The organism is Thermomicrobium sp. CFH 73360 (genome assembly GCF_023806465.1).
Lineage (GTDB): Bacteria > Chloroflexota > Chloroflexia > Thermomicrobiales > Thermomicrobiaceae > Thermomicrobium.
This window is the reverse complement of record NZ_JAMSLS010000006.1, coordinates 115,344-164,309: the sequence shown is the minus strand read 5'-3', so window position 1 is coordinate 164,309 and position 48,966 is coordinate 115,344. Positions and strand designations below refer to the sequence as shown.

At 64.3% G+C, this 48,966-nt stretch carries 27 protein-coding genes and 1 pseudogene (1 of these 28 cut by a window edge); 11 read left to right on the top strand and 17 right to left on the bottom strand.

Annotated features, from left to right (window positions below; genetic code table 11):
* Positions 1-589, bottom strand: a 589-nt coding sequence (locus tag NET03_RS11205) for an MCP four helix bundle domain-containing protein (RefSeq protein WP_252129012.1), incomplete at its 3' end; no start/stop codon positions are given.
* 1,261 nt (positions 590-1,850) lie between these two features.
* Between NET03_RS11205 and NET03_RS11200 the strand changes: the two genes are divergently transcribed.
* Positions 1,851-2,459, top strand: a complete 609-nt coding sequence (locus NET03_RS11200; RefSeq protein WP_252129011.1) for a hypothetical protein — start codon at positions 1,851-1,853, stop codon at positions 2,457-2,459.
* A 691-nt stretch (positions 2,460-3,150) separates the two neighbouring features.
* Here NET03_RS11200 and NET03_RS11195 read toward each other — a convergent pair.
* From NET03_RS11195 to NET03_RS11155, 9 genes are all read right to left on the bottom strand, one after another.
* The gene (locus NET03_RS11195; protein ID WP_252129010.1) at positions 3,151-3,900 is read right to left on the bottom strand and encodes a hypothetical protein; all 750 of its coding nucleotides are present in this window, start codon (positions 3,898-3,900) and stop codon (positions 3,151-3,153) included.
* A 19-nt stretch (positions 3,901-3,919) separates the two neighbouring features.
* Positions 3,920-4,432, bottom strand: coding sequence for a chemotaxis protein CheX (locus NET03_RS11190; RefSeq protein ID WP_252129009.1), 513 nt, complete (start codon positions 4,430-4,432; stop codon positions 3,920-3,922).
* A gap of 32 nt (positions 4,433-4,464) precedes the next feature.
* Positions 4,465-4,845, bottom strand: a complete 381-nt coding sequence (locus NET03_RS11185; RefSeq protein WP_252129008.1) for a response regulator — start codon at positions 4,843-4,845, stop codon at positions 4,465-4,467.
* Positions 4,846-4,871: 26 nt separating this feature from the next.
* A complete protein-coding gene (locus NET03_RS11180) occupies positions 4,872-6,770 on the bottom strand; it encodes a chemotaxis protein CheB (protein WP_252129007.1) in 1,899 nt (632 codons plus the stop codon).
* A gap of 1,088 nt (positions 6,771-7,858) precedes the next feature.
* On the bottom strand, positions 7,859-8,206 hold the full coding sequence (locus NET03_RS11175) for a hypothetical protein (protein ID WP_252129006.1): 348 nt from the start codon (positions 8,204-8,206) through the stop codon (positions 7,859-7,861).
* A 596-nt stretch (positions 8,207-8,802) separates the two neighbouring features.
* Positions 8,803-10,350, bottom strand: coding sequence for a flagellin N-terminal helical domain-containing protein (locus NET03_RS11170; protein WP_252129005.1), 1,548 nt, complete (start codon positions 10,348-10,350; stop codon positions 8,803-8,805).
* Between the two features lie 888 nt (positions 10,351-11,238).
* Complete coding sequence (locus NET03_RS13865) at positions 11,239-11,934, bottom strand: flagellar brake protein (protein WP_252129004.1); 696 nt, start codon at positions 11,932-11,934, stop codon at positions 11,239-11,241.
* 316 nt (positions 11,935-12,250) lie between these two features.
* A complete protein-coding gene (locus tag NET03_RS11160; RefSeq protein ID WP_252129003.1) occupies positions 12,251-12,802 on the bottom strand; it encodes a VIT1/CCC1 transporter family protein in 552 nt (183 codons plus the stop codon).
* Positions 12,803-14,553: 1,751 nt separating this feature from the next.
* Positions 14,554-16,206 carry a PucR family transcriptional regulator gene (locus NET03_RS11155; RefSeq protein WP_252129002.1) on the bottom strand — a complete coding sequence of 551 codons (1,653 nt, stop codon included), beginning with the start codon at positions 16,204-16,206 and terminating at the stop codon, positions 14,554-14,556.
* Between the two features lie 697 nt (positions 16,207-16,903).
* Between NET03_RS11155 and NET03_RS11150 the strand changes: the two genes are divergently transcribed.
* The 4 genes from NET03_RS11150 (at position 16,904) to NET03_RS11135 (ending at position 23,084) form a co-directional block, all read left to right on the top strand.
* Positions 16,904-19,213 carry an LUD domain-containing protein gene (locus NET03_RS11150; protein ID WP_252129001.1) on the top strand — a complete coding sequence of 770 codons (2,310 nt, stop codon included), beginning with the start codon at positions 16,904-16,906 and terminating at the stop codon, positions 19,211-19,213.
* A gap of 10 nt (positions 19,214-19,223) precedes the next feature.
* On the top strand, positions 19,224-20,210 hold the full coding sequence (locus tag NET03_RS11145) for a cation diffusion facilitator family transporter (RefSeq protein WP_252129000.1): 987 nt from the start codon (positions 19,224-19,226) through the stop codon (positions 20,208-20,210).
* A gap of 297 nt (positions 20,211-20,507) precedes the next feature.
* Positions 20,508-21,875 carry a TrpB-like pyridoxal phosphate-dependent enzyme gene (locus NET03_RS11140; protein WP_252128999.1) on the top strand — a complete coding sequence of 456 codons (1,368 nt, stop codon included), beginning with the start codon at positions 20,508-20,510 and terminating at the stop codon, positions 21,873-21,875.
* A 297-nt stretch (positions 21,876-22,172) separates the two neighbouring features.
* Positions 22,173-23,084, top strand: a complete 912-nt coding sequence (locus NET03_RS11135) for a hypothetical protein (protein ID WP_252128998.1) — start codon at positions 22,173-22,175, stop codon at positions 23,082-23,084.
* Here the strand turns inward: NET03_RS11135 and NET03_RS11130 are convergent.
* The 3 genes from NET03_RS11130 to lysX all read right to left on the bottom strand — a co-directional run bounded on the left by NET03_RS11130 (position 23,081) and on the right by lysX (position 26,530).
* Positions 23,081-23,824 (bottom strand): uracil-DNA glycosylase, encoded by a 744-nt coding sequence (locus NET03_RS11130; RefSeq protein WP_286207408.1) that lies wholly within the window; start codon positions 23,822-23,824, stop codon positions 23,081-23,083. The two genes, NET03_RS11135 and NET03_RS11130, sit on opposite strands and share 4 nt — an antisense overlap.
* A gap of 580 nt (positions 23,825-24,404) precedes the next feature.
* Complete coding sequence (locus tag NET03_RS11125; RefSeq protein WP_252128996.1) at positions 24,405-24,878, bottom strand: hypothetical protein; 474 nt, start codon at positions 24,876-24,878, stop codon at positions 24,405-24,407.
* Between the two features lie 767 nt (positions 24,879-25,645).
* On the bottom strand, positions 25,646-26,530 hold the full coding sequence (lysX, locus tag NET03_RS11120) for a lysine biosynthesis protein LysX (RefSeq protein WP_252128995.1): 885 nt from the start codon (positions 26,528-26,530) through the stop codon (positions 25,646-25,648).
* A 1,080-nt stretch (positions 26,531-27,610) separates the two neighbouring features.
* On the opposite strand from lysX, the gene NET03_RS11115 reads away from it, so the two are divergent.
* A complete protein-coding gene (locus NET03_RS11115; protein ID WP_252128994.1) occupies positions 27,611-30,505 on the top strand; it encodes a DUF8741 domain-containing protein in 2,895 nt (964 codons plus the stop codon).
* A 169-nt stretch (positions 30,506-30,674) separates the two neighbouring features.
* Complete coding sequence (locus NET03_RS11110) at positions 30,675-34,736, top strand: Eco57I restriction-modification methylase domain-containing protein (RefSeq protein WP_286207407.1); 4,062 nt, start codon at positions 30,675-30,677, stop codon at positions 34,734-34,736.
* A 220-nt stretch (positions 34,737-34,956) separates the two neighbouring features.
* Here the strand turns inward: NET03_RS11110 and NET03_RS13860 are convergent.
* A pseudogene (locus NET03_RS13860) lies at positions 34,957-35,136 on the bottom strand (DUF4411 family protein); the annotation flags it as partial.
* Positions 35,137-35,674: 538 nt separating this feature from the next.
* Positions 35,675-36,151, bottom strand: a complete 477-nt coding sequence (locus tag NET03_RS11105) for an ImmA/IrrE family metallo-endopeptidase (protein WP_252128993.1) — start codon at positions 36,149-36,151, stop codon at positions 35,675-35,677.
* A 616-nt stretch (positions 36,152-36,767) separates the two neighbouring features.
* Here NET03_RS11105 and NET03_RS11100 point away from each other — a divergent pair.
* Together NET03_RS11100 and NET03_RS11095 are read left to right on the top strand one after the other, a co-directional pair.
* Positions 36,768-38,129 (top strand): MBL fold metallo-hydrolase, encoded by a 1,362-nt coding sequence (locus NET03_RS11100; RefSeq protein WP_252129014.1) that lies wholly within the window; start codon positions 36,768-36,770, stop codon positions 38,127-38,129.
* A gap of 871 nt (positions 38,130-39,000) precedes the next feature.
* The gene (locus NET03_RS11095; protein WP_252128992.1) at positions 39,001-44,064 is read left to right on the top strand and encodes a DEAD/DEAH box helicase; all 5,064 of its coding nucleotides are present in this window, start codon (positions 39,001-39,003) and stop codon (positions 44,062-44,064) included.
* Positions 44,065-44,259: 195 nt separating this feature from the next.
* Here NET03_RS11095 and NET03_RS11090 read toward each other — a convergent pair whose 3' ends face one another.
* Positions 44,260-45,360 carry an NAD(P)-dependent alcohol dehydrogenase gene (locus NET03_RS11090; RefSeq protein WP_252128991.1) on the bottom strand — a complete coding sequence of 367 codons (1,101 nt, stop codon included), beginning with the start codon at positions 45,358-45,360 and terminating at the stop codon, positions 44,260-44,262.
* Positions 45,361-45,715: 355 nt separating this feature from the next.
* Here NET03_RS11090 and NET03_RS11085 point away from each other — a divergent pair, with 355 nt between their 5' ends.
* A complete protein-coding gene (locus NET03_RS11085; RefSeq protein ID WP_252128990.1) occupies positions 45,716-46,510 on the top strand; it encodes an endo alpha-1,4 polygalactosaminidase in 795 nt (264 codons plus the stop codon).
* Positions 46,511-46,648: 138 nt separating this feature from the next.
* Here NET03_RS11085 and NET03_RS11080 read toward each other — a convergent pair whose 3' ends face one another.
* Positions 46,649-48,271 (bottom strand): thiamine pyrophosphate-binding protein, encoded by a 1,623-nt coding sequence (locus NET03_RS11080; protein ID WP_252128989.1) that lies wholly within the window; start codon positions 48,269-48,271, stop codon positions 46,649-46,651.
* Positions 48,272-48,726: 455 nt separating this feature from the next.
* Between NET03_RS11080 and NET03_RS11075 the strand changes: the two genes are divergently transcribed.
* A protein-coding gene (locus tag NET03_RS11075) for a thiamine pyrophosphate-requiring protein (protein WP_252128988.1) crosses the window boundary here: on the top strand, positions 48,727-48,966 show its start. Its footprint extends 1,530 nt past the window's final position; only the first 240 of its 1,770 coding nucleotides appear in the window; the start codon lies at positions 48,727-48,729; its stop codon lies beyond the right edge, outside the window.

Genomic DNA, 48,966 nt, shown 5'->3' with positions numbered 1-48,966 from the left:
CCAGCCCCGCCGCCCCTACCATCGCAATGCGGAGCAGCCCCAGCTGTGCCTGCGCGTGATCCGCCGCCGCCTGGGCATCGGCCCGCGAGACTGCCTCAAGGTCGCGGATCGCCTGCAGGAGCGCCTCGAACTTCTGCGCTGCATCGGTCGTCATGTTCTGCTGGGCTGCAACGAGGTCGTAGCGACGGGAGAGCTGGAGCGTGCGCTCTGCGGAGTCTCGATAGGTCTTCCAGGCATCACGCAGGTTCTGTGCCGCCTGCTGTTCGTCCGCTGTATGCGCAGTCGCCGCGAGTGTGTCCAAGTCGGTCGCGATCATCTGGTCAAGCTCAGCGATCCGGGCATCGAGTTGCTTCCGGTAATCGGCATTCGTTGTCGCTCCCACGTGTGCAACGACACTCGTGCGCACCTCCGTCATGCGACGTGACATCTGGCCAACGGTCGCGAGTACGCCATTCATCTCTTCGACCGTGGCGACTTCCCGCAAGCTGCTGGAGATCCAAAACCAGCCCACCGCACCGAGCAGTACGAAGACAGCGGCCATGGCCGCCAGGATCCCGAGCACCTTCCCCTTGAAACCAAGCGCCATCATGGAACCCCCCCAAATAACAACCTGCCCCTTTCTCCGAGATATTTCGGACAACACCGCAGTCTGCTTGAGTTGCCACGGCGGGAAAGCAGTACCAGCTCTGGCCCACCGTGTAACCTGTGCCGGCCGTCGCCGGAAAGGTCGCGGAGAGGAGAACCGCTCCCGACCGAGATCGTCCGCGCCGCTGCACTATCCCACGCTTAAGGTCTTGCCTTACACACGTGAGACGTGATTCTTCCGGCAACCATCACAGGGAAGCTGCCGCCTCTTCTGGTATCGCTGCCATTTCGTGTGGTGGAAACCCGATTGAGGAACCGAGAGGCTGAGCCGCCCGACTTCTTTCGTTCAGCGGAACAATACACAGCGGATTAATGCCGGCCAGAGGATGTCGCCACCGTAGTCCCCGGTGACAGCAGCATCGCAGAGCAGATGATGCCATGCCTGCCTCTCGCCGCTGGGCAATTCTTCGACCACACAGGGCGTTAGTGGGGAAAGCCTGCCCGGCTCTGGAGCGACCAGGCTTTCAGACTCCTTTTTGTCGAACAGGCACGGGACGCCTGACGGATCGAAAAGCGAACAACGAGAGAGCACCGCAAGCCCCAGCTGATAGACACCAGAACCTGCCGCACGCCCCAGTCACCCTGCTTTGTGCAGCCGGCAGCGGAAGAAGTAGCCGCGCGAACTCAGCACACCCTCCCCCGAGCAACGGCCCACGTGCAACCATGCTTGACAACTCTCTCCCTCTGCTACTCTGTTGGTGGCCGAGCCCTGCTGGCAAGACGACAGCTGTTGAAAGGGAAGCCCCCGCAGGTCACCAGGCTGGTTCCGGACTCTCCTGCTCGTTCTCACCTTTGCCCTGGCTGCACTCGCTCTGCCCCATTCAGCCAGTGTCGGTTCCTGGGTCACGACAAGCGCCTGGCAAGTCGCCAAGCTCGCTGGGATTTTGCCCTTCGCTGAGTACGGTGCCTTTTCCCTGGGCAAGTATGGTCAGAACCAGCACTTTGTGAGGCCGGGCGGAGATGCTGCCACGTGAAGCAGCAACCACGGCTGTATCAGCAACTGGAACTGGACGAACTGAGGTGACGCGCAGCGGAACGTTCTCCTTTTGCCCAAGAGCTGGCTCTATCCTGTCGTCTGCGTCAGCGAGCGAGCCGAGGCTTGGACACCGAGGAACTCTCGCGCTCCGATGTGGGTTGGATAATCAGGTAGGAAGTCATCATGACCTGGCGGCATCGGCACACACTCACCGCGCTTCTTCTCGTCATTGGCGGAGTGCTCATGTGGCTTTCCTTTTCGCCCGCCCATCTTCTTCGCCGCAGCACAGAACTCGGCGAGTCAGCCACTGAGCGAACTCCTGGCCACACCGAATGTTCCGCCTGGCTGGATGATCGAGGCGCGCACGATCCACTCAGCCGAAGCGCCGCGCTTTGCCCCCGATCAGCCACCAGTATTCGACGGCTTCGACGAGAGTACAATCGCGATATCGCACATCAGCAACCCGAAACAGCCCGAGTTCGAGTGGCTGTCTGTCCAGACGAGTGTGTATCGCTTTCCCGATCCCGATGCTGCTCGCACTGCAGCTGCACAATTTGCCCAAGCCTGGCAAGCGTATCTTGACCAGGATGGGGTGCATCAGGGTGCAGTCATCAAGGTGGAAGGTATCCTGCTCCAGTTCGACCACGTCGTGACAAGGGTTGGTCAACCACCGGTCCACCTGGCGAGCGTCGTCTCATACCGAACCAGTTCTGAAGCAGACACAGCAGCGGTATCCAACAGCAACAGGTTCACGCTGAAGGGACATTGGCGAGACAAGACCTCCATGCTGCTGAGCGAATACTGGTCCTCACAAGCGGTGAGGCACTCGCACCATTGAGATACACGCAAATCAACGAGCAGCAGCAGTGGTCGAGTTGGTTCTGATACAAGTCTTGAAGCGTCTGCATGTCGATCCATCGCTCATCAAGGAGATAACCGCAGCTACAGGAAGCTGACCTGTCAGGGTCTTGCGCCTGCGGGTGTGCAGGAATGCCCAAACCGAAAACACAGCAGTGCCCGACATTCGCCGGACGCACGTGCCACGAGAGCCTCAACTGTGCTCTGTTGTGCCAGCCCTCGGGGGATACACGGCGGGGTTTCGGCAAATGCACCAGCCCCGAGACACGTCCCCGGAGCAGGTGCCACTTGCGAAGACCATCACCCCTGAGGCAGAGCTACTCGACCCAACGAATGACACTCTTCGCACCTGCGACTTCCTTCATGTAAGGAATACCCTTGGCCGGCTGAGTATCTCCCTTGGGCAGTCAGAGAGCGCTCTCGCCAGCGCGATCCAACGTTTTCACGCCGTGAGATCAGCTGAAGACGCACGTTCCATTACTCGATTCCGAGCGCGACTGCGGATAGGCACGCACCTGAGAGAGCCGATGCTAACGCAGGACCTTGGCAGCACTGGACGATACACTCCACCCTCCCAGGAGACGAGAAAGGCCGCAATCGGCTCTCTTGTCTGTACTCCCACTTGGTCGAACGCCCTGATCTATCGCCAAGTGGCTACGCCTTGATCCTCGTTACTTCCACTGGCCCGTACTCGCGAGCCATGCTGTTTTGTCCTTCTCTCGCCCGTCCGGTGCACCCCAAAGCGCCGCCAGGGCCAGAGATTCTGGCACGACAAAAAGCCAGACCGTCTGCTTCTCATACTGGGGCGGCTGCCCCTTGACCGGCTTGACCGGCCGCTCGCTGTAGCCGAAGCTCGCCTGCAAGATGAGCCACTTCCCCTGCTCGAGCTCCGCCGGGAACTGCTCCGGTGTGACGGCTTCCACCCCATCCAACAGGATGTACAGCGGTCGTTCCAGCTTGTTCCGCCACGCGCGTGCCAGCACCCCACAGGTCACAACATTGCAAACCTCATGGTAGGCTGCAAGGTCCATTTCTTGCGCTTCGCTGAGCTGCACCCCGTCCTTGCCGACCACCGGCGCCTCACGCGTCGCCGCCGGGCGACGTAACCCGATCGCTCCCCAGTCAAGCGCTTCGGCCAGTGGCTGGAGGAGGTACGCCGGTACCTGCTCGTCGAGCAGGTTGATCCGGAAACGGGCCAACGCCCATCCCGACTGAGCCGGGAACCTCCTCCGCTCGAACGGTGCGCCGACGATCGACTCCGGAAGAAACCCGACCGCAATCCCCAGCAACGTCGCCAAGTTCTCGGCCACCGTCGGGAGGAGATGCTGTTCCCAGAGCACCGGCCGGTATTTTTGAGGCACCTTGGGATTGCGCGTTAGGGGCGCGCTTGCTGGAAAGACCGGCGCAACCTTGACCGTCATGGCGTACTCCTTGCTGCTTCTAGCCCTCCTTAGCAGCAAACCCGACATCGAGCACCGGCTGGTCAGGTAACCCGACCTGCACTCGCACTGCAGCTCCTCTGGAAAGACTCGCTCCCACGTTCAGGCTTTTTGCTCCACTCACATACACCGGGAGTCCAAGTCCCATCTGCAACCCCACCCCAGCAAGATGCCGCTGAATTTGCCCGGCCAGGATGTTGGTCAACTCCCGGACAGCATCCTGCAACATCTCGTCCTCACCGTCCGGCCGCTCTCCGAGCAAGACCTCAGCGACCGAGGCAAGTGCCCCCAGTTCTCCACCGAGCCAGACGACTGCTTGAAACCCTCCGCCGCTTGTATCCACCACCGTCACGAGGGCGATTCCCACTGGGGGATGCGCCCACGGGAGTTCAGCCTCTCCGACAACGGTCACGTCCACGCCGCAGAGTGGCTCGAGCGCTTCACGCGCCGCCTGCCCGATGAACTCTACCAGCCGGCCGCTCGTCGTCAGCTCCTGCACAATCGCGTGGCTCACGACACCGCTCCTCCCCGTCTCGGCTCCACCCCTCAGGCACGGGCCAGCAGCATTTCCAGCGCAGCGCCAAGCGCTTCGGGGGTCACTGGCTTCGTCAAAAGGTTGTCAACCCCAGCGTCCTTCGCCTTCAGCATCTGCTCTTCGGTACTCTGACTGGTGATCATCAGGATCGGTGTCCGCCGAGCTGCGCCGTTCTCTTTCTCCCTCGCCGCTCGGACAAACTCAATGCCGTCCATCCCCGGCATGTTCCAGTCGACAATGACGAGATCAAACTTGCCCGGCTCAAACTGCGCCAGGGCCTCCTCACCATTGTTCGCTTCGCTGACCTCCACCTCGTAGCCCACCTGACGCAGTGAGCGGACGTGCATGACACGCATCATTTTCGAGTCATCAGCAATGAGTACCTTCAACATTGCGCCCCCCATGTGCTCTTCCCGACTCAGCGTGGCGGAACCATGACACCACGCTGAGCCCAACGCACGACCTCACTAGGGATATCGGCAGCGGACACAACCTTCTGCACCCCGCCCCGCGCGAGCGCTGCCTCGATCATTCCAGACACCACCGCCTCCTCTGGCCGCTGCACAAGCGTGGCGGCACCCGCTGCCCGGAGTTCGGCCATCCCCACCGCCCCGTCATCCCCCATCCCGGTCAGGATCACCGCCATAACCCGCGGCCCCCAGCCAGCCCGCGCCACCGAGACGAACGCCCGGTTCACATTCGGCACGTAGATATCCTCTGGCTCCGGCGGCACGACCTGCACCCTTCCTGCCCGCGTCAGCAACAGATTTCGACCGCCGGGCGCCACCAACACGGTGTCCGCCATCACGAGCTCCCCATCCTCCGCCTCACGTGCCGCGTACTGACCTACCCGCGCCAACCGCTCGGCAAAGCTTCGTGTGAAGTTCGGTGGCATGTGCTGGACCACCAGCACCCCAACCCCAAGACCGAGCGGCAGCGCAGCCACGAGCTCCGCCACAACCGCCGGGCCACCAGTGGACGAGCCGATCAGCAAGAGTCGCTCAGCGGTACGACGTACCGGGTCAGCAGGTGCCCCCGCACCAGACCGTCCGTTCGGGCGCACCGCACTCCCAACCAGGCTCGGTTTCCGTAGTATCCCTGTTCCCACTTTCGCAGAACCCTCGATCTTCGGCCGATCACGGAAGCGCGAACGGGCCGCAGCGAGTGCCTCGCCAAGCTCCGGAGCCACCCGCCGCACTGCACCGGGAACAAGTTCCGGTACTACAACAGCCGGAACACCGCGCGGCGCTAGCACCTTAGGACCAACCAGAACAACAAGCGGCCAGCCCTGCACACCTGCCAGCCGTTCGAGTACGCTCTCACTCTCCAAGGCATCGACAAGCACAACGGCTGGGAGGTCTTCGAGACGCGTCCGCACCTCCTCGAACGAGCGCACCTCGCCAGCGAGCTCGACACCCGGCAGAAGACGCAGCGCCTGCCGAATAGCGACCCGCGTGACGGGCGATGTGCTGAGAAGCAGTACCCGGAGTAGCTCCCCCTCGGTCACCGCGTTGATACTGGCCTGACGCGAGCGCTTTCGGTAGAGATACGCTCCCGCAACGGTCACCCGCTCGAGTTCGCTCGGCGGCCGCTCCAGAGTCTCGGCTGAACCGATAACGAGCACCCCCCCGGGCAAGAGCTCCTCAGTGAAACGCCGCACAATCGCGTTCCGGTGCTCGGTCGTGAAGTACATGAGGGTATTCCGACAGAAGATCACAGCAAATGGCCCGGTCGGCACTCGTTCAATCAGGTTCAGCTGCTCAAACGTCACGTGTGCACGAATGCTCTCCCGCACGCACCACAGTTCGCCACGTTGCTCGACATACGCACGTGCCCGCTCCATCCCCTGATCGCGGAATGACCAAGACCGGTAGCAACCGTGTCGAGCGCGCTCCAGCGCCTCAGCATCAAAATCGACTCCCAAAATTTCGAAGCTGTGGCCAAGCGGACCAAGCACATCCTGAGCCGTCATTGCCAGAGAGTACGGCTCCTCACCACTCGAGCATCCAGCCGAGAGGATCCGCAGCGGCCGTTGCAGCGCCGCGAGTTCGGGCAGGAGCTGCCGGAGGGCGTCGAAGTGCTTCGGCTCACGAAAGAAGTAGGTCTCATTGATCGTCAGCCCTTGGCAGATCGCTTCCAGCACCGCTCGCTCGCCCCGCAGTGCCCGCTGCAGGAACTCGTCGGCACTGGCCGCACCTGCCCTCTTTGCCTCCTGCTGCACGACCCGCGCCAGCCGCTGCCACAAGAGTTCGGTCGGGCTAAACCCTAGGCAGGGAAAGATCTTCTCACCAACCCGTCGCAGGAGCTCCTCGCTCACCCTGGTTCTCCCTCTCCGGACCATCCCTCAGCAAAGAGAACGGCAGGACGTATCCCGCGCTTGAGGGAGTGCTCGCCCGCCACACCCCACCCATTCGTCCCGGACCGCCCACGCCGATCGTCCCGGCAGCACGTGGTGCTCCGTCACTCGTCAGGAGCCCAAACCCGTCCCCATCCTCTCATCCGAGAACGCCCTCCTCCTCGGCATACCGTGTCATCGCTCAAACGAGCACCAAGGCAGCAGCGACATCCGGACGTCCACGCACTCTCTCTGTCGCCCCGTCGCTCGCGCGCTCCGATCATCGCTGCAGCGTGCGCGTCTTCCTCGAGCGGTGTTGCTGCCTGGCTCTTTTGTCCACCGCTCCTAACCCGGTTGCCTCTGGCAGACAGAGCAAGGGTTGCGGGTTGGTCTTGCTGTCAGTGCGCGGTAGCCTATCCCTTATGGGGAACGAGCCACCGCTCTCGCTGGCACCACCCTCATGGGGAGGAGACAGTACGCCCAGGCTGTAGGGGCCCGGTCAGCGCGGTTTCCGCGTCCCGAACCAGAATGAGCCAACACACGGTCGTGGTGCACAGCACCGCTCCAGGAGATACTCACGTTCGGAGACCAACCGCTACGAGCTGGGCAGATTGGGCGCGCTGTTCCCTCACCCACTTGAACACTCCTCTCGCTGCGGCAGAACGCCAGGCGCACGAAAGATGCGCTCCACTCGGGTGCAGAAGACACGGTATGGAGCGCAAGCCTTGCGAGCAAGCCATCGTCAACAGGTGCAGGATCGTTCCCGCTCCGTCCCATCATATCCGGGGATGCGCCCACGGGCGGTTTCACTGGTTCAGACGTCTTTGGCGAGTGCCCATCAGGTGAGTCCTCACCCCGCTTGGCGCGAAACAGGAGAAGCACGTCACGGCCCTGGTGACGTGTGAGCACTCTCATCCCGGTAGGCATGGCTACACGAGTGGGGAGGCGGGGAGGGGACGCGAGCGCGTTCGAGACCAGTCGAGTGGTGGCTAGTGACCTCACCCGGTCCCGCGTGTCCGGACCGCACGGACGGGGGAGCACTACCGTCCGAAGCCGGTACCCCGTCTCGGTCAACCCGATGCGTGGAGAGAACGCCGGATCACTGCTTGCCACTCGCGTGTAACCCGCATCGCCCGGAGACACATCAGAAGTTGGCCGTCGTCTACGCGGAGGAGGAAACCCTTCGTCGCATCGCCGAGCGAGGCGTTGCCGTCCCTCTGGACACATCCTGGACCGCACTGGGCCTGCTCGCGCCAGGGTGCCAGTGCGCCGCGATCCTTTGCCTCTGCCTGGACAACTTCCCTGCCCGCGGCGACCAGGGTACGGAGCTCAGGTGGCTCCGCTGCGAGTGTCCCTGACCAACTCAGACCACGCGCATCGCGGAGTGTCGCCTGTCCACTCAGCAGGTTCACAGTCAAACTGGGTTGTGACCCCATGGAGTGCCGGAGCGCCACGCAGATGCACCGGAGTCCCGTCGGCAGCACGCTCCACTGTCAGTTCGGCCAGCGCGACGATCGGTGCGGGACCTGGCATACGCCGCTGCGCTTCGAGACGGAGCCCCGTCCACTTCCAAAAGAGCTGAGTGCGATTTCATCTTGTCACGCCTTCAATCATTCATCTTCCTGCACGGACGCCCCGTTTATCACGTTCTCTGCCCGTGTCTCACCCTTCCCCGATGTGGCGTGCTGGAGCGGCCATGGTTGGTCGCGACGCCGGTCTGGCGCGATGCCCGGTGGCTGCTGCCCTCATGGAGTCTTGAGAACTGCGCACTGCACGAGTCGGTGTTGCCCACCGCTCGCGTTGGACGTCTGCGCTCTGCCGCACACGCGAGCCCTCGAGCGCGTTGCCCGCAGTGCGGCACAGCGTTCACCCCTTGTGAGCAACCCCTGCCTGTGCTCACCGACCACAATGCCCAGCGCGCGAGCAAGGTTCTCCAGCCACCACACCAGACCGCCGCACGAACAAGAACGCCCCGGTCGGGACGAGTCCCGACCGGGGCATGCGATGCGCGGGACTAGCGCAGCAGCGAGAGAATCGACTGCGGCATTGCGTTCGCCTGAGCCAGGACCGCCACGCCGGCCTGCTGCAGAATCTGGTTGCGGGTAAACGTCACCATCTCGGCAGCCATATCGGCATCGCGGATCCGGCTCTCCGAAGCCGTCAGGTTCTCGTGCTGGACACCCAAGTTGGCAATCGTGTGCTCGAGCCGGTTCTGGGCGGCACCGAGATTCGACCGCACCTGGTTCACGTAGCTAATTGCGCCATCGATCGCTGTGATCAAGTCCTGCGCTGCCTGCACTTGCTGCGCGTTGGTCCCGGGCGAGCTATCGACCATGTCGGCGAAGTTGGTGAGTTGCGCATAGAGGTTTTGCAGCGCTGCAGGCGTTGCTGAGTTGCTGTCAACGAGGACCCGGCTGAAGGCGACCAGATACGAATGACCGCTGTTCGGGCCGACCTGGAAGTGGGCCGAGCCATCACCAGCGGTGGTGAGCTGATAGCGGTCGAGCCCGAAGCCAAGGTCATCAGCATTGCCAAAACCGGTCGTGGTCTCGAAGGTCACCTTCACACCGAGTGCCTCAAAATTCAGCGTGTAGCGACCTCCTGCTGCGACGGAGAAGGCGGCTGGCAACTGGATGGTTTGGGCCGCACCGTCTGACCCACGCGTGACCGTTATTTCTCGGTTCACCTGGTTGTAGCTGAAGGTGTACGTGTCACTGGCGAGCGCGCCACTCACGTCGATCGCAGCGACGTGTCCGAGAGCGGTCTGGATTTGGGTATTCGGTGTCCCACGCAAGTCAGAGGTCGCGGCGATGGCGCCACTCGAGACTTCGATACTGCGTCCCTCGAGGGAGCGCCCGAGCAAGTCATTCGTGCGGAAACCGCTGCTGACCGTCAACGTGAAACCATTGCCACTGCCATCATCGAAGTTGATCGTCGTCGGAACAGCAGCATTATCCGCCGGAAGGCTCGCATAGAACGTCGAGGTTGCATCCGTCGCGACTAACTGGTTGGTCGCTTCGTCATAGGTGATCGCATAGGTACCATCCGCGACCGTCCCGTTGACCGTGATGTTGGTGACCGTCCCTTGCGCGCCGACACGACTACCGACCGCAAATGGCGATGTGCTGTCGACACTCGTCGCCAACGAGCCGGTGAGTAGCAGCTTCCCGTTGAAGGTGGTCCGATTGGCGATCGCGTTGATTTCCTGCTGGAGATTCTGGAGCTCGCTATTGACCGCCGCTCGGTCTTCGGTCGTCAGCGTGTCGTTGGCAGCCTGGACAGCCAACTCGCGCATGCGTTGCAGCATCGAGTGCACTTCGTTCAGTGCACCTTCGGCCGTCTGGATCATCGACACGCCGTCCTGGGCATTGCGCATCGCCTGCATCACGCCCCGGATCTGAGCGCGCAGCTTCTCGGAGATCGAGAGCCCAGCAGCATCATCAGCCGCCCGGTTGATGCGCAAGCCACTGGAGAGCTTCTCAATTGACTTGGCAAGCGCAAAGCCGGTAATGGAGAGATTCCGCTGTGCATTGACCGCATTCACGTTGTTGTAGATCCGCATACCTGGCCTCCTCTGCCATTCTTCGGTCTACCGGCGCGTCCCTGCACCGCCTGTACTCCTGCGACCATCTCGCCGTCGCCCGCGGTTGACCGTCCGTCATGCCGCCTCACCCGGCGGCGGAGCCTCCTTCCTGCTCTCCTCTTTCGGCAGGCAGCCAGGCGTCCTCGATAGGGAAGGAAGTACCGGTTCCGGCAGAGGCGAGGCACCGTAGCGTCGCGACGCTCCCCAAGCGGCAGACGTCCGCGAGGCGCGCAGGAGGTCGTGTGCGCACCGCACGGCGAGAGCTCAGAGCGGGGCTGCCAGCAGCCACCACTCGCTGGCTCGGCCGAGCCTGGACGGCCCAACACGCTCATCAGCCGACAGGTGGTCCCTCGCCGACCAGACACGCTGACAGGCCGAGGCGCCTTCGGCGCGTACCGTGCGCGACGGGCAGGACGCGTGCCACCACGGCGCCGATAGGCGGGGCTCGGGCGCCCGCGGACAGCAGCCGCCGTGGCAGCGTCCCGACAGTGTGGGCCGGCCTATCCCAGCCGGCGGGGAGCGCCCCAGAGCGCGGGTGCGATGCATCGCCCGCTACGGCGGGGTCATGCGTGCCTCGCGCACGCGCCAGAGGGCATGGGGATCGATTCGCGGTGACGTGACGATCCCGGATCCGCACCAGAGGACCGCCGACGGCATGATGCCAGCCCTTGTGGACCGGCGGGTGCTACGCGGTCTCAGGCCGGCGGGCGCGATGCATCGCGCCCCTACGGGGGCGATGCGTGCCTCGCGCACGCGTCACCGGGCACGGCAGATGGGACGCCTCTGATACTGCCGAAGTCACTGTCGGTCAGCGCTGGCACCGCCCGGCCTTTCGCCCTGCGACACCTCCGGGATGGATACAGCTGGTCAACTGTCCCGCAACTGCTTTGCGAGCTCGCGCTGGCGCTGGAAGACGAAGCGCACGATCGCGTCTTCGGTGCGACGGTCGAGTCGTTCGAACTGGCAACCGTGGTCCCAGCGCGGCGGGTCGACCCGTTCCACCGGCGCAACACGCCGGACCACGGCAACCGTACCGATCGGTTGCGCACTGCCGGGTAACGTGAAGCGGAGCGCGAGGCGGTCACCGACACGGAGTTGCTGCGGCGAGCGGAAACGGACTCCACCAGCGCTGAGATCGATGATCGTCCCCTTGAGCGGCTGGGGGTCGCCCTCAGCAGGCAGGAGTAGCACTTCCTGCGGGGACAGCGTGACCGGTACGCGACAGTGCTCCCGCCGCTGCATCCGTTCCCACGGTCCGACGGGGGCGAGGACCAACCGCGCTTGCGGCTCGAGGACCGCGGCGACGACCTCGCAGGCAACGACGTAGAGGGCATCGTCCGGCACAGTGGCACCGAGGTAGACCAGGTCGCCGCGGTGGGCAGAGACGTAAGCGAGTTGGACCATTGGCCAGCCGACGACGACCCGCTGACCGTCGGGACTGAAGTCCTCGATCCGCGTGCGGTGCCAGGTGAGCCGTCCGTCACGGCCAGCGACGCCGAGTTCGGCCGCCTGCCAGACAGTGAACCCTTTCGGCGGTTGGGTCGTCGGTCGCTGCTGGACCACGCCTGCCTGTCCCCTCTCGGTTCTCACGTTCAGCATCGGCTAGAAGGCCGTTTTCCTGGAGCCTGTTGGAAGTGTAGCTGAACCGGAACGGTTGAGTGTCCCACTGGCCCCGCGGAGGAAGCGGATCGGAGTACCCGGCGGCACAACGGTGGACGGGAGCCGTCCAAGTAAGGGGGCGCGGTGAGCGCGCAGCGAAGAAGGGACCGCCATGAGCCACCTCTCCGAAGACGCCGGAGAGTCGATACGCCGGAACGCCGGGGAGACTACCCTGTCATCCACCGCCATACCGAACCACGCAACGTCTCCGGGGACGAACTCAGGCGTAACCGAGTGCCACACCGGTCGCGAAGACCAGGACGCCGCCGAGGACGACCTGGACGATCGATTTGGTGAGCGGCATTTGGAACACGCGATAGCGGATCCAGGCGATGACCACGAGCTCGACGCCGACGACGACATACGCGAAGGACAAGGCATGGTGGACGTGCGGTATCAGGAAGGGCAGCGAGTGGAGGATACCGCCGAGGAACGTCGAGACAGCGGTGATTAGGCCCCGCTGGATCGGACCACCGCGTCCGGTCAGCTCACCGGTGTCCGAAAGTGCTTCCGCGAAGCCCATGCTGATGACGGCGCCGATCGAGGCCGAGAGCCCGACCAGGAAGGCGACACGCGAGAGATTCGTGGCGAAAGCGCTCGTGAAAATCGGGGCGAGCGTCGAGACCGAACCGTCCATGAGCCCGAGCAGCCCTGGCTGGACAACCTGCAAGACAAAGCCGCGTTCATCGAAACGGCTGTGCTGAAGAGGGAGACAGGCCCACCAGGGGCGATCGGCAGTCCACAGCTCTCCGTTGTCGACCCACCGTGTCACCACTGACCCTTTCTGCGAATGAGACTCATTCGCATATACAGCAAACAAGCACACCGCAGCAGTACAGGATGTGACGACAGACCACGTGCAGCACTGGAGTTGGGATACGGCCGACCCGCGCAGGGTTAGCACCCCCGAGGTCCCACACCACGTGTACCTGCCCCTCGAGGACAGGCGTGCGGTACCGCGCCGGTATCCTTCCTGCCGGACAAGCAGGTCCGTAGTGGGGTCATGCGGCTGACACCCGCCGAAGCCCGGCCCCTTCAGCCCATCAGGGGCGGTCCCATGCCCTCACCGACCTCTCCTGCACCGTACGACGCGCGGGCCTGCCGCATCGCCCCTACGGGAGAATGCCGCGCTCACGTTACCCCACCGGGGATACCTCGGCGGTCGGTGACACCGGTCCAGGGGCGAAGTGCGCCCCAGCCGCGAGCTCCGAGAAGGCGAGAGGCTCCCCTTGCGCCACTCAGCACCTTCCGGCTTGACGAATGAGCCATGCGCGGCACCGAGCGCCCGAACTCGACGACCGTCCCACCGCCCGGTACCGCTTTGCGGCATCCGGTGGTACGGTACGAGGTGCGTGAGGACGGCAGCCGCACCGCGCAGCTACTACGAGGACGAGCGTCGGGCCATGGAGGGGGCGTTGGAAGCGGTTACGGCCCCTTATCGTCGGTCGCTCGGCGCGTATCCTCCACCGGTCTGTGCCGTCGCTGAGCATCGTTGGATCCCGTCCAATGCACCGCCACTGACGAGCTGCGGCGGAGTCCGACGTCTCCCGCTTCAGCTGGCCCCCGCGGGTCGGCAGGCTCTCAGACGTCTGGGTAGGATCATGGCCAGGATGATTGGACCTCCCTCACGTTGCGGAGGACGGTGGGCGGGACCGCGCATCCCATCCGACTCAGAGGCATTCTCTGAACACCCTCGCAGGCGAGGAACGACTCCCTGTCCGTTGGGAAGGCCTTGGGCGGTGCGGAGCCAGCGGGTACACCCACCGTCGAAGGAGGAAGAGGCTCTGGTACCAGCTCTCTCGACCGCCGCTCCTCGCAGCACCGAGACGACAACCGTAAATACGGCGTGTCGTGTCAGCCCTCCTGCAGGGACAGGTGAGACATTCTCCAACCGAGAACCTGGCGATGACCCGTTGCGGACGGTCCGAGGTACGGAGGCTCATCGCCTGGCTGCTTTCGCCATCGGCTCCCGCCGTCCGACCAGCTCCTACACAGCAATTGAGTGCCCGGGGGCTCGCCCTGCTCACACGCCACACCGGCTGCAACGTCATTCCCGCGTCCGTCCATCATCGGCCTCCGCGACGGCCGCATGGGACTTCCTCGATCCGACGGGACAGCTCCCAGTCGCGACACACCGCAGCCGCCCTGGTTCCTCCCTCCAGCGGCGCTCCCCACGCTCTTCGTCTCCACGCCGGTCCCTGCCTCATTCACACCCGAGCACCACGACCACTACTGTGAACTCGTGATCGTCACCTGCCAGGGGGTATCAGCTCCGGGGAAGGACGCCAGGAATTCTACGTCCCCACGTCGAATCCCGTGAGCCCCAAGGGGCTCGCACGTCCGTCGAAATCAGCAGGCTCGTCTGCCCGGAGGCGGGGCATCTTGACCAGCGCCGGCTGTCTGAAGACCCACCCCACGGTGCGGTGCACGGTTTCCCCCATCCGTGGACGGCGAGACGGTACACCGACCGAGCGTCTTTCCGCACGCGTCAGAGGGATCATCCGGCCCTCGACTAGATCTGCTTCACAGGCGCCTGAGTGCGTCAGGCTGGCTTACGGCACCGTTGGCGGTGTTCATCGCCTCGGCCCGTTCCCACTCACGCCCGTGGAGACGCCAGAGCAACTGCAGCTCAAACTGCGTTTCCGGATCGAGCAGGTCACGCCCGACGAGTTCCCCCACCTGCTCCAGCCGGTAGCGGACCGTGTTCGGGTGCACGCCGAGTTCCTCTGCCGCCTCATTGACCGAGAAGCGGTGGCGCACCCAGGTCAGGAGCGTCTCCACGTACCGTTCGCCGTGTCGCCCCCGGCGCAACGGCCCCAACCAGAGTTCAACGAATGCTCGCCGCGCCTCGGGATCGCCGGCCAAGACCCGCTCCAGCACCAGATCTTCGTAGCGAAACAGCCCCGGGCGATCCACATACTCGAGCAAGGCACACGCCTCGCGGTAGCTCCGCCGCACCCCTTCCGGACCAGCATGCGGGCGACCCGCCACCGCGGTGAGGCCACAGTCGGCCAAGGCAGACCAGAGGTCCTCCAGACCCTCTGCCCACTCGACCAACGCGATCACTTGGTCGTGCAGTGTTGCGACCAGCGGTGCAGCTCCCGAGTGGCGCAAGGCACGACGTACCCGCAGTGCAATGTGTTCGCGCCGCTGGAATGCCTCCACGGTGAGTGGCGGTTCACCGAGCGCCACAACCACCACCCGGTAGCTACGTGCCGGGTCATAGCCGAGTGCCCGCGCCCGCTCCAGTTCCTGCGGCGAGCCGCTGAATCGCCCTTCGAGCACCGTACTCAAGAAGGCATAGCCCAGCCGAGCCTCGAGCTGTGCCAACTCCCGCTTTTGGGCAAAGAGCAGAGCAAAGACGAGCGCCGCATGCTCTGCAGCCCGTAGGTCCAGTCCGCTCAGCGGCTCGTCCCCCTCGATGATCCAGACCAAGCCGACAAGTTCGCCGTGTAGCCAGATTGGGCACACCACTCGCTCGCGGAGGCCGAGTTCTGGGATTGCGGGAACACGGTACGGCTGCGTCCCCTGCGGGGGCAGGAAACCACGTGCCACTAGCCCTTCTTGCAACCAACTCGGGGCTCGGCCCGACTCGATCGTTACTTGTCGCGCCACATCCTCATAGGGGCCACGCTGGTAGTAGGCGAGCAGCGTTCCGTCCAGTTCCTCGACCGTGATCGAGCGCCCCAGGAGCTCGCCAAGTGTCCGCACGAGACGGTCGAGACTGCGTGTGCGCGCGGCGGCCCGCATCAGCTCCCGGTGCAGCTGTTCAGCCCGCTCAAGCTCCTGCCACTGTTCACGCAAGATCAGCTGGTGGACTGTCTCGGTGATGCGGACAAATGGAATCTCCCAGGGGATCTCGAGCAACGGCAGACCGACCGTATCAGCGGCAGCCCGCATCACATCGGGAAAGCGGGAAAAGTAGTGCGGTACGGCCAGACCCACCGCGGCAACTCCACGCTCGGCCAGGCGCCGCACCAGTTCAGCGAGTTCTTCGTCACTGCGAGGCCAGGCAATCCCGGTGCTCAACATCAGCATGCCACGGTCAATCCAGGGTAGCGGGTCTGGCAGATCGACCACGTGCACCCAGCGCACGCGCTGTTCCAGGCCCAAATCCCCAGCAACAACCCGTGTCCCTTGGAGGATCGGCAGTTGCAGTAGATCAATGACGCGCATTCCCGTTCCCCCGTACAAGAATTGGCCGCAGAGTACTACTCAATAGTGTACAACGCGCCAAATCTCGTCCGGCCAGCCAGACCACTTTGGCTACCTGCGTGATTCCTGATGCCAACCTGACCTGCAGGAATCCGAAACGCGGCACACGGGGCTGGGCATGAACATGCTGCAGCGCACCGCGCCATCTGTCAGGGCGTGCCGATACGACGAAGAGCCCCCGAAAGATTTGTGCCTTGTCCGCGCCAAGCTGCCGATGCACCATTCATCGCCCCAGCTGGCCTGTGGGCGGGCACCTCTCCAGTGGCAGCGCACGACACCCGGCACAGTCCTTCACCCAGCCTCAGGCCTCAACAAAACGGCTCCCTGTCCGGCGCCACCCGAGAATGAAGCGCCCCAATGGACGCACGGGCACCAGAGAGCTCGCCTCACCCACCGGGTGCCCTGGAGTCACTTCCCCCACCTCGCCATGCACACCGGACAGACCGCCTCATGAAGGGTTGGTTTGACCCTTCGGAAGACGTACTGCCTCGTGCCCCGTGGACATCTCACGAGCCAGCCCTCTCCAAGGCACCCAGCAAGCAGCGGTGACGGCCTCACGGTGGCAGACCCGTGGCCCCAGAGGAGTATCGAGACGGTTGAGTGTAGCGTTACACTTGCACTGTGCACGGGCGGGTGCGGGAACCGGGAGGAGGAATCCATGCCGGCACGCAGCAAGGCATTTCAACGTGCCCTCGATGCAGCACTGGACAACCAGGCCCAGCGCCAGGCACTCGAGCGGACGCTGACCCGTTACCGCCAGCGGCGCGCCGAGGCCTTCGCCGAAGTTGACTTCGCTGCACTGCGTGCCGATCTGCGCCGGCGCAAAGAAGCTGCCATCGCGCGTCTACCCGAACTTGTCGAGCAGTTCCAGCATGCGGCCGAAGCGGTCGGCGCAACGGTCTTCCTCGCCCGCACTGCGGAGGACGCTCGCCGCTACGTCGCCGAGCTCGTTCAGCGGCTCGGCGTACGGCTCGTCGTGAAGTCGAAGTCGATGGCTACAGAAGAGATCCGTCTCAATGAGGCGCTGGAGCACGCTGGTGCGCGCGTGGTCGAGACCGACCTTGGGGAGTGGATCGTCCAACTTGCTGGTGAGCGCCCGTCACATCTCATTGGCCCAGCCATTCATAAGTCCCGTGAACAGATCGCGGAACTTTTCTCCCGCGTCCTGGGCCGTCCCATCCCACCCGATCCACCGCAACTCGTTCAGGTGGCACGCGAGGAACTCCGCCGTGCCTTCATCGAGGCTGACATGGGGATCACTGGTGCCAATGCCGCGATCGCCGAAACCGGGACACTTGTCATCGTGACCAATGAGGGGAACGCCGAGCTGGTGGCTACACTCCCACCCGTCCACGTCGCCGTTGTCGGCATCGACAAGATTGTTCCCACACTCGACGATGTGCCACCGCTGCTGCGTGTCCTGCCACGTGCCGGTGCGGCGCAAAAGCTGACCGTGCGGGTGCTCTTTCTCACTGGGCCAACCCGCACCGCCGACATCGAGATCCAGCTTGTCCGTGGTGCCCACGGACCACGGGAGCTGCATATCGTGCTGCTGGACAACGGCCGATTCGCAGCTCGGGAAGATCCGGACTTGAGCGAGGCGCTCCTCTGCATCCGTTGTGGTGCCTGCTCCAACGTCTGCCCACCCTATCAGGTTGTCAGCGGCCACCTCTTTGGACACATCTACACCGGGCCGATTGGTCTCCCCCTCACCGCCATCCACCACGGCCTGGAAGCCGTGGCTGACCCCCAGAGTCTCTGTGTCTCCTGCAACGCCTGTGAGACAGTCTGCCCCGTGCTGATTCCCATCCCACGGTTGATCCTTGACGTCCGGGCCCGAGTCGCCGAACAGCTTGGCCTACCCTTCATGAAGCGGGCTGTGCTGGAGCGCTGGAGCGACCCAGCACGTGGCGACCACTGGGCGCGATTGGCCGCGTTCGCTGCTGCCCCGTTTGCCGACCGGGACGGGTTCCTTCGCTCACTTCCCTTCGTCAATGGGGCAACCAGTGAGCGACACCTTCTCGCTCCGTCTCGTCGACCATTACGTGACCAACTCCGCCACCTCACACCGCAAGAAGCACTCGCTCGCCCTGCGCCAGAGCCGCTCTTTGCGGGAAGCAAGGTGGTCGGACGCACCGTCGCGTTTTTCCCCGGCTGCCTTATTGACCGGCTTCTCCCCGAAATGGGCCGTGCTACCGTGGAGGTCCTCGAGGCCTGTGGCTGCCGCGTTCTCTTTCCGCCGGAGCAACACTGCTGCGGCCTCGTTGCCAGCAACGCTGGCGATCGCCGCCACGCGCGCGAGCTCGCTCGGCAGACGGTCGAGGCGCTGGAGCGTGTCGAGGCCGACTGGATCGTGACCCCCTCGACGAGCTGCTACGCAGCGATTGCCCAGGACTACCAGCACCTCTTCCGCAACGAGCCTGCCTGGCGTGAGCGCGCCACCCGCGTCGCCGAGCGGCTGATCGACTTCGTGCGCTTCCTCGACCAGGTCGCTCAACTCGGCCCACAGGACTGGACACGACCGGGGCCGGTGGTGACCTACCACGACAGCTGTCAGTCGGCGAACGCCTTGGGACTCCGCGACCAGCCACGGCGGCTCCTGACCGAGGTCTTGGGCTGCCAAATGGTCGAAATGCAGGAGTCGAGTTTCTGCTGCGGCTTCGGTGGTACCTTCAGTCTCGACTACCCGCGGCTGTCTGCCGCTATTTTGGAGCGCAAGCTGCGCACGGCTGCCGAGACGGGAGCACCGCTCATTGTTGCCGATAACCCTGGCTGCCTGATGCAGATCCGCGGCGGCTTGCACGCACGAGGCAATCCACAGCGTGCGGTCCACATCGCCGAGCTCGCAGCTGAACGACTGGCCGACCTTGCACGCACATTGAGGGGCTCCCATGCGAACGCGCGTTCGCATGGGGTGGATTCGACGTCCCAGATCGATGTGTCTGAGCCAAGAGGCATTCCTCAGTGAGGGACGAAGGATGCATTCGCATCAGCATCACACGCCACTCCGACTGCGTGGGGAACAGAAGCAGCGCACGCTCACCTGGGCACTCGCCATCACCCTTGCCTTCATGCTTGCTGAGGCGATTGGCGGCTGGATTGCCGGGTCGCTCGCTCTGCTTGCCGATGCGGCCCACATGGCGACGGACGCAGCAGCACTGGCACTGGCGCTCTTTGCCAGTTGGCTAGCACGTCGTCCCGCGACACCAGCACGGTCCTATGGCTTTTACCGCGCCGAGGTGCTGGCAGCCCTGAGCAACGCCGCCTTCCTTGTCCTCATCTGCATCGGCATCTTTTGGGAGGCAGCTCAACGGGTACTCGACCCGCGTCCTGTCGACGCGCCGCTCATGCTGGCCATCGCGGTCGCCGGGCTGGGCGCCAACGGTGCGGCGGCCTGGCTCCTCACCCGCAGTGCGCTGCACCGCCATGATGTCAATTTGCGCAGCGCCTTCCTTCATGTCGTCGGCGATCTCCTCGGCTCGGTTGCCGCCATCGTTGCCGGCCTGATCATCCTGCTCACCAATTGGACACCCATCGATCCGATCCTCTCGGCCGGTATCGGTCTCCTTGTTCTGCGTTCAGCCTGGCGCGTGCTCTGGGATTCAGTCGAAGTGCTCCTCGAGGCCACGCCGGCCCATATTGCTCCAGAACAGGTCCGTGCAGCCATGCTCCAAGTCCCCGGCGTGCGTGACGTCCATGACCTTCATATTTGGACGGTGACCTCGGGCTTTGTCGCCCTCAGCGGCCACGTCGAAGTGGACGAGACACGCCCCTGGTCCGCCGTCCTGCTTGATCTCGCGCAGATCCTCCGGGATCGCTTTGGCATCCTGCACGTCACGCTGCAGCCTGAACAGCCAGCAGCACTCCCGGAGGCGTTCCGCGGCTGCTCGCTCGAATCTCCAGAAGGGCTGCGGAGTTGCTTGCTACCACTTGATGAGGTGACAACTGCACCGCACCGGCACTGACACGCTCGAGTGGCCACCTGGGCCCGTCCTCCAACGCATCGGAGTTCTCCCTTGGGCCGCCTGTGTCTTCACGCTCCGCTGCATTGTTTCAGTCGGTCGTTGGGGCATCGTTCCCGCCGACCGCCTCACCTCAAACAGCCACTCGTTTTCACCCCATGCGAACGCACGTTCGCATGGGGCCCCCCAATTCGTCAGTAGCACACCGTACGACGAGCCAACCACTTCCCCTCATTCTGCTGATCGATTACAATCGCCCAGCAAAGAGCGTGATGCAGCCAAGCAGAGTGGAGGACAAGCGTGAGCACAGCCGAAACCGTAAAGTTCGTTTTGACTGAGGCTGATCTCCCGACCCACTGGTACAACCTCGCCGCCGATCTGCCCACCCTCCCGCCACCTCCCATCCATCCCGCGACGGGGGAGCCGATCGGCCCGACGGAACTCGAACCGCTCTTCCCGATGGAGCTCATCCTACAGGAAGTGACGCGCGAGCGCTGGGTGGAGATTCCCGAGCCAGTCCGCGCTGTCTACCGGCTCTGGCGCCCTACCCCTTTGTATCGTGCGCGGCGACTGGAGCAGGCACTGCAAACCCCAGCCCGCATCTACTACAAGTACGAAGGTGTGAGCCCTGCGGGCAGCCACAAGCCGAACACCGCGGTCGCCCAGGCCTACTACAACAAGCAGGCCGGCGTCCGACGCTTGACGACCGAGACCGGTGCTGGGCAATGGGGTAGTGCTCTGGCCATGGCCTGCGCCTTCTTCGATCTCGAGCTGAAGGTCTACATGGTGCGAGCCAGCTACGAGCAGAAGCCCTATCGGCGCGTGCTCATGGAAACCTGGGGCGCCCAGTGCGTCCCGAGTCCCAGCCCTGACACACAGGCTGGTCGACGCATTTGGGAACAGGATCCCAACCATCCCGGCAGCCTGGGGATTGCCATCAGCGAGGCGGTGGAAGATGCAGCCTCCCGTGCCGACACCAAGTATTCGCTGGGCAGTGTGCTCAACCACGTCCTCCTGCATCAGACCGTGATTGGGCTCGAAGCTCAGCGGCAGTTCGCGCTGGCCGGGGACTACCCCGACGTCATCTTCGGCTGCGTTGGCGGTGGCTCAAACTTTGCCGGGCTCACCTTCCCCTTCGTCCGCGACAAACTCGCCGGGAAGCCAGTCCGTATTGTCGCCGTCGAACCGACTGCCTGTCCGTCCCTGACCCGCGGTGTCTACACCTACGACTTTGGCGACACTGCACGCACCACACCGCTCCTCAAGATGCACACGCTGGGTCACACGTTCATCCCGGCACGCATCCATGCCGGCGGGCTGCGCTACCACGGCATGGCACCGCTGGTCAGCCACCTCTATGAGCATGGCCTGATCGAGGCAATTGCCTTGCCACAGACCAAGGTCTTCGAAGGTGCGGTGCTCTTCGCCCGCGCCGAAGGGATCATTCCGGCACCAGAGTCAGCCCACGCTGTCCGCGCCGCTATCGATGAGGCGCGTCGGTGCGCCGAAACGGGTGAGGAGAAGGCGATTCTGATCGGCCTGAGCGGACACGGCCACTTCGACCTCGCTGCCTACCAGTCCTATCTGGCCGGACAGCTGGAAGACTACGAGTATCCCGAGGAGGCGGTTCAGCAGGCGCTGGCTGAGCTCCCCAAGGTCGGCGGGTGAGGTGGCAGCCAACGCCCAGTGAGTTAGACTCTCCGCATCGCAGGCCAGCACCGGCCAGTGCTGCTGGCTCTTGATCGGATCTCCTTGCCCTCCGCGGGGTCTGAAAGAGCTGCCCCGCTCGTCCTCGTGCGACGTCCTACCAGGTGCGTGATCGCTGGCAGGACGTCGCACCACGAGACGCTGGACGCAGATACGAAGACGCACCCGTCGCGTCGAGGAGACAGCGAACGATCTCCGGACCGTCCGAGCACGGATGTCGATTTGATCTACAATCATCGTACGAGAGGAGTACGTGCAGTGTCTCCGAGTGTCGAAGAGTTTCGCCAGTTGTTACGGCTTGTTGAGCAGGATCCGGAACTCCGCGAGGAACTCCGGCGACACGTGCTGACCGAAGAACTCCTGCGGCTTCCAGCAGTCGTACGCGATCACGGTGAGCGTCTGACGCGTCTCGAAGCAAGTGTTGCCGAGCTCGTTCAAGCTGTCCGTGAACTCACCGACGTCGTGCGTGGTTACGATATTCGCTTCGCGCACGTCGAGCGCGAATTGACCGAACTCCGCCATGCTGTGCAGGAACTCGCCGCGACGACGCGGGAACACAGTGCTCGCCTGGCTCGCCTCGAGGAACTCTCCGCTCAGCACGCCGAACGCTTGGCCCGCCTCGATGCCCTCCTCGCCCGCCAGAATGAGCGATTAGAGCAGCTCGAACGTGATTCTCAAGAGTTCCGAGCAGCCCTCACACAGCTGACTGAAGCTGTCGCTCGGCTCGCCCGGAAAAGTGCTGAACATGACCGCAAATTGGATCGTTTCTCGCTGCTTCTCGGCGCCTACCTCGAACGCGATGCCGCCGAGCGCCTCACCCGCTTCTTTGAGGCAGAAGGGTGGCATCTCCGCGAGCGACCGCGTTCCATCACAGTCAACGGGGAATTCGATGTTGTCGCCGCATTTACTCGCGGCAACGAAACCGTCTGGATTCTCATCGAGTCCAAAGCGCGCATCTACCCCCGCGATGTCGCAGCGTTCGCAAAGAAATTGCAGGACATCCGGGTTCGCGCACGCCTCGCGGAGCACGGGATACGCGGACGAGTCCACCCCTTCATGGTCGGTGGCAATATCGAGCGGGGTGTGGACGAAACGTGCCGTAACCTCGGTGTCGGACTCATCGATGTCCTCGGCATTGCGGTCCGGCCCTCGAGCATGCCCGTCGACTAATCCCGATTGAGTAGCTCACGGGCCCGAGCGAACACCGCGTCAAACATCGGCTCGCTGAGAAGGCCTGTCTGTGTATTCCGCCGGCTCGGGTGATAGCTGGCGAGGAGCCAGAGCCCTCCAGCACGCCAAGGAAGGGTTCGCCAGCGGAAAAGCGCACCGTGCTGAAAACGTGGACGCGGGGACCCCTCGCCCTCGACTGGCTCGGGTCGTCCCGTTCCCAGCTCACCGAGTGCCGCAAGAGCTGCTGCAAAGGCAATCTGGCCCAGGCACACGACCACGCGCGCCCGCTCCAGCAGCTGAAGCTCCCGCACCAGATACGGTCGGCAGTTGGCGAGCTCCTCGCGACTCGGCCGATTGTCAGGTGGAGCACACCGGCAGGAGGCGGTCACATACGCATCGCGGAGCTCCAGCCCATCGTCACGCGAGCGACTTGTCGGTTGGTTAGCGAAGCCGGCACGGTAGAGTGCGCGGTACAGCCAATCTCCTGAAGCATCGCCGGTAAACATGCGCCCCGTTCGGTTCCCGCCGTGCGCCGCTGGTGCCAGCCCCACAATGACCAACCGTGCCGCCCGATCTCCGAACCCCGGTACCGGCCTCCCCCAGTATGCTTCGTCCTGATAGGCCCGGCGTTTCCTCTCAGCAACCGCCTGCCGATACTCGACCAAGCGAGGACACCGCACGCAAGCCACAATCTCCGCAGCAAGCCCAGGAAACGCCTCCTTCTCCACCGCCTCCTCCATCGCTCACCGGACGGCAGTCCGCCGTTCCCCGTATTGTCATCCCCTTGGTAGCGTACTGCGAGGAGCTCGCATCCTACGCTGACACTTCATGCCAAGGGGACGGCGCACCCGCACATCCCGACGTTCGGGGCTCCCGCGCCAGAGATCACGTCCCGCTCCTCACCGTTGGCCGTGTTCGGCCAAGACAACCTCTTTCACCGAGCACGCAACACTACCACACAGCTTTCGTCGCCCCCGCTAGACACACCGTGCCCTCGGATCTGTCTGTGGAGTTCGCGCTCACATCAGATCCCCGGCCGTCCATTTGGGCTGGAGCTCGCCAAGAGCACGCGCAGGTCAGGCTGAGCCTCGGTGAACATGGAAGGCACACGACACGATCGCCTGAGATACTGCGGTTCCTCGTCTCTTCCCGCGGGCGTGGCCGGTTCCCCGTCACCACGGTGGGCGCGGTGCACCACGCCCCTCCACACCAGCCGCTGCCGTACATTCGCGCTGCTACCTGACGCTTCCGCTCAGGGTCACGCTGCTTCTCCGGCTCACGAGCGTGCTCCTGCTGCCGCACTGTCTGTGGCAACACCGTTTAGGAACTGAAGACAAGGACCACAAAAACCAGCCCAACACACGTCCCCAGCAGAATCAAGCCCAGGCAGCCGATACCGCCATACGCGAACGCCCGCTCCCAGCTCCCAGTGAGCTGGTAGGCCAACGCGTACCGCCGGGCCAGTAACCCCGAGACCACCGGCACCGCGACCCAGACTGGAAGCGTGAGGCAGGCCGCGATCCCAAGCGTCACAACACTGAGTGCCACAAGAGCCCCTAGGAGAAGGAGCCAGCCAAAGAAGAGGCCCACCCCGAGCGCAAGACGGCCAACATAGGCCTGTCCAACACCGAGGATGCCAAACCACCCAAAGATCGTCTCCAGCGCGAGCGCAATCCAGCCAGTCGTCTCAACATCGACGTCACGCTGTGGGAGCGATGAGGATGGTTGTCCAGTCGGTCCACTTGTGCCCGGCGTCCCGTTCGCCGGTTCTGGGAGTTCACCGAGCCGCTCCATGATGCCCCCTCCACCCCCTGCAGGAACTTGCCGAAAGATTGTGCTAAGATTCATTCGTTGTTCCACCATTGTCAATGGTGAGTTGCTTTTTGTCCCTTGCGCCCTTCCCTGCAGGCCTGCTGTTCAGTATCGAGCACCCAACGTCTCTGGACCTTCTGCCCGACCCTCCTGCTCTTTCCTCGGCTGCTGGAGTAGCTGAGAGTCTCCTCTGACGTGCCGGCCGTCCTTCTCGGGCAGCAAGACATCTCCTCGCCGCACACTCACGCTCGCTCTTCCGTTTCTTCGCGATCCGCACCAAGGACGATCTGGCTGGGAGCTCCCAACTCGCTGTTGTCCTCGGAACACGCAGCCAGCAGAAGCGCTCTATGCATCACGCGGCACGATGAGCAATAGATAGGTTGTACTGCAGTTGGTGAATCACCAGCAGCGCGGAATCAGGTGAGGACTTCCTTTGCCACCTGGTGCGTACACCCGTGGTGCAAGCATCCTCCCCAAGGGCTGACGGCGCCTTTCAAACGCAGCGCCGACTTCCCGTGCACCACGCTGATGTCGGCAGGAAATCCTCCTCTGCCGTCACGTCCCAGCAGCCGCAGCTCGTGCTACGAGAAGATCCCGATTGCGGCGAACAGCCTTACGCCTGGTGGCAGATCGGGGCATGAACGTCCAAAGCAGCCTGCTCCCTGCTCCGCCGTGCATCGTTCCTTGGCAGGTCTGCACCGGAGCACATGCTGGTGCGTGCTCACTCGCTGCAACCGGCTCTCTGTGCCCTACCCCCGCGCCGCGACCAATGGAGCCGTTTGTGCTGCTCGTGCCACGGCCAGCACGTAGTCGGCCACGCGCCCCGGGATGTCGACCCCGGTCGGCGCAATCGAGTTGCGAAACTCCATCGTCGCGTTGACCTCGTTGACCAAGAGCCCTCGCTCCGGATGTTCCAACACGTCCACCGCCAGCACGCCGCCCCCTAAAGCACGCGCCACGCGCCCACAGAGTTCGGCAAGTTCCGGCGTCACCGGGCAGTTCGAGGCGCGCCCGCCCCGCGCGGTATTCGTCACCCAATGTGCAGACGTGCGGTAGATGGCGCAAATCGTTTCCTCGCCGACGACGAACGCCCGGATGTCACGGCCCGGCTTGGGCACCCACTCCTGGACGTAGATTGTCCCGTGGTGGAAGCCACCGAGTGCCCGCTTGTGCCGCAGGAGCTCCTCGGCAGTCCGCCGACTGTGGACGCGCGCCAGCAGCCGCCCCCAGGACCCCAGTGGCGGCTTGATCACCACCGGATAGCCCAGTTGCTCCGCAGCTGCAAGCGCTTCCTCTGGGCTGAAAGCGACCACGACCCGCGGCTGTGGAATCCCGGCCGCTGCCAAGAGCGCAGTGGTCCGCAGCTTGTCATTACAGATCTCCAGGATTCGTGTCGAATTGACGACCGGAACCCCCCAGGCCTCGAAGACGCTCGCGACGTGCAGCCCACGGAGCTGGCTCACCGAACGCTCGATCACCACATCGTAGCGGGGCGGCGGGGTACTCAAATCGAGTCGCAGCTGTCGATCGAAGAGACGCTCGACGACTGCGCCACGTTGTTCAAGGGCTGCGATTAAGAGGCGCTCTTCAGCCCGCAAAACACCATAGACAACACCGACGCGTAGACGCTCCACGAGTATCCTCCAGCTCTCGACAACACTTGACCGACCGCACTGGGCAAGAGACCATGCGCCTGCTGCTCAGGCGAGGCGTTTGGGCCCGCGTTTGTGCGGTTGGGCTCCGTGCGTCGTGCGAAGCCGGAGTTCGCGCGTCACCCGCTGACGAGGAAGCAGCTCTCTTGTCGACCGCAGGCTGTGTGACTGGAGTACAGGGATTCGTGATGCCAAGCGCGAGGTCCCAGGAGTGGGGCTCGAGAGCAACGCGAGGCGGGGTGCCAGGTGCGGTATGCGCCAGCGCGCAGCGGCACACACCGCGGTGTACCACTGGTGCATACGCCCTACCCCAACTGCTGGGACAACGATGGCTTCCATCTCCTCGCGCGCTTCTTCCATTCCGCGCCTCACAAGCAAAAAACCGCTCGCCCTGGCGGGGGCGAGCGGTGCCGTCTCGCGGTACCACCCCGCTTTGCCGCGCCCTCGCGGGTCGCGGCCTCAACCACTCGGCGCTGGGCCGAGTGCGACCCGATAACGGGGGCCACCGTCGTCGCCTACCCCGCGCCAGGCGCGGCTCGGGACGCAGCTCCGAGGCCTTCTTCCCCATCGGTGACGGGCCGCCTTTCCACCAACCGCGGCTCGCTGGACCGCTCCCGCTGGGTACTCTCCTCTTCGCCGCCTTTGCGCCGCTCCGTTGTTTCGCTTTCAGCCTACATCATCCGTCACCCACTGTCCAGTTTCCCACCGGAAGCGGGCAGGGCTTGGACGGATCACCCCCGGGACAGCGGTAGGGCGCGTCGCCCGTCTCCACATGGCCAACGACCCTGATTCCCCTAAGGACTGCACCCGTCTCGCAACACACCGGAAGGCACACCAAGGCCCCCAGAGTACCTTCTTCGGACCCCGCGTCCAACAGAGCCGGCTCCACGTCCTGGCAGGCCAGCGGTCAACGCAGAGCTGGTACTGCACCGTGCTGCCGCCGCCGTGAGCGCAAGCCGGTCGACCCACCGCGCCACCTGACGACCGTTGCTCCCTTTGCTCCGCGCTTGACAACCCACGCAGGATGACACAAGCTCTCGGGCGAGAGAGGGGCAGGTCACCATGTCCGTTCGGCCCGGCTCAGTCGTCCGGTTCCGTCACCGCGAGTGGATCGTCCTACCGAGCGACAATCCGGAGGTCATGTTGCTCCGTCCGCTGACCGGCACGACTGAAGACGCTGTCCCGATTCACTCCTGGATCTCCCAACTCCTCGGCTCCTCGCTCCTGAGCGAGCGATTACAGCCCGCCCGCTTCCCACCGCCTGACCCCACCCGCCTCACCGATGCGGAGGCTGTCCGTCTCCTGGCACAGGCAGCGCGCCTTCTTCTGCGCGAAGGTGCAGCTCCGCTCCGCTCGCTCGGTCGCATCTCCGTACGCCCACGTCCCTACCAACTCGTCCCCCTGCTCATGGCCCTCCGCCTCAACCCCGTCCGCCTCCTGATTGCCGACGATGTTGGTGTCGGGAAGACGATCGAGGCTGGCCTCATTGCCCGCGAACTCTGGGACAGCCAGGAGATTCATCGCTTCGTCGTCCTCTGTCCGCCGCCGCTCACCGACCAGTGGGCGACCGAGCTCCGCGAGAAATTCCACTTCGATCCGGTTGTCGTCGCCCCGGCGACCTTGGCAGCGCTGGAACGCACCCTCCCACCCGGCCGCCCGGTCTACCGCCACTTTCCCGTCATCGTCGCCTCTCTCGACTTCCTCAAGCTGCCCCGCCACCGTCAGCACTTTCTGGAACACGCGCCTGAACTTGTGATTGTGGACGAGGCTCACGGTGTCGTCCCCGCTTCCAGCGCCGAGCAAGATCCACGCCACCTCCGCTACGAACTCGTCCGGGATCTGGCATCCAACCCACGGCGGCACCTGTTGCTCCTCACCGCCACGCCGCACTCCGGGATCGAGCGCGCCTTCCAACGACTGCTCGGCCTGCTCCACCCGGACTTCGAGCAGTGGGATCCGGATCAGCTCGACAGGGAGCAGCGCGCCCGCCTTGCTCGTCATCTCATCCAGCGTACCCGGACGGATATCCGCGACCAGTGGCCCGAGGCAGCGGACTACTATCCGCAGCGACGGACGGTCGAGCGCCCCTACACCCTGTCAGAGCCGTACGAGCAACTCTTCCGGGAGACCTTCGAGTTCTGTCGCCGACTCGTTGAGCGCAGCCGTGAACTTCCGGATCGCACGCGTCGCTTCCAGTGGTGGGCCGCTCTCACGCTCTTGCGCTGCGTCATGTCCAGTCCCCAGGCCGCCGTCGAGGCGCTCGCCCGCCGCGAGCTCCCGACCGATGACAGCGCCGAGGGAGAGATGCTCCTCACCGGGAACGGCCTGGAAGACGAGGAGCCAGAGTCGCTCGAGACAACGGAGCTGCGTCCGAGTGATGAGGTTCCCACCCCGCGCCTCGAGCGTGCCACCATGCAGCTCCTCTCTCCCACTGATGCCGATCGCCGCCGGCTCGCCGCACTGGCACGGCAGGCCCAGCGGCTCGTCGAGGACACAGCGCAGGACACCAAACTCCAGGCCTGCCTCTCCACAGTCCAGGAACTTGTTGCCGCAGGACATCACCCGATCGTCTGGTGTTTCTTCGTCGACACCGCGGAATACGTCGCGACACAGCTCCGACGGGCGCTGCAACAGGCATTCCCTAACCTCAAGGTCGAGTGCGTGACCGGCCGCCTGGGCGACGAGGAGCGTCGCGACCGGGTCGCCGCGCTCGCCCAGGCACCGCAGCGTGTCCTTGTCGCTACCGACTGTCTGAGTGAGGGAGTCAACCTCCAGGAGTACTTTGACGCAGTCCTCCACTATGATTTGCCCTGGAACCCCAACCGCCTTGAGCAGCGTGAGGGACGGGTCGACCGCTTCGGCCAGCGGCGGGCCGAAGTCGTGGTCGTTCGACTCTATGGTCAAGACAACCCGGTTGACGCCGAGGTCATGTCGATCCTCCTGGAAAAGGCTGACCGGATCCGCCGTGCCCTCGGCACCACGGTGCCGCTCCCGGAGTATGAGGGGTGGCTCGCCGAACTCCTCGTCCACCGACTCTTCGAGCGCCCGCGTCAACTCCAGCTCCATCTTCCCCTCGGTCCCGATCCCACCGAGATGCTCGAGCGCGTCTGGGACGAAAGTGCCGAACGCGAGCGCAAGCGCCGCACAGTCTTTGCCCAACATGCACTCAATCCCACGATCGTCATGCAAGAACTTGCTGCTTGCGACACCGTGCTTGGCGACGAACAGGCCGTCCACGACTTCGTCGCGGCTGCCGCGCAGCGGCTCGGGGCACAGGTCCAGCCGGAGCCCAACAGTGTTTTGCGTCTGAGCAGACTCGCCGACCTTCCCGAGCCAGTCCGACACGCCTTGCCACGTGGGCTCCAGGGGACCTGGCGCCTCGCGTTCACCTACCCGAAGCCCGAAGAGACCGAGTGGGTCGGCCGCAACCATCCCTTTGTGACTGCACTCGCGCATCACCTCTTTGAGCTGGCACTTGAACGTCCCGACAATACCGCCGCCGTCGCCCGCATCGGCGTCCTGCGGACTCGCCGCGTCTCTGAAGTGACGACACTCATGGTCCTGCGCACGCGCTTCCTCTTGCGGCGTCCGGAGCACGCCGAGCTGGTCCTCGAGGAGGTGCTGACGCTCGGCTGCGACCTCTTCGCCACGCAGTGGTTGGATCCAGACACGGCTCGCAACCTCCTCGACTCGGTGCGACCGGAAGCGGAAATTCCGCTCGCGGAACGGCGGGAGTTCGCCGAGCACGCCCTGCAGGTGCTCCAAGCACAGCTTGAGCAACCTGAGCCCACTGGCCCACTCGCGAACGTCTTGGAGGACCGCGCAGCGCGCCTCGAGCAGGCTCATCGCCGTCTGCGTGCGGCTGCGGAACTCCCCCGCCGCGAGGTGACCGTGCAGCCACTGTGGCCGCCCGACTTGATTGCCATGGTGGTGCTCCAGCCATTCGTCGGCAGCTGACCGTACCGCTTGCCAACCGACGCACGTCCGCCGAGCACCAGACCCGCGAGTCCTCCTTTCCACGCCACCACGAGCCCTTGCCAACCGACTCACCGCACCCGGATAATCTCAGCCCAGCCGAACCGTTGTGTCAGCATCCACGCTCCAGACGAGGGGGAGGAGTGGTGCTATGGTGCTCGCGGTCACTCAAGAACTCGCTCGTACCACCACCCCCGCCATTCGCCTGGTCGGCGGCCTCTTCTCGCCCGACCTCCTCGAGCAGCTCCGCACCGATCCCACCAAGCTCCGCGGTCAACGGCCCCGTGACTTCGGCTTCCCAGACGACCGCGCTCTCCGCGACGACATCGCTGAGGCGTACCGCGACGCACTCGAACTCTGGCACATCTTCCAGCGCCGCCTGGAGCGGCTCCCGGAATCGGAGCGTGCAACGTCTCTCACCCGCGACGCCTGGGTTGTCCCGCTCTTCAGTCGCCTCGGCTACGAGGTAGAGCGCAACCCACGCGCATACGAACTCGGGGACAGGAGCTACCCCATTTCCCACCGTGCTGGTCCCGCAGAAGACGCCCCACCCATCCATATCGCCGGCGCCCGCCAGGAGCTCGGCCGTGTCGACCCCTCGGGTCGGCCGCGTCTCTCCCCCCACGCCCTCGTCCAGGAGTTCCTTGACCGGCACGGCCACCTCTGGGGCATCACCACCAACGGGTGCACTCTCCGCCTCCTCCGCGCTTCACCCGGCCTCCGCACCCAGACCTACCTCGAATTCGACCTGCAACAGATCTTCGCTCAGGAGCGGTTCAGCGACTTTGTTGTCCTCTACCGACTCCTCCACCGCACCCGTCTCCCGGAAAGCCTCCAGGACGCCGACCAGTGTGTGCTGGAGGTCTATCACCAGGACTCGATTCAGCAAGGCAGTCGCGCTCGCGAACGCTTGCGCGAGGGGGTCGAACAAGCCCTGCTCGCCCTCGGCAACGGCTTCCTCCGCCACCGGGCCAATAGCGACCTGCGTGAGGCGCTCCGGCAGGGCGAAGTGACCCCGGCCGGCTACTACGAACTCCTCCTTCGCCTGGTCTACCGGCTCCTCTTCCTCCTGGTCACCGAGGAGCGCGGCCTCCTCGGCGGCAACGACCTCTACCGCCAAGGCTACGCAGTGGAGCGCTTACGCCGCCTGAGCGAGGAGCCCCGTCGCTACGATGACCACGACGATCTCTGGGCCGGCCTCATCGTCCTCTTCGAGCTCCTGCGCGGTGGCAGCCAGCTGCCGGATGGCCGCCCACTTGCCGCCCTGCTCGACCTCCCCGTCCTCGATGGCGAACTCTTCCGCTGTGAGACGTTCGAACACTGGCAACTCGCCAACCGCGACCTCCTGACGGCAATCAGCGCGCTCTCCCGTATCCAGGTGGAGAATCACGGCCCGCGACGGCGCATCAACTACGCCGCGCTTGACGTCGAGGAACTCGGCTCGGTCTATGAGAGCCTGCTCGACCACGCCCCGGTCATCGACCTCGACGACTCCACCCCCTTCGGCTTCGCCCGCGGCACCGAGCGCAAGTCGACCGGGAGCTACTACACCCCACCCGAACTTGTCCGGGAACTGGTCGAAAGTGCACTCGAGCCGGTGCTCCACGCCCGGCTCCGTGCGGCGCGGACTCGCGAGGAGAAGGAGCGCGCGATCCTCAACCTGAACGTCTGCGACCCGGCCGCCGGCTCCGGCCACTTCCTCCTGGCGGCTGCCCGTCGCCTGGCACGTGAACTCGCCCGCGTCCGCACCGGCGAGGAGGAACCGGCACCGGAGCGCCAGCGCGAGGCACTCCGCGAGGTCGTTGCCCACTGTCTCTACGCGGTCGATAAGAACCCACTCGCCGTCGAGCTCTGCAAGGTGGCCCTCTGGATCGAGGCCCACACCCCCGGCCAACCCCTCACCTTCCTCGACCACCGGATCAAGTGTGGCGACTCGCTCATCGGCGTCTTTGACTTGAACGTCCTCAAACGCGGCATCCCTGATAAGGCCTATGAGCGGGACGACTCCGCCGAGAAGGAGGCAGCACGGGCGATCCGGAAACGCAACCGCGTGGAGCGGGACAAAGGGCAGCTCGCGCTTGGCGTCGGCGCAGTGGAATTGGACGACACGATCTTCGATCTTGGCGTCCGTCTCGAAGAGATCGAGCGGATGCCCGAGCGGACGGTGGAGGAGCGACTGGCCAAGCAGCAGGCCTACGCAGCGCTGGACCGTGACCCGCAGCTTCTGCGGTTGCGACAGGCCTGCGACCTCTGGACGGCTGCCTTCTTCGCCGACCTGCGGGAGGGTGAGACGGTCCCAACGACCGACCACGTCCGCCGCGCCTTGGCCAACACCCCGGTCAACCAGAAGGTCGCGAGTACTGCGGCAGCGCTCGCCAGTGAGCTTCGCTTCTTTCACTGGCCGCTCGAGTTCCCCGACGTCTTTGCCGCCGGCGGCTTCGACGTCGTCCTCGGCAACCCACCGTGGGAGCGGGTGAAACTACAGGAGGAGGAATTTTTCGCCTCGCGTGATCCCTGGATTGCTAGGGCACCGAATGCTGCTGAGCGCAAGAAACGGATCGAGGCTCTGGGGCAGCGGAACCCGTCCCTTCTGGCTGCCTACCGGCGTGCGCTGTGGGTTTCAAAGGCGGTGAGCGGCTTCCTCCGCGAGAGCGAGCGCTTCCCGCTTGGCAGCGTCGGCGATGTGAACACCTATCAGGTCTTCACCGAACTCGCCTGGCAGCTGCTCAATACAAGCGGGCGAGCAGGGCTCGTCGTCCCCACCGGCATCGCTACGGACTACGGTAACCGCCAGCTCTTCAGCACGCTGGTCGAGCGCCGTGCCCTGGTTAGCCTCTTTGACTTCGAGAACCGGAAGGGGATCTTCCCCGAAGTGGATAGTCGCATCCGTTTCTCCCTCCTGACCCTGGCCCGGAGCGGACACGATGCGCCGCGCTTCGCCTTCCTCCTGCACCAAACCGAGCAGCTCTCTGATCCCGAGCGCATCTATACACTGACCGCCGAGGACATCGCCCGCATCAACCCCAACACTGGCACTGCCCCAGTGTTCGCGAGCCGACACGAGGCCGAACTCGTCCGCCGCATCTACCGCCGCGTCCCGGTGCTGGTGCGTGAACATGACCCGGACGGGAATCCGTGGGGAGTGACGTTCTTCACAATGTTCCATATGTCCAACGACTCCTCTCTCTTCCGCACCCGTGCCGAGCTCGAGCAGGCCGGATTCGTCCTGCGTGGCAACGTCTTCGTGCGGGGTGAGGAACGCTACCTCCCGCTCTACGAGGCCAAGCTCCTGCACCAGTTCGACCACCGCTGGGCAAGTTACGGCGGCCCGGGGCGCCTGGGAGCACCGCCCGAGGCCGGTGGCCCGCCGTTCCTTGACCGTGCACCGCGCGACGCAGATGATGCCGTCGAGCTCACGCTGCAGGCCAAGGGCGACCCGACGCTCGTCGTTCTGCCGCGCTACTGGGTCCCTGAGGCCGAGGTCAGCACCCGGCTCGCCCGCAAGGGCTGGTCGCACCCCTGGCTCCTCGGCTGGCGAGGCATCACGAATGCCACCAACGAACGCACCGTCATCGCCAGCGTCCTGCCGGCAGTGGGGGTGGGGAACAGTTTCTTCCTTCTAATTCCAGGAAAGTCACACACGGACGTGAATTTCGCGCTGCTCTCGAACTTTAATGCACTGATCCTCGATCATATCGCACGCGTAAAACTTGCAGGCACAAATCTCAACTTCTACATCATCGAGCAGCTCCCCATCCTCCCGCCCGCCACCTATACCGAGCCCTGTCCGTGGCATCCGGGATTGACGCTGGCCGAGTGGATCCGCCCGCGTGTCCTGGAGCTCGTCTACACTGCCTGGGACGTTGCCCCCTTCGCACGCGACCTCGGGGACGAGGGCCCGCCCTTCCGCTGGGACCCCGACCGCCGCGCAGAGCTCCGCGCCGAGCTGGACGCCGCCTACTGCCTCCTCTATGGCCTCGAGCGCAGTGAGGTCGAGCACGTGCTCGGCAGCTTCCCTGTCCTGCGGAAAAACGAGGAACAAGCCTACGGCGAGTACCGCACCGCGCGGCTGGTACTCGCCGCGTTCGATGCGCTCGTCACCGCGCGCACCCTCGGCGAACCGTACCGCTCGCCACTCGTTCCCCCACCCGGTGACGACCGGGTGCGGTGGGGTGGTGCCGAACCTGCAGGAGACCGCTCTTCCCGGCGCTGATACCGGTCTCCGCAGTCGGGAAAGGGGCTCAACTGGCCTCTGAACCCGCATGCCTTTACTGACCAGGTTTCACTCCCAGCGGGCCCAAAGCGAGATCGCACGTGTCCCGCTCAGTCCACCAAGTCGCCAGCACCCGCGCGGCCTCACTCGTGCTGAGGGACGAGAGAACGTGAGACGCCGAGAGGTCCATCGATCTATGCACGCACTTCGAAACACGTTCTCAAACCCGAATACCGAGTCGACGAAGCATTTCGATCAAATCAACACGAGACAAGCCAAACACTGTGCAGAGGTCAGGGATCCTGATTCGCAACGCTTGAGGCGCAGCCGACTTTTCCTGTGACACCACGATCCCCTTTCTGTACGCGGACAGGGCAAAGACCCAACCGTCAGCACCCGCAGCAAACCGAGCTTTTCAGCCCGCCATGGGTTCTCATGCTCTGCTTTCTACGGAATCGGTATGTTTTCGGCGTGGGTAATGATGCGCCAGTACTCGTGATGGACGGCAGAACCGTGCTATGCCGGACACCATATACACCTGGGAAACTACTCTCGTAGCCAACGCACCAGATCATCAGGCTGCTGTTGGAGTTCTAACCAGATCACATCGGCACTGATTAATAATCCTCCATTCGCAGCAACCAAGAGCCGATCCCACAAAGTGGGGAAAAATGTCCCGAGGATAGAGGCGATTGAGATCGATGAAGACGGAGCTATCAAGGACAGAGAGCGTTGACTTCTCCGTCGCCATCTCCTCGTCACGCCGTCAACCGATCGAAGGTTCGCCCCTGAAGTCCTATCAATTCCTCAGCCTCATGCCGCGTGAGGCGGTCACGCGCGAGCCCGATCGCGACTGCTTCGAGGAACGGACGACCGCGGTGCTGAACCTGAAGCGTGGAAAAGTTTCCGTCGGAGCGGCGCGGCGTGGTCTGCTCGCTTCAGCGGTCGAATTGCTCCAACAACTCGCATGCGACATCCTCAGGGAGAAGCCCCAACTCGCGCGCCCTTCGCGCGACAGCGGCTCGCCTGACCTTCCACCCCCGTGCGAGTTTTTCGATGCGGAGAGGAGGAACCAGCCCCGCTTCGGCAATCCAGCGCTGCCGGAACAGCTGAGCTGGAAGCAGAAACGCTGCCGCTATGCGATTATAGGCACGCTCGATCTCGTGCCCTTCGACCACGAGGGCATCGTTGACGGTGCTGATTCCCGTCTCTCCCAACCAGACATGGGCGAGTTCATGGGCGAGCGTGAAGAGCCGACGGGTCGCGGTACCCTGGGTCGTCACGAACACGACCGGCGCAAAGCGGTCGATGAGCATGAAGCCGCTCAACGCTTCCTCAGTGAAGCGCCGTCGCGCATTGTTGCCCAGAATCGAACTCGACACGATCAAGATGCCAACTCGCTCACTCTGATGCATCAACTCAGCGAGAGCCTTTGTCGCACCCGCAGAATGTTGAGGCCAGGTAGGAGAGCCGTGGAGCACGCCACGCATGTGCTGTGCGATCATCACGGGGGCGTCCCACAGTGAAAACCGACCGACGAACGAAAGCGGCTCCCACCCTTCCCCCGGCGGAAAGTACTCAACCATACCTGCTGACGAGTGAGTTCGCTGATCAGCGCCCGAACCGCCGCCGTCAGGTGCGGCTGCTGTCCGTATCGAACACGAAAATCGCGGATCCCGACATCGGAGGACGGTGGTCGTGGGAGAAACAGATAACTAAAGGGGACGAGCGCAGCCCGAGCAAGCTCTTACAGCTGGCGAACTATGGGATGCGTGTCCCCGGCAAGCCAGACCTCGAGCTTGGGAAAACGCCATACAAATCGTCTGTGTCGACTGACCGCTCGATCGCCCAGCGCAGCACGTCCGGATTCACGTCGACTCGCACCGGGTCCGCTCGGGGAAGGCCGATCCTCCTCCACTCTTACTCGCCGTGAGTCTCGCGCATCCGCCCAAGACATCCGAAGCCACTCAAACGGTAAACTTCTATGTACCGGTTGCCGGCGAGAACAGAGTGTCTCATGTGAACCGCACCATGATAGGAGCATTGGGGCAGTTCAGATCGCATCCGTCCCCGCAGCTTACTCGAGGCCTCTCAGCCTCAGATGCGCACTTCCGGGCACTGCCGGTCGGCCGCGGAGATGCCTTCTACCTGCGAACAGCTGCCGGCTCTGTACTCGTTGATGGTGGCTTGGGAAGGTATGCATTACCGAACCTCTTCCGAAAGGACGTGAAACGCACCTTCGTCGATGTCCTGATCGTGACCCACAACGATGCTGATCATGCGAACGGTATCGCGGGTTTCCTGAAAAGTTCGCTCGAGGCCGCGGAAATCTGGCTTCCAGGCCGTTTCCTACAGGTTCTCCCCTACCTCCTATCGCCCTGGGAGACAGTAGTCGACGAGCTTGTAGCACGTGTCTCTGTAATGCATGATGACCAACTGATGGCACTGGTCGCTCATGAACCGAGTTCCCGACCCAGCAGCGACCCGTCGTACCGTTCGCAAATGCTGGGAATTGAGCATCGACAACAAGAATCTCCGCAATCCATAGTCCAACGTTACGCAGAAGCTATTGCTCCCACCATTCAGGGAGAAGAATCCGGTGAGACGGCTGCCCAGCACTCTCCGAGTCGCGTGGGCCGAGCGAGAGAACCGTCCGAACTCGTTGTCGATGACGGCGGCTGGCCACTGGAGGTGCTTGCTTCTCTCGAGGCATGTGCAGAGTTCGAAGTCGGACTCAGCTGGGAATTCGTCAGCCACAGGCGAGACTGGCAGCTCATCGATGCGCTCTTCCAGGATCCGTACCGACGTGAGCTTGCGAGGGGTATTGTTGTAGCAGCCCACCGAATCCGGGAAATCGCCCTCGCCGCATACGAACGGGGGGTCATCGTCCGGTGGTTCGAGCACGCCCCCCACGCCCCGGGAGGAGGCCTGCCCTGGCTGCAGCCACTGTCGGCTCGAGAAGTAGCTCGGGTTCGTCGCGCTCCCCCGGACCAACTCCTCGAGTATCTGGCCCTGACCGTCTTCAATCGTCAGAGCCTCGTCTTTTGGGCCCCACCGCTTGGTGAACACGGTGGTGTGCTCTTCACCAGCGACTCTGACCTCGACGGCATTCGGTTACCCAAGGTACTCCAGGGAGCCATCGTGACAGCACCTCATCACGGCTCGCAACACAACGCACAAGCATATGCACGCGTCAATCAAGCAGTCTGGTGGGTGCGCAGCGATGCACGAGTCCGCTCGCGTCCCTGTTCCCAGTATCTCGTCGCCCCCGGCCAGAGGATCTGCACCGTCTGCCGCGGATCACTGACCCCAAAACAGAGCGTGATCCTCTGGGCGGTTGGCGGATACTGGCAGGCGGATCCAGGTGTGCGAACCTGCCTCTGCAGCCCCTGAGCTCGCAAGCCCCTCACGCCACAACGACCCAGGCCAGGCACCCCAAGCTCCGTACTTGAGCAGTTCATGCCCAGGGGTTGCCTTCCGGCCAAGATTCACGAGACTAGCGAACGCGGCATTTTGCCATCGAGCAGAGAGAAAGGAGGGACATCCCGCTGACCGCTCTCCCGATGACCTCCAGCCGATACGGTCTCCGTACCGAGCACCATTCTCGTGTCTCCGATGCGTACTCGGCGCCACAGCGCCCCCCTCGCCGGTGGAGCAGCTCGTCCGCCGTCCGTTCGGTCGGGACGAGGCATGCATCATCTATCCCTGCAGTTTAGGAGCGACGGGCACCACACCCTACCCGACTAGACGACCGATCGACGGTAGATCCCGCCCGAACACAGTCGACGTGACGGCGGCCCCGGGGCGGGTTCTTCAGGCCGTGCTGCCCCCGAGGACCGGGGGAGCGGAGTCCGCCGGGTCCGTACCATGGGTTCACGAACGCTGATCGTCCCCAGTAGAGGTGATGCGGGCATCGCCCGGCGCTCCGCATGGCACGGTAATCGATTGGCAGCACGCCGATGACCACCGGCCCGTCTCGGATGACCTCCGGCAGAACGCCGACCCTCACCAAATCGGCGTTCGGTGCGCACCCCAGGGTGCGGGCGCGATGCATCGCGCCCCTACAGCAGGATGACACCACCTCTTCCTGTTCTCTCTCCCATGTCGAGCGGGAGGCAGAGGGTGCGGCAAGTACCTCCGTGCGCCCCTCCCACGCAGCCGGTATACTCCCCTCTGAACGCTACTCGGATTCCCGGGAACACCTGCGTTCCCACCGACCTGCGAACCTGAGGAGTGGAGTTCCTGAGGAGGGGACAGCCGCCCGATGTCGTCGGTGTTCGAACTCCACCGCCGCGTCCTCCAGGACTATCAGGACTTCATCCACGCCTTCGTCATCGCCCGCGACCCACGTATCCAGCAGGAGATCCGCCGCCTCCTGCTCGACCAGCAGCACCTCTGGCCGGAACCACTCGTCCAGCTCTCGCCGGCCTACCAGCGAGATGCCACGGTCGATGAACTGGTCCGCCAGGGGCTCTTGCACGAGACCACTGCCCAGATCTTCCGCCGTCCTGACGGTACTCCCTTACGCCTCTTCACCCACCAGGTGGAAGCGATCCGTGCGGTCCAGGACGGCCGCAGCGTCGTCGTCACCTCCGGCACCGGCTCCGGGAAAAGCTACTGCTACTTCATCCCCATCGTTGACCTCGCCGTCCGCTTCCCAGACGAGCCCGGTCCCTTTGCCCTCGTCGTCTACCCGATGAATGCCCTCGTGAACTCCCAGTTTCACGCGCTGACCGAGCTCCGCACGCGCTACGAACAGCGCACTGGCCGCCCCTTCCCTTTGCGCTTCGCCCGGTACACTGGTGAGACACCGCAAGAGGAACGGGCTGAAATCCGCCAGAACCCACCCCACCTCCTCCTCACCAACTACGTCATGGCCGAACTCTTGCTCGACCGTCCTGAAGACGCACCACTCGTCGCGCCCCGGCCCACTGCCCGCGCGCCCTTCGTCCTCGTCTTCGATGAACTCCACACCTACCGCGGTCGGCAAGGTGCAGACGTTGCCCTCCTCGTCCGCCGCCTCCGGGCTCGGCTCGAACGCCCGCGCGTTGTCCACATCGGGACGAGCGCCACCCTTGTCGCCCACCGCGACGCAACCGCTGCCGAGCGTCGTCAGGTCGTTGCCGACTTCGCTTCCCGCTTCTTTGGCCACCGGATTGATCCCAACGACATCATCGAGGAGACGCTCGAGCTGGTCACCACCGGAACTGTGCCGACCGGCAGCGAACTCACCGCGGCACTTGCTGCCCCACCCCCCAAGGAGCCGGACGCGCTCCGGAGCCACCCACTCGCCTGTTGGCTGGAACAAGCGCTCGGCGTGGAACGGCAGCCAGACGGGTCGCTGCGTCGCCGACCACCACGGACTCTGAGCGATGTTGCGCACGACTTAGCAACGGAGACTGGTCTCGACGCGGCGACCTGCCGCGCCCGCCTCCAGGAACTCCTGGAAACGGCTGCCCAGCTGCGGGGACCGGACGGCCAGCCACTCTTTGCCTTCAAGCTGCACCAGTTTATCTCCCAAAGCCACGCCCTCTACGCGACATTGGAGCCGTCTCCCGAGCGTCGCTTTGCCACCGAGCCGCGCGCCAGCGGCAGCCATCCACGCTACCCGCTCGCCTTCTGCCGCGTGTGCGGTCAGGAGTATTACCGCGTCCTCTTGCGTGGCGACCGGCTCGAACCCTCTCCACCTGGCCTCGTGCTCGACGAGGCTGGAGCGCTCGTCGGCTACCTCGTCCTCGCCGAGGCTGTCCCCGAGTGGTCGCTTGAGCAGCTGCCAGACGACTGGCGTGACGCCCGGGGTCAGCTCCGACGCACTTGGCGCGACCGCGTCCCGCAGCGCGTCTCGGTTTTCCCGGACGGCCGGCTCACCAACCATGGAGTTGAAGGCGCCTACCCCGCCTGGCTCCAGACCGAGCGGTTCTGGCTCTGCCTTTCCTGCGGCACCTGGTACGGGCGGCGCGAAGGAGAGTACCAGCGCCTCACCTACCTCGCCAGCGAGGGACGAAGCTCAGCAACGACCATCCTCGCCGTCTCCCTCCTCCGTCACGCCCGCGCGATCGGTAGCCGCGATAAGTTGCTCACCTTCACCGATAGTCGGCAGGACGCCTCGCTCCAAGCTGGGCACTTCAACGACTTTGTCCACGTCGCAGTCCTCCGTTCGGCACTCTATTCGGCGCTCCAAGAACGCTCGCCGCTCCCCTTCGAGGAGGTAGCCGAAGCGGTCGTCCGCCACATGGGGCTCACGCTCGCCGACTATGCCAAGCAGCACGACCTCGTCTCCAACAGTCCAGCGGCGCAGGATGTCCGCACGTGCTTCTACGACCTCACGGAATATCGCCTCTATGAAGACCTCCGTCGCGGCTGGCGTGTCGCCCTGCCCAACCTCGAGGATGTCGGCCTCTTGCGCCTCGACTATCGAGGTCTTGCGGAACTTTCCGCTGACGATGCGGAGTGGGCCGCGGTACCTCCCATGGCCGCACTCTCTGCCAGCCAGCGCGAGCGCCTGCTCCGTGCGGTGCTCGACCACCTCCGCCGCGCTTTGGCCATCGACGCGCCGATCCTCGCCGACGAGGACCAGCAGCGCCGACTCTTCCGCCGCGCCACAGACCTTTTGAACGAGTTCTGGGGGATTGATCCCAGCCAAGGCGGTCTACGCCGCGCCACCACCTTTGTCTGGCCTGCCCCAACCAGCGACGACGAGGACGCACGCAGCTTGGCCCGATCTACCCCACTCGGCCGCTTCCTTACCCGCACACTCAACCTGGACGCGACCGCCTACACGGAGCTCCTCCCCGCGCTCCTGGACCGACTGGCACGCCACGGCCTGATCGAGCGACGAGAGCAGGACAACGGCACCCTTGCCATCCGCCTCCGCCATACTGCACTCCGCTGGTGCCGCGGTGACGGAACGCCTGTCATCGACCTTGTGCGGGAACGCACACAGCTCAGCGAGGAGGAGCGGCGGGCCAATGCGTTTTTCCAGCGCTTCTATCAGGAGGCAGCCGCCGAGCTCGCCGCGCTCGAGGCACGCGAGCACACCGCACAAGTGGTGGCACCCGGCGAACGCCAGCGCCGCGAACGCCGCTTCCGCTGGACTGAGGAGGATAAGCGTGACCCCACGCTCGGTCGCCGCCTCCCCTATCTCGTCTGCTCACCAACCATGGAACTCGGGATCGATATTGCCGACCTCGACCTGGTGCACTTGCGCAATGTCCCGCCAACTCCCGCCAACTACGCTCAGCGCAGCGGCCGCGCTGGCCGCCAAGGACAGCCCGGCCTGATCATCACCTTCTGTGGCGCCCTCCACAGCCATGACCAGTACTTCTTCCGTCACCGGGAGGAGATGGTTGCCGGCGCCGTCCGCGCCCCACGCCTTGACCTCGCCAACGAGACGCTCTTGCGCACTCACTTCCTCGCTGAATGGCTCTCCGAGACCGGCTTGACGTTACGGGATTCGGTCAACAGCGTGATCGATATCGATCGTCTCCCGGAACTCCCACTCTTCGATAACGTCCGTGCCCAGCTCCAGCTCGCACCCAGCCAACGACAACGCTTACTCCAGCGGATCCAACGCGTACTCACCGCCGATGACCGCGCCGAACTGGAGCGGACGGGCTGGTTCACCGAGCGCTGGATCGAACAACTGCTCGATTCTGCTGCTGAACGGTTCGACCGTGCCTTCGACCGCTGGCGCGAGCTTTACCGTGCCGCCTTTGAACAGCTCGAGAGCGCGCAGCAGGTGCTCTTGCGCTCCCATTCCCGCGATCAGCAGGAGGCGGCCCGCCGCCAGCAGGAGGAGGCACTGCGCCAGCGCAACCTCCTACTCCAAGTCGAGGTGGCACGGGAGGAGAGTGACTTCTACCCGTACCGCTACTTGGCGACTGAGGAGTTCCTCCCCGGCTACAACTTTCCGGCGCTCCCCGTCCGGGCCTGGGTCCCACGCGGAGCAGGAGAATTCATCGCCCGGCCACGCTTCCTGGCCATCACCGAGTTTGCTCCCGGCGCCACGGTCTACCACGAAGGGGCAAAGTGGCAGTTCGCCCGCTTCTTCGTCCCCATCGGCGCCGGGTCGCTTGAGCAGCGCATCGTGCGCCGCAAGCTGTGTCGTCGCTGCTCCGCCTGGGCCGAGCTGCAGGACGACCGCTGCTCCTCCTGCGGCCTGGAACTCTCCGGAGCAAACGCAGAGCACGTTTCGCTGCTCGAGATGCCAAATGTCCGCTTGGAACGTCGCGAGCGGATTACCTGTAACGAGGAGGAGCGGCAACTGGCCGGGTATACCCGCGAGCTCGCCTTCCGTTTCACGGCTGTCGAGTCGAGCCCACGGCTCCTCGAAGCCGACGTCTTGGCAGATGACGGCACCCCTCTCCTAGCTCTCCGGTACGCCCCCGCGGCCACGCTTCTGACCCTCAACCGCGGGTGGCGCGCTCAGAGCGAGCCGGACTTTCTCATCGACCTTGCGACTGGCGAGGTCATGGGTGAGGAGCGTTCCAAAGCGCGGACTTCTCGTCGTGCCTCCACACCACAACATGTCAGTCGCTTGGCACTTGCCGTCCAGGAGACCCGTAACCTGCTGCTCCTCCGCCTCCTCGATCCGACGCTCCGCGACAATCCCGTGGTACGCACGACCCTCCGCGTCGCGCTGCACCGCGGGCTTGCCGAGGCTTTCCAACTCGAGGAGACGGAGCTCGGCACGGCTGAGGTCGGCGACGGGGATCATCTGGCGCTCCTCTTCCTTGAGGAAGCCGAAGGCGGCCTCGGTGTCCTCCGTCGACTGGTCGAAGAAGGCAACGCACTCGCGGAGGTCGCACGCGAAGCGCTCCGGCTCTGTCACTTCACTCCTGAGACGGAGCGAGCCGACTGCGACGGAGCCTGCTCAGAATGCCTGCTCACCTACAGTTCGGCACGCGACTTGCGTTTCCTCGACCGCTTCGCCGTCCGCGATCTCTTGCAGCAGCTGACCACTTGCCGAGTGCAACTCCGGCATGGCACCCGGTCTCGTGAGGAGCACCGCGACTGGCTCCTCACCCGATGCGAGTCCTCGCTCGAACGTGACGTCGTTACGGAACTCTACGAGCACGACCTTCGCTTGCCGGATGAGGCGCAGAAGGTCATCGAGGAGCCACGTTGCCGGGCTGATTTCTTCTACCGCCCGAATATTCTTGTCTTTATCGACGGTCCCCACCACGACGAGCCACGGGTCCGGAAGCTGGACAAAGAAACCCGTTGCAACCTGCTCCGCCGTGGCTACCGCGTCATCGTCCTGCGCTACGACCGGCCGCTTCTCGAGCAGTTCGCCGAGCATCCGGAGGTCTTTGGACCCCTGCCATGACTGCGCGGCGCCGCGGGCAGCGCTTCCGCACCGAGGCGTGGAACACGCGGTGAGGCCTTCGCAGGAGCGCCATTCGCACGCGGTCGAAGCCCGTATCGTAGCGACCAAGGATCCTGCGAGGCCTTGCTCACCGGCACGGGCAGTGGTGATGCTCGCCCGACGGGGTACGCGTGCACACGCTTGTTGGTTGCCCGCTCAGTCAAACCGCAATACCGGCTTGACCACGCGTCCGGCCTCGGAATCCTCGGCTGCCTGCTGGATCGCTGCAAAGGGGTAGAAGGTGATCAGGCGATCGAAGGGGAACTTCCCCTGCTGGTAGAGTGCGATCATCTCTGGGATGAAGAGCTCAGGGACGCTGTCCCCTTCAATGATCCCGCGCACCATGCGACCAAAGAGCATCGTCCCCATGTCCAATGCCACCTCGGCGCCCAGCGGCGCAGCGCCGATCAGCCCACAGACACCAAGTTGATCCAGGCAATCTACCGCTTGACGGAAGACTTTGGGATTTGCCGTCGTTTCGATACTGTACTGCACGCCGTAGCCAGTGATTCGCCGGATCTCTTCAACCGGATCGCTCGTCCGCGCGTCGATGACGTGCGTGGCGCCGAGCTCGCGAGCCACCTCGAGTCGGCCCGGGTTGATATCGACCCCGATGATCGTGGTGCAGCCCACGGCACGCGCAGCGAGCAGTGCGCTGAGCCCCACCGAGCCGGTGCCGAAGATGGCGATAGAGCTCCCAGCCGGTGGACGTAGCGAGTTGAAGACTGCGCCAGCGCCCGTCTGCACCCCGCAGCCGAGCGGCCCCAAGAGCTCCAGTGGTACATCCTTGGGTACTTTGACCACGTTGCGCTCGTGCGCCACCGCGTAGGTGGCAAACGATGACTGGGCAAAGAACATCCCGGTAATCGGTTGGCCGCGCCAGCGAATCGGGCTAGTACCGTCCGGTCGGCGCCCACCGAAGTTGAGCGGGAAAAGCTGCACACAGTAGGCCGGCTTGCCACGGAGACAGTGGTGACATTCGCCACAGGAACGGAAGGTCAGCACTACGTGATCGCCCGGGGCCACCTTCCGCACCCGTGCGCCGACGCGTTCCACTACACCCGCTCCCTCGTGCCCGAGCACTGCCGGTAGCGGCACCGGGTACCACTGGTCGCGGACGATCAGGTCGGTGTGGCAGATCCCTGCACTGACAATCCGGACGAGCACTTCGTCTTCGCGCGGCTCCTCCAGCTCGACCTCCTCGACGACGAACGGCCCGTGCGGTCGCTCAACTACCGCTGCTTGCGCGATCACCATGGTTGACACTCCTTCCCGCATGCGCTAGCGACAATAGTCGGGAGAAAGCCTCTGGCTCGACAGGGTACGACTCGAGTCTCCTCTGGACCTTCCGAGCCCCCCTACAAAACACCTCCTTGTGGAGCTCGCCTTCTTCACCGCCGCGAGATACGCTGACCATAGCGCATTGTCCCCGCAGTGTCGAGCGGCGCCTGAGAGGCAAACCCGCAACTGGCCCGCCCTTTGTCGCATTCAGGGTGCGCCATCACAGCATCGCCATGGTTTTCACTTGACGGCGAGTCCTCTTCTGCCGAATAACACATTGAGAGTACTGAGCGTCCGGTGCCACCCGGCGATGCAGGAGAAGGGATCACCAATGCGCCGCATGCTGACGCTCTGTCTCACGCTCGCGCTCCTGTTCAGCAGTTCACTCCCCCAAGCAGCCGCAACACCGCGCTGGTGGCAGCCGCGCGGCCAACTTCGCTGGCACATCCAGTTCACTGGGGACCTCACCGTCCCTCGTGACGCCCAGGTGGTCTTCCTCGACCTCTTCGACACTGATCCTGCAACAGTCACTCGCCTCAAACGGCAAGGCAAGCGTGTGGTCTGCTACCTTAATGCCGGTGCCTGGGAAGACTGGCGCCCCGATGCTGCAGCCTATCCCCCGGAGGTACTCGGCAACGAATACGAGGGTTGGCCAGGCGAACGGTGGGTCGATATCCGTCTTCTCGACCTCCTGGCACCGATCCTCCGCGCTCGCCTCGACCTCTGCCGTGCCAAAGGGTTCGACGGCGTCGACCCCGACAACCTCAACGGCTATCAGAATGAGACCGGTTTCCCGCTCACGGCGGACGACCAGCTCCGCTTCAACCGCTGGCTTGCCGCTGAAGCCCATGCGCGCGGTCTTGCCATTGGCCTCAAGAACGATGCCGAGCAAGCCTCGGAGCTCGTCGCCCACTTCGACTGGATTCTGGTCGAAAGCTGTGTCGCTGAGGGCTGGTGCCACCTCACCGCTCCGTTCCGCCGCGCCGGCAAGCCTGTCTTCGCCATCGAGTACGTGGAGAACGGCGTGACCAAGTCCCAGATGTGCCGAGTCGCCCGTCAGTATGGGCTCAGTGCCCAGCTCAAGCGCCGCGAACTCGGCCCCTGGACACAGCCCTGCTGGCGGTGACCGCCTCCGCCGTATCAGCCACAGCTTCCCAGCTGTCACGCCGAAGTAGCACAATGGCGAGGCCATACTGGCCATTGGCGACCAGGCGGTCGAGCCGCTGCCTCATTGAAGGCAAGAGCACTGTCGGAATGCGCACGGTCACACGATCGGGCGGTAGGCCTCGGCATCAAGCGGGACTTCAATCACAAACGGTACCCCTGCGCGAGTCACCGCCAACGCTTGCTCGGCCGCTGCCGCAAGCTCCTCAGCCGTCCGCGCCACCACCCCCTCGCAGCCACAGGCCCGGGCGACCTGCACGCTGTCGATCGGTTCGAAGTCGACGCCGTAGCGCGGCAGCCCACGGTTCTCCTGCCCGATCCGGATCAACGAATATGAGCAGTCAGCGATGACCAGCACCATCACCGGCGCGCCGACCCGCCGCGCTGTTTCCAGCTCCTGGCAGACCATGGAGAAACCACCATCCCCAAGTACTGCCAGAACCGGTACCTCCGGCCGCGCCAACTTCGCTCCGATCGCTGCCGCTAACCCATACCCCATCCCTGAGAGCCCATTCGACATCCAGAACGTTTCCGGGTACCGACTCGGCCAGAACTGGCCAAACAGATACTTGTGTGAGCCGACATCGGTGGTGACGATCGTCTCCGGCGGGAGGGTGTTCGCGAACACGGAGACGATCCGCACTGGCGCCAGTCCTTGCGCCGGCGCTCGACTCCGGCCGGCGGCAATCGCCTTCCGCTCCACCTGTACATCCTGGAACGGCCGCTCCCAGACACGTGGTGGCGCGAGCTCATCCAGCGCCGCCAGCAACGCTCCATGATCAGCCACGATCAACTCACGGCGCGGCAGCACGCCCGTGGCCTGCGCCGACTCCAGCACCCAGACAATCGGCAAGTGGGCATGCCAGGTCTTGTCCACCTCAACCGGATCGAAGCCAAACCCGACAATCAGGTCAGCCCGCTGAACCGCCTCCATCATCAGGTCATCAATCGCCATGCCACCAACCACGCCGACGAAGTCTGTGGCCTCATCGTGCTCATCGATTAGGCCCTTGGCCTTCGGGGTTACCGCGACGGGCAACCGCCATGACCGCAGCCACTGCCGGAGCAGTGGTGCCCGTTCCGGGCGCACACCAAGCCCAACAATGACCAGTGGTCGTTCGGCGGCGGCGAGTCGTTGGGCGAGCTCGTGCGCGGCACGGCGGGCGTTCTCCTCCTGCCCAGTCAATACTGGGGCTGTGGGGTGTCCACCCTCGTGGAGGAACGATGCCGGCTGCACCGCATCTTCAGCGGAGAGCGTGAGGTACGCCGGCCCCTGTGGTTCGCTGGTGCAGGCCCAAAGAGCCCGCTGCACCGCAGACTGCGGGTCGAGCGGCGTGACCGCCTCTACATGCTTGACAATCGGACGGTACACCTCGTGGAGGGGCAGGCGCTGGTGCGTGTGGCTCACCGGCCAACTCACAGGGAGATCGGCAGTGATCGCCAAGAGTGGCTCTCGATCCAGCCAAGCATTGGCGAGCGGCAGCATCAGGTTGGCTGCACCGGGACCGAGCGTTGCGACAGCTACCCCAGCTGTGCGACGGAGTTTCCCGTACACTGCAGCCGCCGTACCGGCGACGGCTTCATGCCGGCAGAGCGTGAAGGAGATTCCAGCCCGTCGCAAGGCGTCGAGGAGGACTAACACCTCGCCACCCGGCAGCCCAAACGCCCGGTCTACTCCAGCTGACCGGAGTTCCCGCGCAACCACCTCCGCCACAGTCGGCATAGCAGTCCCCTTCCGCTCCAGTCACACGCAACTGCCAGTGTACGACGCCCTCACCCTCACCTCAACGATGAAGCTACTCGCGCCCTCCCCAACACTCCTCACCACTGGATCACCACTGGACCACTTACCCCCGCACACAGTCGGCCGCATCCGCAGGGAAAAGACGTGCACGGTAGGCGCGTTGCCAGGCACGCTATTCAGTTGGCCTCATCCGCAGGGAAAAGACCGCGGGGATGAGGGCCCTCGACTGCATGTCCCGCCGCCCGAGCGTGGAGACACCCTCCGAACCCGCTGTCTGCACCGTCAGAGCCGATTCGGTTCCTCGGGAGCTTCCTCGCCCCAATCCGCCAAGCGATGCGGCGGTTCAGCTCTACTGAACGTGTGCCTCGTCGAGCCGGTCGCCCAGCCGTACACTTGGCGTGCCACGAGACGGCATGCGTCACAGGAGGATTCAGATGGCTGAACGGGTCGAAGTGGCCCCGGCACCAGGAACACGCGAACTCCATCATGTCGAGATCGCCGAAGCGTACGTCGAGGCGCTCCTCGCGCACGGTGTCTCCTACCTCTTCCTCAACCCCGGCACCGATACCTTCCCGATCCAAGAAGCGATCGCCAAGCGCCGCGCACTTGGGCAGCCAGCACCGCAGGTCGTCCTGTGCCCCTTCGAGGTTCCAGCACTCGCGGCCGCGCACGGC

Bases quoted from the DNA above. Each gene is read 5' to 3' on its own strand.
- NET03_RS11155 (WP_252129002.1), bottom strand. From the start codon at position 16,206: ATGCGCGTCATTGATCTACTGCAACTGCCGATCCTCCAAGGGACACGG.
- NET03_RS11095 (WP_252128992.1), top strand. From the start codon at position 39,001: ATGTCGTCGGTGTTCGAACTCCACCGCCGCGTCCTCCAGGACTATCAG.
- NET03_RS11125 (WP_252128996.1), bottom strand. From the start codon at position 24,878: ATGGAGCGGCTCGGTGAACTCCCAGAACCGGCGAACGGGACGCCGGGC.
- NET03_RS11105 (WP_252128993.1), bottom strand. From the start codon at position 36,151: ATGCATCAGAGTGAGCGAGTTGGCATCTTGATCGTGTCGAGTTCGATT.
- NET03_RS11110 (WP_286207407.1), top strand. From the start codon at position 30,675: ATGGTGCTCGCGGTCACTCAAGAACTCGCTCGTACCACCACCCCCGCC.
- NET03_RS11185 (WP_252129008.1), bottom strand. From the start codon at position 4,845: ATGTTGAAGGTACTCATTGCTGATGACTCGAAAATGATGCGTGTCATG.
- NET03_RS11170 (WP_252129005.1), bottom strand. From the start codon at position 10,350: ATGCGGATCTACAACAACGTGAATGCGGTCAATGCACAGCGGAATCTC.
- NET03_RS11145 (WP_252129000.1), top strand. From the start codon at position 19,224: ATGCATTCGCATCAGCATCACACGCCACTCCGACTGCGTGGGGAACAG.
- NET03_RS11150 (WP_252129001.1), top strand. From the start codon at position 16,904: ATGCCGGCACGCAGCAAGGCATTTCAACGTGCCCTCGATGCAGCACTG.
- NET03_RS11080 (WP_252128989.1), bottom strand. From the start codon at position 48,271: ATGCCGACTGTGGCGGAGGTGGTTGCGCGGGAACTCCGGTCAGCTGGA.
- NET03_RS11115 (WP_252128994.1), top strand. From the start codon at position 27,611: ATGTCCGTTCGGCCCGGCTCAGTCGTCCGGTTCCGTCACCGCGAGTGG.
- NET03_RS11100 (WP_252129014.1), top strand. From the start codon at position 36,768: ATGATAGGAGCATTGGGGCAGTTCAGATCGCATCCGTCCCCGCAGCTT.
- NET03_RS11130 (WP_286207408.1), bottom strand. From the start codon at position 23,824: ATGGAGGAGGCGGTGGAGAAGGAGGCGTTTCCTGGGCTTGCTGCGGAG.
- NET03_RS11195 (WP_252129010.1), bottom strand. From the start codon at position 3,900: ATGACGGTCAAGGTTGCGCCGGTCTTTCCAGCAAGCGCGCCCCTAACG.
- NET03_RS11085 (WP_252128990.1), top strand. From the start codon at position 45,716: ATGCGCCGCATGCTGACGCTCTGTCTCACGCTCGCGCTCCTGTTCAGC.
- NET03_RS11090 (WP_252128991.1), bottom strand. From the start codon at position 45,360: ATGGTGATCGCGCAAGCAGCGGTAGTTGAGCGACCGCACGGGCCGTTC.